45 protein-coding genes and 2 pseudogenes are annotated in these 51,683 nt (G+C 74.1%); 16 read left to right on the forward strand and 31 right to left on the reverse strand.

Annotated features, from left to right (window positions below; all coding sequences use genetic code 11):
* Positions 1 to 92: 92 nt before the first annotated feature.
* Positions 93 to 494, forward strand: a pseudogene (locus ACFVGO_RS17100) (AAA family ATPase); the annotation flags it as partial.
* Between the two features lie 30 nt (positions 495 to 524).
* Here the strand turns inward: ACFVGO_RS17100 and ACFVGO_RS17105 are convergent.
* From ACFVGO_RS17105 to ACFVGO_RS17160, 12 genes are all read right to left on the reverse strand, one after another.
* On the reverse strand, positions 525 to 2,042 hold the full coding sequence (locus ACFVGO_RS17105; protein ID WP_380632483.1) for a S41 family peptidase: 1,518 nt from the start codon (positions 2,040 to 2,042) through the stop codon (positions 525 to 527).
* Positions 2,043 to 2,341: 299 nt separating this feature from the next.
* Positions 2,342 to 2,992 carry a Pr6Pr family membrane protein gene (locus ACFVGO_RS17110; RefSeq protein WP_380349507.1) on the reverse strand — a complete coding sequence of 217 codons (651 nt, stop codon included), beginning with the start codon at positions 2,990 to 2,992 and terminating at the stop codon, positions 2,342 to 2,344.
* Between the two features lie 137 nt (positions 2,993 to 3,129).
* Positions 3,130 to 3,819 (reverse strand): response regulator, encoded by a 690-nt coding sequence (locus tag ACFVGO_RS17115; protein WP_380632567.1) that lies wholly within the window; start codon positions 3,817 to 3,819, stop codon positions 3,130 to 3,132.
* A 74-nt stretch (positions 3,820 to 3,893) separates the two neighbouring features.
* On the reverse strand, positions 3,894 to 5,162 hold the full coding sequence (locus ACFVGO_RS17120; protein ID WP_380632486.1) for a sensor histidine kinase: 1,269 nt from the start codon (positions 5,160 to 5,162) through the stop codon (positions 3,894 to 3,896).
* Complete coding sequence (locus tag ACFVGO_RS17125) at positions 5,159 to 6,136, reverse strand: hypothetical protein (protein ID WP_359900073.1); 978 nt, start codon at positions 6,134 to 6,136, stop codon at positions 5,159 to 5,161. Before ACFVGO_RS17125 ends, ACFVGO_RS17120 begins: the two co-directional genes overlap by 4 nt.
* 81 nt (positions 6,137 to 6,217) lie before the next feature.
* Positions 6,218 to 6,772: a GNAT family N-acetyltransferase gene (locus ACFVGO_RS17130; RefSeq protein WP_359900075.1), complete on the reverse strand. Its 555-nt coding sequence runs from the start codon at positions 6,770 to 6,772 to the stop codon at positions 6,218 to 6,220.
* Between the two features lie 94 nt (positions 6,773 to 6,866).
* Positions 6,867 to 7,820, reverse strand: coding sequence for a hypothetical protein (locus ACFVGO_RS17135; protein ID WP_380632491.1), 954 nt, complete (start codon positions 7,818 to 7,820; stop codon positions 6,867 to 6,869).
* A 221-nt stretch (positions 7,821 to 8,041) separates the two neighbouring features.
* Positions 8,042 to 9,109: a hypothetical protein gene (locus ACFVGO_RS17140; protein ID WP_380632493.1), complete on the reverse strand. Its 1,068-nt coding sequence runs from the start codon at positions 9,107 to 9,109 to the stop codon at positions 8,042 to 8,044.
* 43 nt (positions 9,110 to 9,152) lie between these two features.
* The gene (locus ACFVGO_RS17145; RefSeq protein WP_380632496.1) at positions 9,153 to 10,211 is read right to left on the reverse strand and encodes a hypothetical protein; all 1,059 of its coding nucleotides are present in this window, start codon (positions 10,209 to 10,211) and stop codon (positions 9,153 to 9,155) included.
* 85 nt (positions 10,212 to 10,296) lie between these two features.
* On the reverse strand, positions 10,297 to 11,358 hold the full coding sequence (locus ACFVGO_RS17150) for a hypothetical protein (protein WP_359900081.1): 1,062 nt from the start codon (positions 11,356 to 11,358) through the stop codon (positions 10,297 to 10,299).
* Positions 11,359 to 11,362: 4 nt separating this feature from the next.
* Positions 11,363 to 13,474 carry a hypothetical protein gene (locus tag ACFVGO_RS17155; RefSeq protein WP_380632499.1) on the reverse strand — a complete coding sequence of 704 codons (2,112 nt, stop codon included), beginning with the start codon at positions 13,472 to 13,474 and terminating at the stop codon, positions 11,363 to 11,365.
* A gap of 21 nt (positions 13,475 to 13,495) precedes the next feature.
* Positions 13,496 to 13,972 carry a hypothetical protein gene (locus ACFVGO_RS17160; RefSeq protein ID WP_380632502.1) on the reverse strand — a complete coding sequence of 159 codons (477 nt, stop codon included), beginning with the start codon at positions 13,970 to 13,972 and terminating at the stop codon, positions 13,496 to 13,498.
* 306 nt (positions 13,973 to 14,278) lie between these two features.
* Between ACFVGO_RS17160 and ACFVGO_RS17165 the strand changes: the two genes are divergently transcribed.
* The 4 genes from ACFVGO_RS17165 to ACFVGO_RS17180 all read left to right on the forward strand — a co-directional run bounded on the left by ACFVGO_RS17165 (position 14,279) and on the right by ACFVGO_RS17180 (position 20,194).
* Positions 14,279 to 15,496 (forward strand): CoA transferase, encoded by a 1,218-nt coding sequence (locus ACFVGO_RS17165; protein ID WP_380349554.1) that lies wholly within the window; start codon positions 14,279 to 14,281, stop codon positions 15,494 to 15,496.
* A 2-nt stretch (positions 15,497 to 15,498) separates the two neighbouring features.
* Entirely contained in the window at positions 15,499 to 16,641 is a 1,143-nt protein-coding gene (locus ACFVGO_RS17170) for an acyl-CoA dehydrogenase family protein (protein ID WP_380349489.1), read from the forward strand.
* 71 nt (positions 16,642 to 16,712) lie between these two features.
* Positions 16,713 to 17,927: an acetyl-CoA C-acetyltransferase gene (locus tag ACFVGO_RS17175; RefSeq protein WP_359900090.1), complete on the forward strand. Its 1,215-nt coding sequence runs from the start codon at positions 16,713 to 16,715 to the stop codon at positions 17,925 to 17,927.
* Positions 17,928 to 18,016: 89 nt separating this feature from the next.
* Positions 18,017 to 20,194, forward strand: a complete 2,178-nt coding sequence (locus tag ACFVGO_RS17180; protein ID WP_380632506.1) for a 3-hydroxyacyl-CoA dehydrogenase NAD-binding domain-containing protein — start codon at positions 18,017 to 18,019, stop codon at positions 20,192 to 20,194.
* A gap of 75 nt (positions 20,195 to 20,269) precedes the next feature.
* Here the strand turns inward: ACFVGO_RS17180 and ACFVGO_RS17185 are convergent, their stop codons facing one another.
* The 5 genes from ACFVGO_RS17185 to ACFVGO_RS17205 all read right to left on the reverse strand — a co-directional run bounded on the left by ACFVGO_RS17185 (position 20,270) and on the right by ACFVGO_RS17205 (position 24,907).
* Positions 20,270 to 21,043 (reverse strand): MerR family transcriptional regulator, encoded by a 774-nt coding sequence (locus ACFVGO_RS17185; RefSeq protein WP_359900094.1) that lies wholly within the window; start codon positions 21,041 to 21,043, stop codon positions 20,270 to 20,272.
* Positions 21,044 to 21,146: 103 nt separating this feature from the next.
* Positions 21,147 to 21,275 (reverse strand): hypothetical protein, encoded by a 129-nt coding sequence (locus ACFVGO_RS17190; protein ID WP_380349484.1) that lies wholly within the window; start codon positions 21,273 to 21,275, stop codon positions 21,147 to 21,149.
* Between the two features lie 191 nt (positions 21,276 to 21,466).
* Positions 21,467 to 22,510 carry a 2-oxoglutarate and iron-dependent oxygenase domain-containing protein gene (locus tag ACFVGO_RS17195; RefSeq protein ID WP_359900096.1) on the reverse strand — a complete coding sequence of 348 codons (1,044 nt, stop codon included), beginning with the start codon at positions 22,508 to 22,510 and terminating at the stop codon, positions 21,467 to 21,469.
* A gap of 349 nt (positions 22,511 to 22,859) precedes the next feature.
* Positions 22,860 to 23,507, reverse strand: a complete 648-nt coding sequence (locus ACFVGO_RS17200; RefSeq protein WP_359900097.1) for a response regulator transcription factor — start codon at positions 23,505 to 23,507, stop codon at positions 22,860 to 22,862.
* Positions 23,459 to 24,907, reverse strand: coding sequence for a histidine kinase (locus ACFVGO_RS17205; RefSeq protein ID WP_359900099.1), 1,449 nt, complete (start codon positions 24,905 to 24,907; stop codon positions 23,459 to 23,461). The genes ACFVGO_RS17200 and ACFVGO_RS17205 overlap by 49 nt, the downstream gene beginning before the upstream one ends.
* 303 nt (positions 24,908 to 25,210) lie before the next feature.
* Between ACFVGO_RS17205 and ACFVGO_RS17210 the strand changes: the two genes are divergently transcribed.
* Together ACFVGO_RS17210 and ACFVGO_RS17215 are read left to right on the forward strand one after the other, a co-directional pair.
* Entirely contained in the window at positions 25,211 to 25,924 is a 714-nt protein-coding gene (locus ACFVGO_RS17210) for an ABC transporter ATP-binding protein (protein WP_380349479.1), read from the forward strand.
* On the forward strand, positions 25,921 to 28,314 hold the full coding sequence (locus tag ACFVGO_RS17215) for an FtsX-like permease family protein (RefSeq protein WP_359900102.1): 2,394 nt from the start codon (positions 25,921 to 25,923) through the stop codon (positions 28,312 to 28,314). The genes ACFVGO_RS17210 and ACFVGO_RS17215 overlap by 4 nt, the downstream gene beginning before the upstream one ends.
* A gap of 123 nt (positions 28,315 to 28,437) precedes the next feature.
* Here the strand turns inward: ACFVGO_RS17215 and ACFVGO_RS17220 are convergent, their stop codons facing one another.
* From ACFVGO_RS17220 to ACFVGO_RS17235, 4 genes are all read right to left on the reverse strand, one after another.
* Positions 28,438 to 29,196, reverse strand: a complete 759-nt coding sequence (locus ACFVGO_RS17220) for a MerR family transcriptional regulator (protein WP_380632511.1) — start codon at positions 29,194 to 29,196, stop codon at positions 28,438 to 28,440.
* 97 nt (positions 29,197 to 29,293) lie between these two features.
* Entirely contained in the window at positions 29,294 to 30,451 is a 1,158-nt protein-coding gene (locus tag ACFVGO_RS17225) for a DUF2332 domain-containing protein (protein ID WP_380632514.1), read from the reverse strand.
* Positions 30,452 to 30,652: 201 nt separating this feature from the next.
* Positions 30,653 to 31,804 carry an SUKH-4 family immunity protein gene (locus ACFVGO_RS17230; protein WP_359900108.1) on the reverse strand — a complete coding sequence of 384 codons (1,152 nt, stop codon included), beginning with the start codon at positions 31,802 to 31,804 and terminating at the stop codon, positions 30,653 to 30,655.
* 195 nt (positions 31,805 to 31,999) lie between these two features.
* A complete protein-coding gene (locus ACFVGO_RS17235) occupies positions 32,000 to 32,971 on the reverse strand; it encodes a hypothetical protein (protein ID WP_380632517.1) in 972 nt (323 codons plus the stop codon).
* A gap of 58 nt (positions 32,972 to 33,029) precedes the next feature.
* Here ACFVGO_RS17235 and ACFVGO_RS17240 point away from each other — a divergent pair, with 58 nt between their 5' ends.
* Positions 33,030 to 33,590 carry an AAA family ATPase gene (locus ACFVGO_RS17240; protein WP_380632519.1) on the forward strand — a complete coding sequence of 187 codons (561 nt, stop codon included), beginning with the start codon at positions 33,030 to 33,032 and terminating at the stop codon, positions 33,588 to 33,590.
* 80 nt (positions 33,591 to 33,670) lie between these two features.
* Here ACFVGO_RS17240 and ACFVGO_RS17245 read toward each other — a convergent pair whose 3' ends face one another.
* Entirely contained in the window at positions 33,671 to 34,261 is a 591-nt protein-coding gene (locus ACFVGO_RS17245) for a DinB family protein (RefSeq protein WP_359900114.1), read from the reverse strand.
* Between the two features lie 192 nt (positions 34,262 to 34,453).
* On the opposite strand from ACFVGO_RS17245, the gene ACFVGO_RS17250 reads away from it, so the two are divergent.
* Positions 34,454 to 35,293: a class I SAM-dependent methyltransferase gene (locus ACFVGO_RS17250; protein ID WP_380632522.1), complete on the forward strand. Its 840-nt coding sequence runs from the start codon at positions 34,454 to 34,456 to the stop codon at positions 35,291 to 35,293.
* A gap of 119 nt (positions 35,294 to 35,412) precedes the next feature.
* On the opposite strand, the gene ACFVGO_RS17255 is transcribed toward ACFVGO_RS17250, so the two are convergent.
* The 5 genes from ACFVGO_RS17255 to ACFVGO_RS17275 all read right to left on the reverse strand — a co-directional run bounded on the left by ACFVGO_RS17255 (position 35,413) and on the right by ACFVGO_RS17275 (position 38,653).
* Complete coding sequence (locus tag ACFVGO_RS17255; RefSeq protein WP_359900117.1) at positions 35,413 to 35,985, reverse strand: dihydrofolate reductase family protein; 573 nt, start codon at positions 35,983 to 35,985, stop codon at positions 35,413 to 35,415.
* Positions 35,986 to 36,088: 103 nt separating this feature from the next.
* The gene (locus tag ACFVGO_RS17260; protein WP_380632525.1) at positions 36,089 to 36,826 is read right to left on the reverse strand and encodes an SRPBCC domain-containing protein; all 738 of its coding nucleotides are present in this window, start codon (positions 36,824 to 36,826) and stop codon (positions 36,089 to 36,091) included.
* Positions 36,823 to 37,545 (reverse strand): helix-turn-helix domain-containing protein, encoded by a 723-nt coding sequence (locus ACFVGO_RS17265; RefSeq protein ID WP_359900121.1) that lies wholly within the window; start codon positions 37,543 to 37,545, stop codon positions 36,823 to 36,825. The genes ACFVGO_RS17260 and ACFVGO_RS17265 overlap by 4 nt, the downstream gene beginning before the upstream one ends.
* Positions 37,546 to 37,736: 191 nt before the next feature.
* Positions 37,737 to 38,093: a hypothetical protein gene (locus ACFVGO_RS17270; protein ID WP_380632528.1), complete on the reverse strand. Its 357-nt coding sequence runs from the start codon at positions 38,091 to 38,093 to the stop codon at positions 37,737 to 37,739.
* 20 nt (positions 38,094 to 38,113) lie between these two features.
* On the reverse strand, positions 38,114 to 38,653 hold the full coding sequence (locus tag ACFVGO_RS17275; RefSeq protein ID WP_359900125.1) for a sigma-70 family RNA polymerase sigma factor: 540 nt from the start codon (positions 38,651 to 38,653) through the stop codon (positions 38,114 to 38,116).
* Positions 38,654 to 39,072: 419 nt separating this feature from the next.
* Between ACFVGO_RS17275 and ACFVGO_RS17280 the strand changes: the two are divergent.
* From ACFVGO_RS17280 to ACFVGO_RS17305, 6 genes and pseudogenes are all read left to right on the forward strand, one after another.
* A pseudogene (locus tag ACFVGO_RS17280) lies at positions 39,073 to 39,341 on the forward strand (response regulator transcription factor); the annotation flags it as partial.
* 358 nt (positions 39,342 to 39,699) lie between these two features.
* A complete protein-coding gene (locus tag ACFVGO_RS17285; RefSeq protein ID WP_380632531.1) occupies positions 39,700 to 40,392 on the forward strand; it encodes a DUF1062 domain-containing protein in 693 nt (230 codons plus the stop codon).
* A gap of 150 nt (positions 40,393 to 40,542) precedes the next feature.
* Positions 40,543 to 40,695, forward strand: coding sequence for a hypothetical protein (locus ACFVGO_RS17290; protein WP_380632534.1), 153 nt, complete (start codon positions 40,543 to 40,545; stop codon positions 40,693 to 40,695).
* A gap of 483 nt (positions 40,696 to 41,178) precedes the next feature.
* Positions 41,179 to 41,979 carry a hypothetical protein gene (locus tag ACFVGO_RS17295; protein WP_380632536.1) on the forward strand — a complete coding sequence of 267 codons (801 nt, stop codon included), beginning with the start codon at positions 41,179 to 41,181 and terminating at the stop codon, positions 41,977 to 41,979.
* Between the two features lies 1 nt (position 41,980).
* The gene (locus tag ACFVGO_RS17300; RefSeq protein WP_380632539.1) at positions 41,981 to 43,636 is read left to right on the forward strand and encodes a DNA polymerase Y family protein; all 1,656 of its coding nucleotides are present in this window, start codon (positions 41,981 to 41,983) and stop codon (positions 43,634 to 43,636) included.
* Between the two features lie 64 nt (positions 43,637 to 43,700).
* Positions 43,701 to 46,970: an error-prone DNA polymerase gene (locus ACFVGO_RS17305; protein WP_380632542.1), complete on the forward strand. Its 3,270-nt coding sequence runs from the start codon at positions 43,701 to 43,703 to the stop codon at positions 46,968 to 46,970.
* Positions 46,971 to 46,982: 12 nt separating this feature from the next.
* Here the strand turns inward: ACFVGO_RS17305 and ACFVGO_RS17310 are convergent, their stop codons facing one another.
* Positions 46,983 to 47,807, reverse strand: a complete 825-nt coding sequence (locus tag ACFVGO_RS17310; protein ID WP_380632544.1) for a TIGR03084 family metal-binding protein — start codon at positions 47,805 to 47,807, stop codon at positions 46,983 to 46,985.
* 161 nt (positions 47,808 to 47,968) lie between these two features.
* Here ACFVGO_RS17310 and ACFVGO_RS17315 point away from each other — a divergent pair, with 161 nt between their 5' ends.
* Positions 47,969 to 48,745 (forward strand): LuxR C-terminal-related transcriptional regulator, encoded by a 777-nt coding sequence (locus ACFVGO_RS17315; RefSeq protein ID WP_380632547.1) that lies wholly within the window; start codon positions 47,969 to 47,971, stop codon positions 48,743 to 48,745.
* On the opposite strand, the gene ACFVGO_RS17320 is transcribed toward ACFVGO_RS17315, so the two are convergent.
* The 3 genes from ACFVGO_RS17320 to ACFVGO_RS17330 are packed head-to-tail and all read right to left on the reverse strand — an operon-like array spanning position 48,738 to position 51,526.
* Positions 48,738 to 50,273: an AMP-binding protein gene (locus tag ACFVGO_RS17320; protein WP_359900140.1), complete on the reverse strand. Its 1,536-nt coding sequence runs from the start codon at positions 50,271 to 50,273 to the stop codon at positions 48,738 to 48,740. The two genes, ACFVGO_RS17315 and ACFVGO_RS17320, sit on opposite strands and share 8 nt — an antisense overlap.
* A gap of 51 nt (positions 50,274 to 50,324) precedes the next feature.
* On the reverse strand, positions 50,325 to 50,741 hold the full coding sequence (locus tag ACFVGO_RS17325) for a MerR family transcriptional regulator (RefSeq protein ID WP_380632570.1): 417 nt from the start codon (positions 50,739 to 50,741) through the stop codon (positions 50,325 to 50,327).
* Between the two features lie 20 nt (positions 50,742 to 50,761).
* Positions 50,762 to 51,526 (reverse strand): SDR family oxidoreductase, encoded by a 765-nt coding sequence (locus ACFVGO_RS17330; protein WP_359900142.1) that lies wholly within the window; start codon positions 51,524 to 51,526, stop codon positions 50,762 to 50,764.
* Positions 51,527 to 51,683 lie beyond the last annotated feature (157 nt).

The raw sequence follows: 51,683 nt of genomic DNA on the forward strand, positions 1-51,683 counted from the left end.
GCGACGGCGAAAATTCCCCCTTGCTGAACATCGTTGTGGGGAACCTCCCCCCGTGGGGGGGGGGGTTCGCCACCTTGGTGTCGTGGCGGTCCCTCCCGCAGCGCCTCGACCTGCTGGACGACGAGCGCTCGGTCGTGGAGAACGTCAAGCTGTTCGCCCCCGGCGCCGGGGACAACGCGGTCCGCGCCCGGCTCGCCCGCTTCCTGTTCCGCGGGGCCCGGGCCGACCAGCCCGCCGCCACCCTCTCGGGCGGCGAGCGCTTCCGCGCGACACTGGCCGCCCTGCTGCTGGCCGACCCGCCGCCGCAGCTGCTGCTGCTCGACGAGCCGACCAACAACCTGGACCTCGCCAGCGTCCGCCAGCTCACCCAGGCGCTGGCCGCCTACCGGGGGGCGCTGATCGTGGCCAGCCACGACCTGCCGTTCCTGCGCGGCCTGGGGCTCACCCGGTGGCTGGAGCTGGACGGCGAACTGCGGGCGGTGAAGCCGATGTAGCGCCTGGCGTCGCTGCCGTGCCTGCCGTTGTTACTCCCGGTCGCCCTGGGTGTCCTGGTCGGCCCGGTTGCCCTGGTCGCCCTGGTCGGCCTGGGCGTCCTGCCGGGCCCGGTTGCCCTGGTCGGCCCGGGCGTCCTGCCGGCCCCGGGCGTCCTCGACGAGCATCCGGCGGGCCGTGCTCAGGGCCGAGTCCCTGAGCGCGGCCAGCTCGTCCGGGGTGAACACCGGGGTGCGGACGTTCGGCGGGATGCCCGGTCCGTCGAAGGTGCCGCCGTTCCGGGTGAGGTACTTCTCGTTCGGCAGGCCGACCATCAGGTCCGGCGAGAGCTTCTTGATCATCACGTCGGAGAAGACGCCCTGGGTGTTCTCGCCGACCCGCAGCACCTTGGGGGAGCGGCCCATCATGGCCTGGGTGAAGGTCTCCGCCGCACTGGTGGAGATCGAGGAGGTGAGCACCGCCACCGGGCCGTTGAAGCGCGCGCCCGCCGAGGGGCGCACGGTGACCGGCTCGGGCCGGGTGAACCTCGCCGGGTCGGCCGGGTCGTTGCGCGCCACCTTCCGGTAGGCGACGTAGGGGCGGTCGGTGAGCCGGGCGGCGATGTGCAGCCCGAGCGCGTCCGAGCCGCCGCCGTTCAGCCGCACGTCGACGACCAGTCCGGCCGGGCGGTCCGGGCCGGCCAGCAGGGCGTCCAGCGCACGGTCCAGCTCGTCGAGCTGGCTCTGGTGGCCGCCCGCGGCGTACCTGCCGAAGCTGCTCACCCGGAGGTAGCCGATGCCGTCGGGGAGCCGGCCCACGCCGAGCCGGCCGTTGGCGAAGAGCTGCTCCGGACCGGTGAGCCGGGCGGCCGAGGCCTGCCGGGCGCGGGCGGTCAGCTCCTCGGTCTCCTCGGTCGACCCGGGCCGCTGCCCGCCGAAGACCAACTCGGGGTGCCCGTCGACCGTCCGGGCCAGTGAGGTGTGGGCGTCGCCGAGCGGGCGGAGCATGTCCACGAGGACGGCCTGCAACTGGTCGACGGTCGTCGTCGGAGTGATCGTGCGCCGCTTCTCGTCCCGGACGGCGTGCCAGTCGATTCCCTTGGCGGCGAAGAAGGGGTAGTTCTCCTCGAAGTTCTCCCAGAACCGGTCGAAGACCGCGAGCGGGTCGTTCGCGGCCGGCGTGGCGCACAGCGGCGGCAGGGCGTCCAGACGCCTGAGCGTCTTGCTGCCGACCCCGCCCTCCTCGCGCTCCACCGCCCGGTTCCGGCCCCGGGGGGTGAGCGTCAGGGCGTTGTCGCCCATGCCGTAGCGAGTGGTGCCGTCCGGGCCGGGCGCCGCGGTCCGCGTCCCGGTGATCCACCCCGGCACGCAGCTGTGCGCCGTCACGTCGTAGGTGGTGAGCCGGTCCCCGGAGACCGCGACCAGCAGGCCGTAGCCCTCCGTCCGCCAGACCCCGTCCAGCGGGTTCGCCCGCCCTTCCTGGGCCGCGGCCGCCCCCGGCGCCGCCAACCCCACCGCCGCCGCGAGCGCCACCGCCGCGGCCGTCGCCCTGCCCGTGCTCCAGCGTGTCATCTCCGGCCTCCGCCGAACCCCGGTCTCCCCCGCGGAACCCCTCCGCCACCGCTCCCGGCCGACGCTACGGCGGGCCCCACCGCCCGGGCGTCATCCGGCGAGCCGCAGCCGCTTCCTCCTGCGGGCCCATCCGCTTCCTCCTCAGGGCTCATCCGGGCCCGGGAGGAATGGTCCCCGGTGGTCTCGACAGCGGACCGGTGCGCCGTCGGCAGGAGTTCGCCGCGGCTGAAGGTCTGCGTGGCGGAAGGTCCCCGCGGCCGAAGGTCCGCGTGGCTGAAGGTCTCCGCGGTGGACGGGCGTCAGGCCTGCGGCGCGGGCCGCAGCCGGCCCGCGATCCGGGTCCCGAGCCGGTCCAGTCCGACGACGAGGGCGGCGAGCACCACGAACTCGACGGTCAGCAGGGCGATCTGGCCCCAGACGTAGCCGTAGCCCTTGGTGGTCGGGTCGAAGAAGAAGTAGGGGTAGGGCATCGGGTAGTCGTCGAACAGCGCGTTGCGGGCGAGCACGATCGCCGCGTAGCCGAGCGGGAAGCCCAGCCAGAGCGGTATGTCCTTCCAGGCCGCGGCGTTGCGGGGCTTGAGCACCAGCCAGTCGACGATCACCAGGACCGGCGTCACGTAGTGCAGGAAGAACGACGACCAGTGCGCCAGCCTGTCCGGTCCGCTCACCAGCCCGGGCAGCGGGTTGGCGCCGTGTTCGAGCAGGACGTGCGAGACCAGTCCGGTGATCAGGATGTACAGCGTGGCGGCGCCGCGCAGCCGGGGCGCGGGCGCGTCCACGGTGCCGCGCTTGAGCATCCAGTACACCGCGCCGATGAAGTAGCCGAACACGATCACGTTGCTCTGCACGGTGAAGTAGACCAGCGGCGCGGTTCCGAGGATCAGGCCGAGGCCCGCCGAGAGCACGATGCCCATGCGCCACCACAGCGCGGGCCGGGTCCGGACAGTCATGCGGCCACCAGTTCGTTCCAGGCGATACGGGAGGTATCGGAGGTTTTCGGGGGAAACCCGCACTCTACTCGCTGGTGACGATCGGGTGGAATCCACGTTCGATTCGCGCGGCGCCGAGAAAGCCGTTTGAGCGGATGTCAGCCCGGCAGTACGAAGCCCGACTCGTACGCCGCGATGACCGCCTGGGTGCGGTCCCGGGCGCCCAGCTTGGCCAGCACGCTGCCGACGTGCGTCTTCACCGTCTCCGGGCTCACCACCAGCTGCTGCGCGATCTCGCCGTTGCTGAGCCCGGAGGCCATCAGTCGCAGCACCTGGCCCTCCCGCTCGGTCAGCCGCCGGATCGGCCCCCGGCCCGCCCGGTCCGCCCGCTCGGCCTCCCGGCGCCGGTCCGCACCGTGGCGCAGCGCGAGTTCGCGGACGGCCGCCGGGAACAGCAGTGAGTCGCCGCGCGCGACCAGCCGCACCGCCTGCACCATCTCCTCCGCCCGGGCCCGCTTCAGGAGGAACCCGGTGGCGCCCGCGCGCAGCGCGTCGTACACGTGGTCGTCGTGCTCGAAGGTGGTGACGACCAGGATGCGCGGCGGCGCGGCCATCCCGTTGACGAGCTGTTCGGTGGCCCGGATGCCGTCGATTCCGGGCATCCGGACGTCCATCAGCACCACGTCAGGGCGCAGTTCGCGCACCAGCGGGACGACCTGGGCGCCGTCGGCGGCCTCGCCGACCACGGTGAGGCCCGGTTCGCTGTCGATCACCACCCGCAGGCCCAGGCGGACCAGCCGCTCGTCGTCCGCGATCACCACCCGGATGCTGTCCGCGGCCCGGCCCACGCCTGCGTCCGCGCCTTCGCGCTCGCCCGCGCTTTCGTGCTCGTTCACGCCTTCGTCCGCGCCTTCGTGCTCGTTCACGTCGTCCCTCCCACCGGCAGCCAGACGGCCAGCCGCCACGTCGTTCCGTCCTCGCCGGGCCCCGCCGTGCTGCCGCCGTGCAGGGCCGCCGCCCGTTCCGCGATCCCGCGCAGTCCGCGTCCGCCGCCGGGGCGGCTCGGCCGGGCGGGGCCGAGCGGGTTGGTCAGCTCGATCTCCAGCCGGTCGCCGGCCAGCCCGACCCGGAGCCCGGCCGACGCGGGCCCGGCGTGCCGCAGCACATTGGTCAGGCCCTCCTGCACGATCCGGTACGCCTCGCGGGAGACCGCCCCGGGCAGGCCGCCCAGCCCGGGCGCCAGCTCGGCGTCCACCGCGACCCCGGCCCGGCCGAGCTGGCGCAGCAGGTCGTCGAGCCCGGCGAGGGTGGGCCCGGACGGCTCGGCGGCCTCCGGGTCCTCCTCGCGCAACAGGCCGAGGACGGCGTCGAGTTCGGCGACGGCGCCCCGGGCGGTCTCCTCGATCGCCGCGAGCGCCTCGGCGGCGAAGTCCGGGTTGCTGCGCAGCACCCGGGCCGCGGCCGAGGCCTGGATGCCGACGGCGCTGAGCGCGTGCCCGACCGAGTCGTGCAGCTCGCGGGCCAGCCGGTTGCGCTGGGCGAGCACGGTGGCCCGGCGCTCGGCGGCGGCCACCCGCTCCTCGGGGGTCGGGCCGAGCAGGACGGGCGCCCAACGGGCGAGCAGCGCGCCGCAGACGGCGTTGGTGCCGACGATCAGCAGCAGCACGCCGAGGCCGAGGGCCGGGCCGGTGACCAGCCAGCCGGGGAAGTGCCGCTCCCACATCCGGACGAACTCCTCCGTCCCCGCGAAGCCGAGGACCAGGACCACCGCGAAGGGGGTGCCGGCCAGCGTCATCCCGGCGACCACCCCGCCGAACAGGACGTGCAGCACGTACCAGAGCGCGGTGCGCCGGCGGGCGGTCCAGGAGCGGGCCGGTCCGGTGGCGAGCTCCTCCGGCCGGGCCACCGCGCACAGCGCCCGCGCGGCCGCGCCCTCCAGGCCCCGCACCGTCGGCACCAGCGCGGTGATCGCGGCCATCGGCAGCGAGGTGAGCAACGACAGGACGTACATCAGCAGTTGGCGGGCGGGCGACTGGTCCGGGTCGAGCGCCCCGTACAGCACCACCGACAGCATCCAGTACGGCATCAGCAGCGCGCCGCCCAGCACCAGGTGCACCCAGCGCAGGCGGGCCCGACGCCCCAGCGCGGCCCCCGCCGCACGCCGCAACCGGCGGCCCACCCCCGTGATCACCCGCGCGACTCTACGGCAGCGGCGCGCCGGCGGGCGCCCCATTCGGTCAACGCCGTCGCCCCGACCACCAGGACCAGCACCGAGGCCACCACCTGGGCGCTCTGCACCAGAGGTGTCAGCCCGGGCACGGCCGTCCGCAGCTCGGTCACCCGGGTCGTCGTCACCCCGAAGGCCACCAACTGCCAGCAGCCCCAGCCGAACAGCGAGCCGGCCGCCGTCCACACCACCAGCAGCGGCCCGAGCGCCCGGCGCCCCGGCCGGATCCGGAAGACCAGGACCAGCAGCGCCGCCGCCGCGGCCACCGCCATCACCGCGGCCACCCCGTCCATCACCGCCACGCCCCGGCTCCGGGCCTCGGCCATGTCCCGCGGAAGTCCGGCGGTGCCGCCGAGCGCCCAGTAGGCGCGGACCGCCGCGACGCCCGCGGCGAGCAGCGCGGCGACGCAGGCGAGGACGCGCTGCACCGTCAGGGTGGGGGAGTCGGGCAGGTCGCCGATCCGCTCCCGCAGCAGCCCGGCCCAGCGCCGCCGGGCGTACAGGGCGAAGGCGGTGAGCAGGGCGAGGCCCTGGACGGCGAAGCCGCCGTACACGACGAGGAAGACCCAGTCGCCGATGCCCTTGTCGTCCGGGTCGCCGCGCTCCGGCCCGAGCACCAGGACGCTCAGCAGGTACAGCGGCAGCGCGATCAGGATCGTGCCGAGCAGCCCGGTCGCCACCCACATCGGGAACGCCACCAGTCCGGCCGGCGCCCGCCGCCCCCACGGCCGGGCGAACGCCAGCGCCAGTGCCACGGCGATCGCGTCCATGCCGAAGGTCAGCAGGTTCACCAGCCACAGCCGGTCCATCTCACCGGGGGCGTCCGACCCCACCGGGTGCCCGGTCAGCCAGAGCAGCTTCAGCGTCAGGTACGGCCCGGTCGCCGCCACCGCCGTCCACGCCGCCCCGGTCCGCACCGCGTGCTCGTTGATCCTCATGCCCCCACCGTCCCGCCGGGCCCCGCCCCGGGGCCTCCACCCACGGTCCGATCCCGCTCCCCCCGGCGGGGGATCTCCGGCTCAGGCCGGTGCGACGGCCGTGGCCATCCGGTGGATCACCCGGTCCTCCTCGTCGGTGCGGCCGTCCGGGTCGGCGACCAGCCCGAGCCGCTCGGCGAGCCGGCGCGAGGGCAGGTTGTCCGCGTGGATCAGGGCGATCACCGGGATGCCGGGGTGGCGCGGCAGCCCCTCGGCCATCGCGGCCCGGGCCGCCTCCGCCGCGTACCCCTTGCCCCACGCGGACGGCCGGAACCGGTAGTAGAGGTTGAACACCCGCTCCCCGTCCAGGGTGTGCAGGTAGAGCCCGGCGAACCCGATCACCGCCCCCGGGTCCTCCCGGGTGGCGACGGCGCAGTACCCCACCCCGTCCCGCACCCAGTCGGCGACGAACCCGTCCAGCATCTCCTGCGCCTGGGCGATGTCCCGCTGCGGCCCGTTCGGGTTGTACCGGTTGGTCTCCGGATCCCCGTGGATCGCGAACATCGCCTCCAGGTCCCCCTCTTGGGGCCGCGTCAGCACCAGCCGCTCGGAGACGGCGACGATCGTGCGGGAGGTCGGGTCGGTGGTGGTGGTCATGGCGTTTCCCCATGTCTCGCGTAATAGTTCCATCGCAAGATAGGCCATTACCCGGAGGCTCGTCCGCCCATTTTCCGCCTGCGGGAGGGGGCTGCTACAGGATCGGCTCGCAGCCGATCGCCTTGCCCCCGGCGGTGAGGAACTGCGTCCAGGTTTCGTCGCTGTTGCCGAAGAGCCGACCCGGCTGTCCCAGCGTTTGGATCCGGAAGTAGGTGGGGCGGCCCTGGCAGGTCACCTCGATCTCGTCCCGGGGGATGGGCCCCACCCAGTTGGCGCGGCCGAACGCCGGCGAGGTGCCCTTGTTGCCACCGGGCGCCCGGAGCCGGGGCTCGGTACCGATAACGAGGGCGGAGGTCTTCTCCTGGTCACCCATCGGCGTGATCGTGCAGCTCCACAGAGGGTAGGACCCAGCGGCCACGACCTCCTTGTAGCGCTTGCCGGGAGAGCGGTCGACAGTGAGCCCCGGTAGCCCGCAGACGGCGTCGCCGCCGAGCTCGTGCTCGGTACCGGCCTGGGCCAGCTGGTGCGGCGCGGGCAGCGGGGTCCTGCCGCAGCTGCGCTGGTCCGCGACGCGGTTGGCCGTCGACACGGCGAACCGGGCGAGGTTCAGGGCGTCGGGCTCGGCGGTGCCCTCCGCACGGACCTCGACCCGCAGTCCGTTGGGGCAGTCCGCCGGGAGCAGCGCCCATGCCCACGAGCCGTGGACGGCGCCGATCGCCCCACCGTCCGCCGAGGCGGTGAACGGCTGGGCGCCGGGGTCTGCGGGGAAGTGGAAAAGGTCCTTGCTCTCACCGAGGGCAACCACGACGCGTCGGTCGTCACCGAAGATCCCGTGGCTCACTGTCGCCCTGCACTGCGCCGTGCCGCGACCCACGTCCCCCTTGTACGGGTCCGCGCTGACCTTGCCCGACCCGAGTACGTCGTTCAGCGCGTCCGCACTCACCGCGCCGTCGCACACGCTGTCCGGTCCGAACCTGTTGGTCAGATTGTCCGCCAGCAGCGCCCACCCGCCGATCGCCAGGCCGACCACCAGACCGACCGCTGCCATCGCCACCGCCCCGGCTCTCAGCCGAAGCCCCGGGGTGGTGAACCCGCGTCGGTCGAGCGCCGCGTCGACGCGTCCGGCGAGACCCGTGGCGGAGCCCTCCGGTTTGTCCTCGCGCTTGTCTTCCGCGGTGTGCTGTTCCCCGTTTGCTGATCGGTCCGTTGGATTGTTGCGTGCGGCTGCGGGCGGCCGGTTGGGAACCGGCAGCCCGCAGGAGGGGGCTGCTACAGGATCGGCTCGCAGCCGATCGCCTTGCCCCCGGCGGTGACGAACTGCCGCACCAGGTCCTTCTGGTCGGGGAAGAGGAACGGCTTTTCGAGGCCCGAGGTGATCCCACCGGTGACAGTGAAGAAGACGTCCTTGCCCTGGCACGTGGTGACGAGCGTTCCGTCTGCCACCCACTGGGCCCGCCCCGGATCGGACGTGGTCACGCCGTCCTTCCGGACCAGGGCGGTGGTCCGCGGCTCGGTCGTGATCGCGAATTCCTGCACCCGGCTGTCGTACCGCGGGTCCCCGCCGATCCGGCACGACCAGATCGGGGCGGTGGCGGTGGTGACCTGCTGCGGCATGCGCCACAGGGCCTCGGGGTTCCTGGCGGGTGCGAACCCGGGCAGGCCGCAGAGGTTGGCCCAGTCCGGGTCCGTCTCGGCGCCCTTCTCCGACAGGGTCGTCGGCATCGGGAGTGCCCCGTTGCCGCACCCGCGTGCCTTGGCGAGGCCATTGGCGAAGGCCGCGGCCAGACGGGCCCTGGTCTCGTCGTGGCCCTGCACGTCGGCGCGCACCTCGGCACGCACGCCCTTGTCGCACCCCTCGGGGAGCACCGCCCACGCGTCGTCGGGCGTCACGGAGCCGACCGAGCCGCCGGAGAACAGCCGGGCGTCCGAGGCGGCCAGCGCGCCCGGCCCGTCCTTCGCATTGCGGACGGGGGTGAACCGCACGGTCTTCTCGGAGGTCTCGAACAAGCCGGAACGGACCGTCGCGGTGCAGCTGTTCCCGGTGGATTCCTCCGTGGCCGAGAATCCTCTCCGGCGCTCGCCGATCCGCCCGGAGCCCAGGAGGTCGTGCAGTTGGTCCGCCGTGGCGGCCCCGTCGCACACGCTGTCCGGCCCGCCGACGTTGGTCAGCCGGTACACCGCGAACCCCGCCGCCCCCACCGGGACGAGCGAGAGCGCCACCACCACGGCGGTCACCCGCAACCGCAGGCCCCGCGTGGTGAACCCCCGCCGGTCGAGCGCCGCGTCGACGCGCCCGGCGAGGCCTGCGGAGGCCTTGTCCACGTCTTCGCTCCCCATCGTGTGCTCGCTCCCTCGTCTGCGTGCTTGTCGGTCGGACCGGTCAGACGATCGGCTCGCAGCCGATCGCCTTGCCCCCGGCGGTGAGGAACTGCGTCCAGGTGGTTTTGCTGTCCGGGACGAGGTCCCAGAAGCCGTTGAGGTCCATCCGGAAGTAGGTGGGCCGGCCCTGGCAGGTCGCCACCATCTCGTCGGGCTTGATCCAACGGGCCCGGCCGACGCTCGGCTCGTCCTTCGGGGGAGCCGGGAGCAGCAGCCGGGGCTCGGTGCCGATGGTGAAGGAGATCGAGGACCGCGGGTTCGCGTCGGAGCGGATGAGGCAGGTCCACATCGGGTCGGTCGCGGTGGTCACCGTTTCCCTGAAAACGGGGCCTCCGGGGGTTTCGGGGACGGTGATCCCCGGAAGGCCGCAGACGGCGTTTCGGTCGAGATCGTGGTCCTGGCCGGCCGGGGACAGCTGATGCGGCGCGGGCATCGGTGACGTGCCGCACCCCTGTTGTGCCGCGATGCGGTCGGCCGTCGACACGGCGAGTGCGGCGAGCTTCCCGGCGCCGGGTCGTTCGCCGCGGTCCGCCCTGACGGTGACGCGTTGCCCGCTGTCGCACCCTTGGGGAAGCAGCGCCCAGGCCCGGTGGTCGAATGCCGCGCCGGACGCACCGCCGTTGGCCGAAGCGCCGAACAGTCTGGCCTCCGAGTCCTGCGCGACGACGGAGAGGTCGGGGTTCTTGCGAAGCTCCACGGTGACGGACCGCTCGTCGCCGAAGACCCCCGAACTCACCTTGGCCATGCAGAGGGCGGATCCGTTGCGCAAGTGCCCGTCGCCGAAGGCCTGATCACTGACCTTGCCGGGCCCGAGTGCGTCGTTCAGCAGATCCGCGCTCACGGCGCCCCCGCACACGCTGTCCGGCCCGAACGCATTGGTCAGGTTGTCCACGAGGAACGTCCCCGCCCCTGCCGCGACCACGGTCACCGCCACCACGGCGACCGCCGCCCGCACCCGAAGCCCCCAGGTGGTGTACCCCTTCCGGTCGAGCGCGGCGTCGACGCGTCCGGTGAGGCTTGTGGCGGATTCGTCGGGTTTGACCTCGTGCGTGTCTTCCACGATGCGCTGTTCCCCGTTTGCTGCTCAGTCGGTTGGATTGTTGCGTGCGGCTGGTAGGGAACCGGCCGCCCGCAGGAGGGGGCGGCTACAGGATCGGCTCGCAGCCGATCGCCTTGCCCCCGGCGGTGAGGAACTGCTCCCAGGTCTCGCTGGTGCCGGGGAGCGGCCCCTGGACGGTGATGTCGGAGTCCATCCGGAAGTAGGTCGGCCTGCCCTGGCAGGTCGCCACCACTTCCCTGTTCGTCATGGGGGAGCCGGCCCAACGCGATCGGCCGAATGCGGGGGAGGCGTCCTTCTCGGACAGCGGGCCGCGGACCCGGGGCTCGGTTCCGATGGAGAAGGAGATCGCCGAACGGTCCTGGTCCGTGCCGATCCGGCAGACCCACAGCGGATCGAACGCGGTGTTCACGCTCTCCTTGAACTCCTTGCCCCCGGCAGTACCGGAGGCGGTGAACCCGGGCAGGCCGCAGACCGAGGCGGAGTTCAGCTCGTGTTCCTGTCCGGCCGCCGACAGTTCGTGGGGTGCGGGGAGCGGCGACTTCCCGCACCCCTTGTCCGCTGCCAGGCCGTTCGCCGCAGCCACGGCGAGTCGGGCGAGTTTCCCGGCACCGGGTCGGCCGTTGTCGCCCGACCTGACCTCGACCCGCAACCCGTTGCCGCACCCCTCGGGGAGGAGCGCCCAGGCCCGGTCGTCGCGGGCCGCCCCGGTCGCGCCACCGTTCGCCGAGGCGGCGAACAACCGGTCTCCCGAGTAGGCCAGGTAAGGGCCGAGGTCGTCGGCCTGAAGGACCTGCACGAAGACGGACCGGCTGTCACCGAACACCCCGTGGCTCACTGTTGCCGTGCAGAACGCCCCGCCACTGGGTGATTGCCAGGCGCCGTTCGTCTCGCTGTCGACCGGTCCGGACCCGAGCGCGTCGTTCAGGGCAGCCGCACTCATCGCACCGTCGCACACGCTGTCCGGCCCGAACGCATTGCTCAGGTTGTCCGTGAGGAATGCCCCCACTCCTGCCGCGACCACCGTTACCCCCGCCACGGCGACCGCCGCCCGCACCCGCAGCGGCCACGTGGTGAAGCCCCGTCGGTCGAGTGCGGCATCGACCTTGCCGACCGGCCCGTTGGAGGTCTCGCGCTGTTGTCCCGACACAGGATCACCCCTTTCCGAAGGCCGCAGTGTGGGCCTGGGTGATCGACGTCTGGTAGTGGACGTTGGCCGAGTCGGCCAGTTGGCCGAGGAGGAGGTCGCGGTCCGGTATGCCGAACTGATGAGCCTTGTCGAGGAGCATGGCCTGCACCTGCGACCGGCCCAAGGTGTAGAGCTTGCTCAGGTCGCCCTGTGCCTTGGTGTCGATCTCCGAGCTGACCTTGGCCGCCCACTCGGACGTGGCAACGTCGACGTACCGCTGGGCTATGTCCCCCACCGGCAGCCAGTTGGCGCCCGGCAACATGTTCGCCAACGTGCCGACGTAGTGGTAGTCCATCTTGGCCTTCCAGTTGGCCTTGAACTGCAAGTCGGACTTGTGGTCGGTGATGGTGTCCGCCTGGACGGCGTCGAGCGCGCCGAACGCCTTGCCTGCCTGGTTGACGAAGTCTTCGAATTTCGGATCCGGGCGGCCGTTGACGTCCTTGAAGGCCTCCGGTCCGTATTCGGCCATCCGTCGGGCCACCTCCTGCGTCTCGGCCAGGTGGATCAGGGAGTACGACTCCGGGTCCTCGGCGGTGCCCCGGATCACCCGGAGCAGCTGTTCGCGGGTGGTGTTCAGTCCGCCGGGCTCGGAGGGGCCGGGGAGGTCCTTGCTGAGGATGTCGTGGGTGTCGGTGATGTACTCGCTGATCATGTTGGCCATCGGACGGCGAAGCGCGGAGTACATGGCGTTCTCGTTGCCCGCCTTGTCCCCGCCCAGAGTGGAGAGTGCGGTATCCGTGATCCGCGTCATCGTCGCGTCGTGCGGGCGCACCGGTGGCTGGCCGGGGCCATGGCCGGTCGCGGCGGACTCCAGCATCTCCGCGAACATCCGGTGGGAGGTGTCGCGCAGGACGCTCTGGGGAAGCTTGCTCTCCTGGCCCTCGTCGAGCCAGTTACGCTCTTTGAGCAGGTAGACGAGGTTCTGGTTCTTGCTCGGGTCGAGGAATTCCTGGGTCGTGGCCACGTCGCCCTTCATCATCCTCAACAGTGGGGCCAGCGGGTCGCCCTTCTGGGGGTCGTTGACCCAGTTCGGACCCCACAGCTCCTCGCCCTTGACCTTGCTGGAGGCCTCGAAGTCGAGCAGGTCGGTGCCGACCCGGCGCACGAAGGCCTTGTCGAAGTCCCCCTTCGCCTCCATGAGCGAGGTCAGCGCCGGGTAGTTGTCGTTCCACCCGGCCGCCGAGCCGCCGGGGCGGCGGGCTGCCGCGAAGAGCCCGTCCTGCCACTCCTTGCCCATCCCGCCGTCGCGGGTGGCGCTGGCCAGGGCGACGGACAGGTTCTTGTAGACGTCCTGGTAGCCCGCGGCGTTGTGGTTGCCGTGGGCGAGGCCGTCGTAGACCTTGCTGTACTCCAGCAGGGCCTCGGGGCCGGTCTTGCCGCCGGCGTTGAGGCCGTTGAGCAGGGTGGTGGAGAAGTCCTTGTTCTCCGCGTTGGCGGCCATCAGGGCCTGCAACTGCTTGAGCTGGTCGTCGGAGAGGCTCCCGGCCTTGGACATCAGGTCCGTGGCCCGCTTGGCGTCGGCGACCGGGCCGGCGCCGTACGGGGCGGCGTTGAAGGCGGTGGTGCTGGTGCCGATGTCACCCTGGAGGGCTGCGGTGGCCCGCTGGTCGGCGGCAGAGGCCTTCTCCACGGCCTTGCCGAGCCGGTCGGCGACCGCCTGGGCGTTGGCCCGGATGGTGCGTTCGGCCTCGGGGTCGTTCCTGGACTCCTTCGGCACGGTCCAGTTGACCGCACCGTCCGCGGTGACGCTCAGGGTGGTGTCGGCCTGGGCGTCGTGGAGTGCCGTGTCGAGGTCGCGGCGGGCGGCGGCGAAGTCCTCGGCGGCGGTCTTCATGATCGCGGCGAGGGCGGTGGCGACGGCCGAGGCCTGCTTGAAGTCGCCGTCGATGCCCTGCATCGCCTTGGTCGCCTCGTCGGCGGCGTCGCCCTTCCAGCCGGCCCGCTGGGCGGTGCTGGTGAGGTCCTTGGCGACCCGGCCGTCCATGGAGGTGAGGGCCTTGGCCACGCCGGCCCAGGCCTCGGCGGCCTCGTTCACCCCGGAGAAGTCGGCCTCGTGCAGTTCCTTGAAGGACACCATCTCTTCGTTCCCCCTTGCCTTCTACCGACCCGGGCGGAAGCCGGCGGCGATGGCGGCTTCGTTGGACCGGTAGTACTGCTGCGTCCGGTCGAGGTTGTTGGCGGCGCTGCCGAGCTTGCCGTGCAGGGTCTTGCACTGCTGCAGCCAGCGTTCGGTGCTGCCGGTGAGGGCGCCGCCGAAGGAGAAGCCGCGGATCCTGGTCGACGCGGTGCTCGCGTACTCGGTGAGGCTGTGCGCGCCCGCGCCCGCCTTGCCGTTGGCGTTGTCGAGGTCGGTGGCGATCTGGCGGGCTATCGCGGCGGAGGCGGTGAGCTCGTACGGGGTGTCCAGCCGGGTGGTGGCCTTGCCGGGCGGCATGAGGGGGAGCGGCGGCACGGTGGTGTCGCTCGGCTGTGCCGGATTGGCGTACGGCGATTTCGCGGCGTACGTGGACACCGGGCCCGGCATCGGGTCCTTGGCCGGTGCGACCGGTCCCGTGACGAAGTTCGGGCTACCCATGTGCGGAAATCCTCCCCATTCGGCGATGCGGCCGCTCCCCTGCGGCATGACGACCGTACAGGGGGGCACTGTCAGTGCACTGACCCACCCTCCGTCATTCCGGATGCGCGGGGAGTGGCCGGGCTCAGCGGGGCCCGGCCGAGGGGGAATTGGCGGTTCGGCGCGTGGGCGGAGGTCTTGTTACTGGCGAGTCGCTTGCCTATCATCCCGAGTGTTACAGCTTTACTGTCAAACCCGTCGGGAAGGGTTCAGCTGCCAGTGGGTGACGCGAGCGGTGCGCCGGAGGCCGGGGGGCCGCTGGCGGGTGTGCGGGTGGTGGAGCTCGCCGGGATCGGGCCGGGGCCCTTCGCGGCGATGCTGCTGGGGGACCTCGGGGCGGACGTGGTGCGGGTGGACCGGCCGGAGCCCTCTCCGCTCGGCACCGATCCGGCGTACGACCTCAGCAACCGCAACAAGCGCTCGGTGCTGATCGACCTGAAGTCCCCCGAGGGCCCCGGGCGGGTGCTGGACCTGGTCGAGCGGGCGGACCTGCTGATCGAGGGCTACCGGCCCGGTGTCGCGGAGCGCCTCGGCGTCGGGCCGGAGGCGTGCCTGGCGCGCAACCCGGCGCTGGTGTACGGGCGGATGACCGGCTGGGGGCAGCACGGCCCCCGGGCGGCGACCGCCGGGCACGACCTCGGGTACGCGGCGGTCGCCGGGGTGCTCGGGATGGTGGCCGCGCCGGGCGGGGCCGAGGAGGCCCCCGGCATCCCGGCCAACCTGCTGGGCGACTACGCGGGCGGCTCGCTCTACCTGGTCGTCGGCCTGCTCGCCGGTCTGCACCACGCCCGGGCCACCGGCACCGGCCAGGTGGTGGACGCCGCGATCGTGGACGGCGCGGCGCACCTCGGCAGCATGCTGTGGGGCCTGCTGGCGGCCGGTCACTGGCAGGACCGCCGGGGCGTCAACCTGCTGGACGGCGGCGCGCCGTTCTACGCGCTCTACCGGGCGGCCGACGGCGGGCACCTGGCCGTCGGCGCACTGGAGCCGCGCTTCTACGCCGAGTTCGCCCGGCTGCTGGAGCTGGGCCCGGACGCGCCCGGCCAGTACGACCCGGCCCGCTGGCCCGAGCTGCGGGCCCTGATCGCCGCCCGCTTCGCCACCCGGACCAGGGCCGAGTGGGAGGCCGTCTTCGCGGGCTCGGACGCCTGCGTGGAGCCGGTGCTGACGATGCGTCAGGCCGCCGTGGACGGCCACCTGTCGGCGCGCGGGACGTACGTCGAGGCGGACGGCGTCACCCAGCCCGCCCCGGCCCCGCGCTTCTCCGCGACCCCCGGCGCCCTGCGCCGCCCGCCGGCCCGGCCGGGCGCGGACACCGGCGAGGTGGCCCGCGACTGGGGCGTCCCCTCCCTCGATCCCGACGTCGCCTCCCCGGAACCCGGCGCCCCGCCCCGCGACCCCGGCGCCCCCTCCCCGGAGCCCGGCGCCCCGCCACTCGGCCCCGGCGCCCCGTCCCCCAACCCTTCGGCAGAGCAAGGAGAGTAGCGTTGCAGCGCGAGATCTTCACCGAGCAGCACGACGACTTCCGGGCCACCGTGCGGGCCTTCCTGGCCAAGGAGGTGCTGCCGCACTACGACCGCTGGGAGAAGGCCGGCATCGTCGACCGCTCCGCCTGGCTCGCGGCCGGCCGCCAGGGCCTGCTCGGCCTCGCCGTCCCCGAGGAGTACGGCGGCGGCGGAACCCCGGACTTCCGCTACGCCGCGGTGCTGGCCGAGGAGTTCGCCCGGGCCGGCGCCTCCGGCCTGGCGATCGGCCTGCACAACGACATCATCGGCCCGTACCTCACCTCGCTCGCCACCGAGGAGCAGAAGCGCCGCTGGCTGCCCGGCTTCTGCTCGGGCGAGCTGATCACCGCGATCGCGATGACCGAGCCCGGCACCGGATCCGACCTCCAGGGCATCCGCACCCAGGCGGTCGACGAGGGGGACCACTACCTGCTCAACGGCGCCAAGACCTTCATCTCCAACGGCATCCTCGCCGACCTGGTGATCGTGGTCGCCCGCACCACCCCCGAGGGCGGCGCGCACGGGCTGAGCCTGCTGGCCGTCGAGCGCGGAACGCCCGGCTTCGAGCGCGGCCGCAACCTCGACAAGATCGGCCAGAAGGCCCAGGACACCGCCGAGTTGTTCTTCGAGGACGTCCGGGTGCCGAAGGAGAACCTGATCGGCGAACTCAACGGCGGCTTCGTCCACCTGATGCAGAACCTCGCCCAGGAGCGGCTCACCATCGCCGCCGCGGCGATCGCCGGCGCCGAGTACCTGGTCGAGATCACCACCGACTACGTCAAGCAGCGCGAGGCCTTCGGCCGTCCGCTCGCCAAGCTCCAGCACGTCCGCTTCGAGATCGCCGAACTGGCCACCGAGTGCGCCGTCACCCGGGCCTTCGTGGACCGCTGCATCACCGAGCACAACCGCTGGGCGCTCACCCCGGCGGACGCCTCGATGGCCAAGTGGTGGGCCACCGAGCTGCAGAAGCGCACCGCCGACCGCTGCCTCCAACTGCACGGCGGCTACGGCTACATGAGTGAGTTCCCGGTCGCCCGGGCGTTCACCGACGGCCGCATCCAGACCATCTACGGCGGCACCACCGAGATCATGAAGGAGATCGTCGGCCGTTCCCTCCTCGGCTGACCTTCCACCCCCGAGCTTTCGGGCGACCCCGCCCACCCCCTGCCCCGAAACCCGCTGAAAGGCGTTCCACCGTGACCACCGAAGCGTACGTCTACGACGCGATCCGCACCCCGCGCGGCCGGGGCAAGGCCTCCGGCTCGCTGCACGGCACCAAGCCGATCGACCTGGTCGTCGGACTGATCCACGAGCTGCGCAACCGCTACCCCGGGCTGGACCCGGCCGCGATCGACGACATCGTGCTCGGCGTGGTCAGCCCGGTCGGCGACCAGGGCTCCGACATCGCCCGGATCGCCGCCATCGCGGCCGGCCTGCCCGACACCGTCGCCGGCGTCCAGGAGAACCGCTTCTGCGCCTCCGGTCTGGAAGCCGTCAACCTGGCCGCCGCCAAGGTCCGTTCCGGCTGGGAGGACCTCGTCCTGGCCGGCGGCGTGGAGTCGATGTCCCGGGTGAAGATGGCCTCCGACGGCGGTGCCTGGTTCGCCGACCCGATGACCGCCTACGAGACCAATTTCGCCCCGCAGGGCATCGGCGCCGACCTCATCGCGACCATCGAGGGCCTCTCCCGCACCGACGTGGACGCCTTCGCCGCCGAGTCCCAGGCCCGCGCCGCCAAGGCCCAGGCGGACGGCCTGTTCGACCGCTCGGTCGTCCCGGTGCGCGACCGCAACGGCCTGGTCGTGCTGGAACGCGACGAGTTCATCCGCCCCGGCACCACCGTCGAGACCCTGGCCGGCCTCAAGCCCTCCTTCGCCGCCATCGGCGAGGCCGGCGGCTTCGACGCCGTCGCCCTCCAGAAGTACCACTGGGTCGAGGCCATCGACCACGTCCACCACGCGGGCAACTCCTCCGGCATCGTGGACGGCGCGGCGCTGGTGGCCATCGGCAACCGCGAGGTCGGCGAACGGTACGGGCTGCGCCCGCGCGCCCGGATCGTCTCCGCGGCCGTCTCCGGCTCCGAGCCGACCATCATGCTCACCGGCCCCGCCCCGGCCACCCACAAGGCGCTCGCCAAGGCCGGGCTCACCGCCGCCGACATCGACCTGGTCGAGATCAACGAGGCCTTCGCCGCGGTCGCGCTCCGCTTCATCCGCGAACTCGGCTTCCGCCACGACCAGGTGAACGTCAACGGCGGCGCGATCGCGCTCGGCCACCCGCTCGGCGCCACCGGCGCGATGCTGCTCGGCACCGTGATCGACGAACTGGAGCGGCGCGACCTGCGCTACGGCCTGATCACCCTCTGCGTGGGCGGCGGCATGGGCATCGCCACCATCGTCGAGCGCATCTGAGCCAGCCCGTCGCCCGCCGCCACCCTTCCCGGGACACGCGGGGCGTGGCACCTCCTCCGCAGACCGGTAGACCTGGAGACCGTGAACCCATGAGCGACACCACCACCATCCGCTGGGAGCAGGACCAGGACGGCGTGGTCACCCTCGTCCTCGACGACCCCGCCCAGTCCGTCAACACCATGAACGAGGCCTTCGCCGCCGACTTCGAGACCGTCGTCGCGCGGCTGGCTGCCCTGGCGTCCTCGGACGCGCTGCGCGGCGTGGTGATCACCTCCGGCAAGAAGACCTTCTTCGCCGGGGGAGACCTGCGGATGCTCTCCGCCGCCCGCCCCGAGGACGCCGCGGCCGTCTTCGAGAAGTCGATGCGGATCAAGCGCTCGCTGCGCACGCTGGAGACCCTCGGCAAGCCGGTCGTCGCCGCCCTCAACGGCAGCGCGCTCGGCGGCGGTCTGGAGATCGCCCTCGCCTGCCACCACCGGATCGCGCTGAACACCCCCGCCGGCCGGATCGGCCTGCCCGAGGTGACCCTCGGCCTGCTGCCGGGCGGCGGCGGCGTGGTCCGTACGGTCCGCCTGTTCGGCATCACCGACGCCCTGCTGAAGTTCCTGCTCCAGGGCCGCCAGTACCGTCCGGCGCAGGCGCTGGAGCACGGACTGGTGCACGAACTGGTCGACACCCCCGAGGAGCTGGCCGCCCGGGCGCGCTCCTGGATCGAGGCCAACCCGAGCGCCGTCCAGCCCTGGGACGTCAAGGGCTACCGGATCCCCGGCGGCACCCCGGCCACCCCGGCCTTCGCCGCCAACCTCCCCGCCTTCCCGGCCAACCTGCGCAAGCAGCTGAACGGCGCGCCCTACCCGGCCCCGCGCAACGTCCTGGCCGCCGCCGTGGAGAGCGCCCAGGTGGACGTCGACACCGCGATGGCCGTCGAGGCCCGCTACTTCACCGAGCTGGTCTGCGGACAGACCAGCAAGAACATGATCCAGGCGCTGTTCTTCGACATGCAGGCGGTCAACTCCGGCGCCGGACGCCCGAAGGACGTCGAGAAGCGGCCGGTCCGCAAGGTCGCGGTGCTCGGCGCCGGGATGATGGGCGCGGGCATCGCCTACGCCTGCGCCAAGGCCGGCATCGACGTCGTGCTCAAGGACGTCAGCGTCGAGGCCGCCGAACGCGGAAAGGCCTACTCCGAGGGGCTGCTGAACAAGGCCGTCGCGCGCGGGCGCTCCACCGAGGCCGGGCGCGACGAGCTCCTGGCCCGGATCACCCCCACCGCCGAGGCCGCCGACCTGGCCGGCTGCGACGCGGTGATCGAGGCCGTCTTCGAGAACACCGAGCTCAAGCACAAGGTGTTCCGGGAGATCGAGGGCGTGGTCGACGCCGACGCGCTGCTCTGCTCCAACACCTCCACCCTGCCGATCGGCGTGCTCGCCGAAGGCGTCGAGCGCCAGGGCGACTTCATCGGGCTGCACTTCTTCTCGCCGGTCGACAAGATGCGGCTGGTCGAGATCATCCGCGGCCCGCGGACCGGGGACGAGGCGCTGGCCCGCGCCTTCGACCTGGTCCGGCAGATCGACCGGACCCCGATCGTGGTCAACGACTCGCGCGGCTTCTTCACCTCGCGGGTGATCGGCCAGTTCCTCAACGAGGGCGTCGCCATGGTCGGCGAGGGCGTCCACCCGTCCAGCATCGAGCAGGCCGCCGCCCAGGCCGGCTACCCCGCCAAGGTGCTCTCCCTGATGGACGAGCTCACCCTCACCCTGCCGCGCAAGATCCGGGACGAGTACCGGCGCTCGGTCGAGGCCGTCGGCGGCACCTGGACGCCGCACCCGGCGGACGCGGTGGTCGACCGGATGGTCGACGAGTTCGGCCGCCCCGGACGCAGCGGCGGCGCGGGCTTCTACGAGTACGGCGAGGACGGCAGGCGCGGGCGGCTCTGGCCGGGGCTGCTGGAGCACTTCCCCGCAGGGGCGGCGGACGTCCCCTTCGAGGACCTCAAGGAGCGGATGCTGTTCAGCGAGGCGCTGGACTCGGTGCGCTGCCTGGAGGAGGGCGTGCTGACCTCGGTCGCCGACGCCAACGTCGGCTCGATCCTCGGCATCGGCTTCCCGGCCTGGACGGGCGGCGTGTTCCAGTACATCAACGGCTACGAGGGCGGCCCGGCCGGCTTCGCGGCCCGCGCCCGCGAACTCGCCGCCGCGTACGGCGAGCGGTTCGCGCCCCCGGCGCTGCTGGAGCGGGTGGCGGCCGAGGGACGGACCTTCACGGACTGACCCGACGCCCTGCTCGGATCCCGGTGGGGCCGTGCGCCGCACGGCCCCACCGGGCCTCCGCCCCTACCCGTACCCCTATGCCTGTACCTGCTCCTGGGCCTGTTCCTGTTCCTGGGCCTGCTCCTGCCCTTGCTCCTGGCGCAGTTCCTCGCCCAGTTCCTCCCGCAGGTACCGCTGGAAGGCCGTGACCAGCGCCTGCGCCACCATCGGCTGAATGTGGTCCGTCAGCGCCCGCATCCGGGCCAGCTCCTGGGGCGCGGGCTCGCTCTCCCGGTACGGCTTCCACACCGTCTCGCGGAACAGCCGCTGCAGCTCCCGGGCCGTCGCCCGGCTGTGCTCCACCACCACCGACCGGGCGGCCAGCAGCGTCTCCAACGGGATCGGCACGTCCAGGATCCGCACGCCCAGCGGCAGCAGTCCGGGATCCACCCGGAACACCTCCGGATCCGCCGTCCGCTCCAGCGCCCCCATCGCGGCGAGCCGCCCGACCTGCTCCTCCGTCAGCCCCCGCCCGGCCCGCCGCTCCAGCTGAGCCCTGGTGGCCTCCTCCGGGGCCTCCGGCGTCCAGGACGCCACCAGCGCACGGTGGATCGCCAGGTCCAGCGGTGAGCTGTCCTGCGGCAACCGCGCCAGGTACCGCTCGATCGCCGCCAGCGTCAGCCCCTGCCGCTGCAACTCCTCGATCAGCTCCAGCCGGTCCAGGTGCGCGGCCCCGTACAGCCCCACCCGCCGCGGCCCCAGCTCCGGCGGCGGCAGCAGCCCCTTCGTCCCGTAGAACCGCACCGTCCGCACCGTCACTCCGGCCCGCGCCGCCAGCTCGTCCACCGTCAGCCGCAACCCGACCCCCACTCCGCCGTGCTCCCCCACCCGCCGCCTCCCGCGCTGGCACACTCCTGCTGTGACAGCAGCAGTGTGACAGTGCCCGTCGCCCCGGGTCCATCGGTGCACCGGCTCAGGAGGACGGCCGGCGTCCGGTGGCGAGGCCGCGGGCGCAGCGGCGGAGCAGGTCGTGGGGGTAGGCGCAGCGGCGGGGCGCGGGGGAGACGAGCAGTCCGACGTCCACCAGCGCCTCGGTGAGCACGCTCTCTCCGCCTCGGGGCGCTGCCGGCGATCCGCTACGTGATGTCGGTCGTGTCGACCGTGTCGGTCCTGCCGCCGCTCCGACGGCGCTGGGCCGACGGGTCCCTCCGGCCCGGGCACCCCGCGTGGGGCCCGGGCCGGAGGGCTGCCGGTGGGGAGCATCGGTGCGGTGCGGACTCCGCGCCGCGGGGGTCAGGCGAGGGCGGCGTGGTGGCGGCGGGTGACTTCGGGGTGGGCCCTGGTGTAGCCCTTCCACTCGTTGAGGCCGAAGTCGGCGAAGAGCGGGTTGGCCGGGTCCTCGGTGGCGCCGGGGGCGTGGTGGGCGAGCGGGAAGTCGAGCGGCTCGATGTGGGCGTCGAGGCGGGGGTTGTAGAAGAACGGCACCGAGAAGCGCTCGCGGGCGCCGGGCGGGCTGACCACGCGGTGGCTGGTGGCCTTGAGGTAGCCGTCCGTGGCCACCTCCAGCAGCTCGCCGAGGTTGACGACGAAGGCGCCGTCGAGCGGCGGGACGTCCAGGAAGGTGCCGTCCGCGCGCTCGACCTGGAGGCCGCCGACGGTGTCCTGCAGCAGCAGGGTGATGAAGCCGTAGTCCTTGTGGGTGCCGACGCCCTGACCGGTGCCGTCCGGGGCGCTGCCGGGGTAGCGGACCAGCTTGAGGCGCAGGTGGGGGTGGCCCGCGAAGGCCTCGTCGTAGAAGTCGGGGCGGGCGCCGATCGCGGTGAGCAGCTCGTGCAGCAGGCGGCGGGCGACCCCGCCGAGGTGGTCGATCCAGCCGAGCGCGGCGGTGCGCAGCTCGGGGAGCGCCTCGGGCCACTGGTTGGGCCCCTCCAGCCACCAGTACGGGGGCTCGCCGGTGCCGGGGACGTGCGGGGGCAGCTCGGCGCCGATGTCCAGCTGGTCGCGCCAGTCCTGGCTGCCGCCGGTGCGCTCGTCGCCGGTGCGGGTGTAGCCCCGGTAGTGGGGGGAGTTGAGGTTGCTCACGGCGAGCCGGTCGGCCTCGGGGAGTGCGAAGAAGGCGCGCATGGCCCGGGCGAGTGCGGTGGTCTCGTCCGGGGTGACACCGTGGCCGACGAGCTGGAAGAAGCCGACGCCGGTGGCCGCGTCGCGGAGCTCGTCGTGCAGGCGGCGACGGTCCTCCGGGCTGCCGTCGGCGAGCGACAGGTCGATCACCGGGAGGGCGTCCGCCGGGGCGGAGTCGGTGCCGGTCTCGGATATGGGCGTGTACTGCTGCGTCATGTGTGACATCCGCTGGGTCTCGTCCCGGCTGGTCCCGGTGGTCGACCGGGGACGGCGGGAGCAGCGCCTGGTGCGGCGGGTGCTCGGGGAGCCGGGAGGTGGTGGCGGCCGGGCAGGGGCCGCCGGTGAGGGTGGGTGGCGCGAGGTTCAGCCGGAGCGTCGACAGGACATGGTCGTCACGCGGAGCAGGTCCACGTGGCGGCGGCGAACAAGGATGAGCACCTCACCAGCCTAATTGACCCGTTCTGCAGCAGGCGAGCCCCGTGCGGCGGAGGGCCACTCACCACTTGTCGGTGATCTATCAAGTTGTGCGGGGTCGATGCCGGAGCGCGGGCGATGGCGGCTCCTTTCAGGAGTTGTTGAGGTAGGCCAGGACGGCCAGGACCCGACGGTTGTCGTCATCGGAGGGCTGGAGGTCGAGCCGGACGAAGATCGACGCGGTGTGCTTGGCGACCGCCCGCTCGGTGATCACCAGCTGCTGGGCGATCGCCGCGTTGGACCGGCCCTCCGCCATCAGCGCCAGCACCTGCCGCTCGCGCGGCGAGAGGGTGGAGACCGGGCCGGCCGAGGAGTTGTGGGTGAGCAGTCGGGTGATCACCTCCGGATCCATGACGGTGCCGCCCTGGGCGACCCGCCGGACGGCGTCGATGAACTGGGTGCCGTCCATCACCCGGTCCTTGAGCAGGTAGCCGATCCCGCCGGTGCTGCCGGCGAGCAGCTCGCGCGCGTAGAGCTGCTCCACGAACTGCGACAGCACCAGGACGGGCAGGCCCGGGTGGGCCCGGCGGGCCGCGAGCGCGGCCCGCAGGCCCTCGTCCGTGAAGCCCGGCGGCAAGCGGACGTCGACCACGGCGATGTCGGGGCGGTCCGCGGCCACCGCGGAGAGCAGCTGCTCTCCGTCCTCCACCGCCGCGGTGACCTTCATGCCGTTGGCCTCCAGCAGCCGGGTCAGGCCGTCCCGGAGGAGGAAGAGGTCTTCGGCGATGACAACGCGCACGGGATCTCCAGGTTCACAATGGTCGGCCCGCCGGACGGGCTGCTGATCGCGAGCACCCCGTCGAAGGCGGCCAGTCGGCGTTCGGTTCCGCTGAGGCCGGTTCCCCGGGACGGGTCGGCGCCGCCGCGCCCGTCGTCGGTGACCGATATCCGCAACAGTCCGTCACTGTGCCCTATCTCGATCCACACCTGCGAGGCCCCGGCATGCTTGACCACGTTGGCCAGCAGCTCCGTCACCGCGAAGTAGGCCGCCGACTCCACCGGGGCGGATGCCCGGCCGGGCAGGTCGCCGCTGAAGCCGACCGGCAGCGGCATGTCCAGCGCCGTCGCCCGAACCGCGTCGGCCAGGCCGCGGTCGGCGAGCACCGGGGGGTGGATGCCGCGGACCAGGTCCCGCAGTTCGCCCAGCGCCTTCACCGAGGACAGCCGGGCCTCGGCCAGCAGCGGCCCGAGGGCGTCCGGATCGTCCTTCAGCTGCTCGGCCACGGTCAGCAGCATGCCCAGGGCCACCAGCCGGGCCTGCGCCCCGTCGTGCAGGTCCCGTTCGATCCGGCGCAGCTCGGCCGCGCCGGCGTCGATGGTGTCCGCCCTGGTCCGCGCGAGGTGGCTGACCCGGCGGGCGAGCTCGGCCCGCCGGGAGGGCCCGAGCAGGGCCCGGGCGGCCTTCTCGTGGAAGCGCAGGACCGGTGGGGCGGCCCACAGCACGGCCAACGGGGCGACGGTCAGACCCATCCCGTAGACGACGCCCAGGGCGAAGAACCGGCCGTTCCGGCCGAAGACCTCCAGGGCGACCGGGGTCAGCAGGACGATCGCGGCGGTGAGCAGCACGGCGGCGCCGGTGAGCAGGGTCCAGGCGATGTCCCGCCAGGTCGCCGGGTCGGTGAGCCAGCCGCCGGTGCGCAGCCGTCGCCAGGGCCCGGCCCCGACCGGCCGACGGTACGGCACCGGGATCGGCCGCCCGCTCCACTTCCCGACCGTCCGCCTGCTCTCGGTCGCGACCCAGCGGGCCCCGAACAGCCCGAGCACCAGCAGCGAGGGCGCCAGCCAGAGCGAGCCGGACCGGCCGCCGGGCGCGGCACCCCCGTAGAGGTGCGTCGCCATCAGCGCTATCGTCCCCGGGGCGAACAGCGCGGCGCCGACCGCCCGGCCGCCGCCCCCGGTGGCCCAGCAGAGCGCCCAGAGGGCGACCGGCCCCATCGGCACCAGCAGGATCAGCGGTCCGCCCGGGTGGAGGTCCAGGGGATCGTCCGGTCCGAACAGCGCGGAGGCCAGCAGGACCGGCCCCGCCAGCAGCGCGAGGAAGCCCGTCACGGCCAGCGTCGCCGCGTACCAGGCCCGCACTCCGTCCGCGCACGCCCGGCCGACCCTCAGGGCCAGTTCTTCCAGCACTCCCGCGTTCATGACGCGCCCCCTCTCCCTTCCGCGGCCCCCGTCCGGGGACCTCGGAGCCGCGGGCCCGGAGCGGCGGACCCGAAGCCGTCGCCCCGAAGCCCCGCGGACCCCGGTTCCGATCTTTCGACGGGTCAGTCTGCCCGTCCGGGTCGCCCGGCGCTCTAGGCCTGAACACCCAGTTCGGGGTGTATCTGGATACACCCCGCAGAGGCCGTCCAGACGGCTGTCGGCACCCCGCCGCGGATTCGTAGCGTCATGTCCCGTCAGCCGGCCCGGGGTTCCCGGGGCCGGACCCCGAACCGTGGAGGGCCCGTGAACGCGCCGATCATCCGGATCCGCGGCGTCAGCAAGACGTACGAGCGATCCGACGCCGCCCGTCCCGCCCTGGCCGGGCTCGACCTGGAGGTCCGGGCCGGCGAGGCGCTGGCCGTGCTCGGCCGCTCGGGCAGCGGCAAGTCCACCCTGCTGAACCTGGTCGCCGGCCTCGACCGCCCGAGCGAGGGCGAGGTGGAGGTGGACGGCGTCGCCGTGCACCGGCTCGGCGAGGCCGCGCTGGCCGAGTACCGGCGGGCGCGGATCGGCATGGTGTTCCAGTTCTTCAACCTGCTGGACGACCTGACCGCGGAGGACAACGTGCTGCTCCCGGCCCAGCTCGCGGGGATGCGGCGGGAGCCGGCCCGGGCCCGGGCCGGGGAACTGCTGGAGCGGCTGGGAGTGGCCCGGCACGCCAAGGCCTTCCCCGGCCGGCTCTCCGGCGGCGAGCGCCAGCGGGTCGCGGTGGCCCGGGCGCTGATGAACCGTCCGCCGCTGCTGCTGGCCGACGAGCCCACCGGAGCGCTGGACACCGCCTCGGCCGCCGACGTCCGCGACCTGCTGCGCGGGCTCAACGCGGAGGGCCAGACGATCCTGCTGGTCACGCACGACACCGCGCTCGCCGACGCCTGTGCCGACCGGACGATCGAACTGCTCGACGGCCGGCTGGTCCGGGACACGGCGGCCGCGCCGGCGCCGGGCGGTGGCCGATGAGCGCGCTCGGCAAGGTGGTGCGCGCCGGGGTCGGCCGCCGGCGGGTGCAGACACTGGTGATGGTGCTCACCACGATGGTGTCCGTGACGGCGTGCATCCTCGCGCTCGGGCTGCTGGTCGCCGCCCAGGGCCCCTACCAGCGCTCCTTCGCGGACCAGCGCGGCGCCCACCTCGGCGTGCTGTACGACGGGGAGAGAGCGAGCCCCGCCCAGCTCGCCGCGACGGCCCACGCGCCCGGCGTGACGGCCACGGCCGGCCCCTACCAGGCGGTGACCGTCCAGCCGCGCTCCGGCCCCGACACCCGGATCCCGCCGGCCGGGAGCCCGCTGCCGCCGATGACGCTGGTCGGCCGTGCCCAGGACGGCCCACTGGACGGCCTGCGGATCACCAAAGGCCGCTGGATCGCGGGCCCCGGTGAGGTGGTGTTCCTGGACGGGCGCTCCCCGCTGGCGGTCGGCGACAGCATGGAGTTCCCGGACCGGCCGGGGCACCCGACGCTCAAGGTCGTCGGCCTGGCGGCCTCGGTCTCCTGGAGCGCGGACGGCTGGGTCGCCCCGGAGCAGGTGGCCGGGCTGGCGGCGCCCGGCACGGCGCCCGCGGTCCAGTACCTCTACCGCTTCGCCCACGCCGACGACGACGCCGAGGTGGCCGCGGACCGCGCCGCGCTGGCCGCCACCGTCCCCGGTGACGCGCTCGCCGCGGTCACCTCCTACCGGCCCGCCCGGGAGGAGGCGAACCGGACGGCCTCGACCTTCGTCCCGTTCGTCACGGCCTTCGGGGTGCTCGGGCTGGCCATGTCGGTGCTGATCATCGGTGTCGTGGTCAGCGGGGCCGTCAGTGCCGCCACCCGGCGGATCGGCATCCTCAAGTCCCTGGGCTTCACGCCCGCCCAGGTGGCACGCGCCTACGTCGGCCAGGCGCTGATCCCCGCCGGGCTCGGCACGGCGCTCGGCGTGCTCCTCGGAAACCTGCTCTCCGTACCGGTCCTCGGGCTGGCCCACAAGGCCCTGCGCGGCGGGCTGCTCGGCATCCCGGTCTGGGTGGACGCCGTGGTCGCGGCGGCGGCGCTTGCGGCCGTGGCGGGCACCGCGGTGGTACCGGCCCTGCGGGCCGGGCGGTTGCGGACGGTGGAGGCACTCGCGGTCGGCCGGACGGCTCCCGGCGCCAAGCGGGCGGCCGCCCGCCGCACGGCCGGCGGGGCGGGGGCGGCGGGTCCGCTGTCCCGGGCGCAGGACCTGATCGGCCGGCTGCCGGTACCACGTGCGTTCAGCCTCGGGCTGGCCTCCCCGCTCAACCGGCCGGGCCGCTCGGCGACCACCGGTGCCGCCGTGGTGCTCGGCACGGTCGGGGTCACCCTCTGCGTCGGTCTGACGCTCTCGCTGAGCTCCATCCAGGAGGGCCTGGCGGCCGACCGCGCGGGCAAGGTGGTGGTCCAGGTCCCGATCGAGGGCGCCGCGCAGCCCGTCGACCACGTGGACGAGGCGGCCGTGGCCGAGGCCGTCGAGTCCCGGCCGGGCACCCGCGCCTGGTACAGCACCGCCCCGGCCCCGGTCGCCCTGGCCGGGAACACCGGGCGCTCCGAGGTGGTCGCGTTCAGCGGCGACGCCTCCTGGAGCGGCTTCCAACTGGTCTCCGGCCGCTGGTTCCACGGCCCCGGCGAGGTGGTGGTGGCCGCCGCCTACCTGCGGGCCAACGAGGCGAAGGTCGGTGACACCGTCACACTCACCGACCACGGCCGCAGCACCCCGGCGAAGATCACCGGCGAGGTCATGACCACCCACGACGTGGTGTTCACGGACCGGGCCACGCTGGCGCCGCTCGGTGGCGCGATCCACGCCGAGGCGCTCGCCTTCCACGTCGACCTCACCCCGGGCACCGACGCGCAGTCCTACGCCGACGGGCTGGACCAGGCCGTGAAGCCGATGGGCCTGGGCGCCGAACCCGGCGGGGAGGACCTCAACATCGTGGTGCTGGCGATGAACACCCTGGCGGGCGTGCTCACACTGCTGCTCTCCGTGGTGGCGGGGCTCGGGGTGCTCAACACCGTGCTGCTGGACACCAGGGAACGGGTGCACGACCTCGGGGTGCTCAAGGCGCTCGGGATGGCGCCCCGGCAGACGGTCGGCATGGTGCTCACCTCGGTCTGCGGCAGCGGGCTGGCGGCCGGATTGATCGGAGTCCCGATCGGTGTCCTGGTGCACCACCAGGTGATGCCCGCGATGGCCAGGGCCGCCGGAATCGGGGTGCCGGACGCCGACCTCGCCGTGTTCGCCCCGCCGGTGGCGGGGCCGCTGATACTCGGCGGCCTGGTGCTGGCCCTGCTCGGCGCCGCCCTCCCGGCCACCTGGGCGGCCCGCACCCGGACGGTCACGGCGCTGCGCACGGAGTGACAAGGAGAAAGGACCAGGAGCGGAGCCACCCGGCGTCCGGCCCGGTCCGGGAGCCCCCCGTAAGGCTCCCGGACCGGACCGGACCGGGTTGGGCCAGGCCGGGTCGGTCCGGCCCGACCCGGCTCAGGACAGCCGCGCCGCCGCGTACGCCTCCATGGCGGCACGCTGGTACGCGGCCAGGCCCGGGGCGATGGCCTCGTACGCGGCGCTCCACTGCTCGTTCTCGGTGCAGGAACGGGCGATCGCCAGGTACTCCTCGGTCGGAACCGAACGGATGGTGCGGAGCTGCTGGTACTCCTCGTCGATCGTGCTCTGCACGGGCTCGGCGTCGGCCGGGTGGCCGGCCGCCAGCAGCTCCGCCAGGTGGATCATGCGGGCGGTCCGCTCGCGCTGTCCGGCCTCGATCTCGGCCGGAGACATCGCGGCGGTCGCGCGCCGAGCCGCCTCGGCGTGCTCGGGGAAGTCGCGCAGGCTCGCGTCGACGTCGTCGGGCTGGATGCCCTCGAACAGGTTCTCGGGGCGGTTGATGGTCATGGGCGTGCCGTCCTTCCGGGAGCGTTCCAGGTCGGCGATCGTGCGGGAAACAGTGGTGGCCAGGGCGTCGAGCCGGTCGCGCTCGGCGACCAGCCGGCGGCGGTGGCCCCGCAGGGCCTCCAGCTCGTCCACCTGATCGCCCAGGATCCGGGCGATCTCGGTCAGCCCCACGCCCAGTGCCCGCAGTACCAGGATCTGTTGCAGCTGGAGCAACTGCCGTTCCTCGTAGTAGCGGTGGCCGTTGGAGCCGATCCAGGCCGGGGGCAGCAGTCCGATCTCGTCGTAGTGCCGCAGCGTCCTGGCGGTCACGCCGGACATCCGGGCCACATCGGCGATGGGCCAGGCCATGGCCGCCTCCCTCGTTCTCCACGTCCCCACGTTCGCGTGGACCGGGGCCGGTTCTCCGGCCCTGGTCACGACGGTAGAAGCTGCCGCTGCGGCAGCTTCAAGCCCGAGACTCCCGCCGGTTTGCCCGCTGCCGCACACCGCCGCACACCGCCGTGCGCCGCCTGTGCCTCTCTGCCTCGCCGGGCCACGCCTCGCCGAACCAGTCCAGGGACTGCCCGTGCGGCCCGGTGAAGGCCACCGGCCGCTCGTCCAGCGCGAGCGCGAACAGTCCGGAGGCGGCCGGGGCCGGGCGGGGGAGGCGTCGGGCGACGGTCGGCAGCACGGAAACCGCCTCGTTGGAGATCCAGTGCCCGGGCAGCTCGCGCATCGTCGCCGCGAACTCCTCCCGCTCCTCCGGCGACAGGTACGCGAGCACCGCGCTGTGGAACACCACCGGCGTCGACCCCGCCGGGGCCCGAGCCACCAACTCACCCACCGTCGCGTTGAGATCGCCGCGCACCAGCAGCGGCGGTTCGGCCCGGGCGACCTGGACGGCGCCGCGCAGCCGGTCCAGCCGGTGGGCCTGCTCGGGCCAGACCAGCGACTCCAGCCAGCGCACGTCCTCCTCGGCCCGCACATCCAGCGGATTGAGGTCGATCCCGGCCCGCCACACCACCTCGGGCGGCCGCTCCCGCAGGGATCCGGGGAGCGGTACCGGACCGCTCACCGCGCAGTCCAGCGTCACCGGGCTCGCCTCGGCGCCGAACTCGGCGACCGGGGTACCGGCCCGGCTGCCCCTGCCCCTGCCGCTGCCGCTCCCGCTCCGGTTCCCGCTCCCGCCCCCACTCCTGCGCCCGTCTCCGGCCACGTACCGGTACCGATACCGGTCCGGGTACAGGCAGAGTCCGGCCGAGGCGCCGACCTCGATCAGGGCGAGCGGCTGCGGCAGCGCGGCCAGCAGCGGCAGCAGGGTGGCGCAGCGGCCCGCCTCGTTGGTCTGCGTCCGCCGCTCCAGCATCGTCGCCGAGACCCCGGCCCAGTGCTCCGCCACCCAGCCGTGGAAGGCCGGCCAGCCCTCCGTCACCGGCCCGCCCAGGTGCCGGACCGCGCCGAACAACAGGTTCGGCTGCCGCTTCGCGATGGGCAGCCCGTCCAGCAGCGCACACAACTGCCGGTCCTCGGCGACGCGTTCGGCCAGCTCCTGGTAGATCGGCGAGTTGCCGTGCGCCTCCCTCTCCGCGAACGCGCGGTAGAGCTCCCCCGTATCGCTGCGCATCCCTCGCAGCTCCCTTCGACGCCTTCTCAAGTGATCGAATCGGCTCAGCCTACGCCCGGCCGGTCACCCCTCCCGCAGCGCGTCGACCGGGCCGCCACCCCTCCCGCCGCCCGCAGCGCGTCGACCGGCGGGCCAGTGCGCCAGCGCGTCGCCGGGCGCCCCGGCCACCGCCCGTCACCGGAGCCCGTCCGGGCGAAGCGCTCAGCCGAGCAGGCCGCCCATGTGCCCGTCCTCGGCGAGCAGTCGCCAGGAGCAGCCGGGCGAGGCGAACGCCTCCGGGTCGACGGTCTCCACCAGTCGGTCCACCACCGCGCTCAGCAGCGCCTGCGGATCGAACACCGCCCAGGTGTCCCGGGCCCGGCCGTAGTCCCAGCGGTCCCACTCGGCGCGCAGCCGCTCGTAGGTCCAGAGGGCGTAGAGCAGGGCGGACAGGTCGCGGTTCAGGTAGGCCTCGGGGTGGCCGTCGTCGTACCAGTCCGGCAGCTCCAGCCGGCCGGTGGCGCCGTCCAGGGCGATCGTGAGGTCGGTGGGCCAGTCCCCGAGGGCGAGGAAGTCCCGCTGGTACGGCCGTTCCTCCTCGCCGTCGAAGTACTCCGGGTACGCCTCGCCCATGGTGACCAGCGGTTCCTCGCACACCCCGAACATCGCCCCGCCCAGCGGCAGGCCGACCTCGGTCAGCAGCCGCCGGGTCGGCTCGTGCACGAGAGCTGCGGGCAGTTCCTCGGGCCGGAACCGGTGCACCCGGCCGGGGCCGCCGTCCTGGTCCGTCAGCGCCGCCAGCTCCGCCACCAGCTCCGGGGCCGTCTCGTACGCGGGCCCGCCCGGCCCGCCCGGCAGCGCGCCCCAGCCCAACGCCCCCACCAGCAGCGCGGTGCCCCAGTGCGGGGGCGGCGCGGACCCGTCGTCGAACAGCCCGGGATCGATCTCCCGCATCCGCCGCTCGGCCCCCGCCAGCACCTCGGCCACCACGGTGGGCCCGCGCCGCCCGTCCAGCGCCTCCGGCCGCCGGGCCCCCTCGGCCACCGCGTCCACCTCGCGCACCAGGCCCGCCAGCGCGGCCACGCCGGAGGCCAGCAGGTCGCGCCGCGGGCCACCGTTGTCCAGGAACACCTCGCCGGTCACCCCGTCCAGCAGCACCAGGCTCCCGCCGGCGGCGAACGGCGTGCAGTACTCCGTCTCCCCGAGGACGAACAGCCGCTCGGCCTCCGCCGGGAACGCCGTCAGCTCCCCGTCCCCGAGCGCCTCGAAGTCCAGGAAAGCCCCGGTCGCCGGAAGCCCCTCCCGCACCAGGAACTCCCGACTCCCCTCGTGCACCACCTCACCCGGCAGCTCCGCCGCCCGCACAAATCCCACGTGCCCCAACCCTTTCCCTGCCTGCCCCGTGACCCACAGACCCTAGCGGCCCGGCCCGACAACACCGAGGACTCCCGAGCGGGGGAGGGGTGCGGCGGCGGGTCGGTGTGAGCGGCCGGCCGGGGGCGGGGTGGTTCGGGTTGGTCGCCCGGGGCGCTCGCCGTGCGGGGGCGGAGGGGAGCGCGCCCGGGCGGCTCACGGCAGCGCGGCCCGGTCGACGTTCCAGTGCTCGGGCAGGTCCGCGTCGCAGAAGACGCAGGCGTAGTGCTCCTCGCGGACGAGGTTGCAACGGGCGCACCGGGGGCAGCGGCGGAAGACCACCGCGTGGGTGAAGGCGTCGGGGTGCGGCAGTCGGAGGCGGGCGAGGGCGGCGGCGACGGCGGGCCAGGACGTGGTGTCGGGGCAGTAGCCGGTGGAGTGGTTGCTGACCGTCTCGACCTCCCATCCGTCCGGTGACCGCCGGAACCCGATCTCCCCGGCGCTCAGCACCAACTTCCCGCCCGCACAGTCCACATGCTTGCTGCGGCGCGGAGTGAGCCGCAGCGCGCCGCCGAGGTCGACCACGAAGGTGAACGGTTCCGCGAGCTCCTCCGCCGACCGCCCCTCCACCCAGGCGGCGAACTCGCCTTCCGTCCGCACCAGTTGACCGCCACCGCCACCGCCACCGCCGGTGCCGTCACCCGCCGCCCACAACTCCGGCGGCCCCACGTACCGGTACGCCCTCCCGAAGCCGTCCGCCACCTCCGCCTCGATTCCGCGCCCGGCCAGCCGGGCCCGCCAGTACGCCATTTCGACGGCTGTCCCGTTGAGGCCGAAGTCCCGCAGCTCGTCGAGGAGTTCCCGCGCCTGCCGGAGTGTGATGTCCGCTCCTTCGCGGAGCGTCCGCAGTGCGGCCACCGGGTCGGTGAGCGGCCCGGTGAGCCGGAGCCGGGCCGGTCCGTGGGTGGTCAGCAGCGTCTCGCGGACGTCCTGGGGTGCGGCCTCCGGGCCCGCGTCCTCGCAGCAGGCGGCGCCGCACTGCGGGCAGAAACGCTCGGCGTCCCACCACAACTCCCGTCCGTGCAGGAGGAACTGTCCGAAGCTCCGGACCGCTTCGCCGCCGCAGTCCGCGCACCGGACGGTCACCCTCGCGCCCTGCTCCGTACCCGTCACGCCGGAGGTCCCCATGCCCGACACCCTAGGGAGCCGCGTCGCTGCCGCTCCACCCGGCCCGTAGAGTGCGGGGATGAAGCGCTACCTGCTGACCGGCACCCCGGGGGCCGGGAAGACGGCGATCCTGCGGTGGCTGGAGTGGGCGGGCCATCCGGTGGTCGAGGAGGCCGCGACGGACGTCATCGCGCTGCGGCAGGCCCAGGGCGAGCCGGAGCCGTGGACGGACCCGTCGTTCGTGGACGCGGTGGTCGACCTGCAGCGGCGGCGGCAGGAGGAGGCCGTCGGCCGGCCGGGGGAGGTGCGGTTCTTCGACCGCTCGCCGGTGTGCACGTACGCCCTGGCGGTGTACCTCGGCCATCCGGTGACCCGGGCCCTCACCCGGGAGCTCGACCGCATCCGGGAGGCGGGGGTGTACGAGCGGCGGGTGTTCTTCGTGGAGAGCCCGGGCTTCGTCACCCCGTCCGAGGCCCGGCGCATCTCGTACGAGGAGTCGCTGCGGTTCGAGCGGATCCACCGGGAGGCCTATGCCGGGTTCGGGTACGTGTGCGTCCCGATCGCCCCGGGGCCCCTCGCCGACCGGGCGGCGGCCGTGGTGCGGCACGTCGGCGCGGACGCGGCCCCGCACGAGAGCTGACGGCCCCGGCCCCCTCCGGCCCTCCGGCCCCCTCGGTCCCTCCGACTTTCCGTCCCCTCCGGCTCTCCAACCCCTCCGGCTCAGGCCAGGCCGCCGGCCTGCCGGGCCGCCTGCTCCACGCGGTCGTGGTGGGCCCGCCACCAGTCGGCGTCGCCGGGGGCGGTGTTGGCGCCGTCGGAGCGCTGGCCGGTGGCGCCGTCCACGAGTTCGCGGACCAGGTCGGCGTGTCCGACGTGGCGGTGGGTCTCGGCGATCATGTGGACGAGTACCCGGTGCAGGGTCTGTTCGTGTCCGGCGCCGAACGGGACCTTGCCGACGGCGTCCAGCGGCAGGGCCTCGATGGTGGCGTCGGAGTGTGCCCAGACCCGCCGGTAGCGCCCGGTGATCTCCTCGGTGCTCTCGTCCGCCCGCGCCCACAGGTCGCCGTTCGGCTCGGTCCCGCCGGTGATCCACACGGGGGCCGGTTCGGGGAAGGGGCGGCCGAAGGTGTCGCCGAAGTACAGGGCCTCGGCGCCGGTGACGTGCTTGACCAGGCCCAGCAGGTTGGTTCCGGTGGGGGTGAGCGGGCGGCGCAGGTCGTACTCGGAGAGGCCTTCGAGCTTCCAGAGCAGGGCGTCGCGGGCGTCCTGGATGTAGATCCGAAGGTCGGTCTTGTCATCTGTCACGGTCATGGGATCAGTCTGCTGATCACGGAATGCCTGTCCATCGATTTCCCGCCCCGCGAACTTCTGGCCAGGAGTCAACTCGTGTCAGGATCAACTCCGTTCGCCCGAGGCCGGATCCCTGGTCGAACCCCCGGCTACCCCCGGCCGCCCCGGCCGGATTTCCCGGCCGCCCCCGGCCGGACCCCTGGAGGAGCAGCCATGACGGACGACCCCTGGTCCTGGGACGAGACGCTGTTCGCCGGAACGGCCGCCCACTACACCCGCGGCAGGCTCCCGTACGCCCCCGGACTGGCGGAGGCGCTGGCCGAGGCGCTGGGGCTCGACGGGCGGGGGCGGCTGCTCGACGTGGGGTGTGGGCCGGGCACGCTGGCGCTGGGCCTGGCGCACCTGTTCGGCGAGGTCGTCGGAGTGGACCCGGACGCCGGGATGATCGCCGAGGCGCGCCGGGCCGGCGCCGCGGAGCCCAAGGCCACCTGGGTGCGGGCCCGGGCCGAGGAACTGCCGTCGGACCTCGGCACCTTCACACTGGCGACCTTCGGCCAGTCCTTCCACTGGATGGACCGCGACCTGGTGGCGGCGACCGTACGGCGCGTGCTGCGGCCCGGCGGCGCCCTGGCGCACGTCTCGGACCTGAAGGGCGAACCGCGGCCCACCGAGGGGCTGCCGCACCCGCCGGTCCCGTACGCCGCGATCGGCGAGCTGGTCCGGCACTACCTCGGCCCGGTCCGCCGCGCCGGGCAGGGACTGCTGCCGCACGGCACGCCGGGCGACGAGGCCGCCGTCCTCGCCCGGGCGGGCTTCACCGGCCCGCAGCGGATCGTCGTCCCGGGCGGGCGACCGCTGGAGCGCACGGCCGACGAGGCGGTCGCGGGCGTCTTCGCGCTCTCCTCCTCGGCCCCGCACCTCTTCGCGGAGCGCCGCCCGGCCTTCGAGTCGGACCTCCGCGGCCTCCTCGCCCGGACCTCGCCGCCGGGGCTCTTCTCGGAGCGGCAGCCGAGCAGCGAGGTGTTCATCTGGCGCACCGCAGAGGAGCGTTGACGGTCCGGGACGGGACACAGGACACAGGACACGGGACACCGGACAGGAGGGCCGCCCCCGCCCCGACCCCGTCGACGCTCTCGCCGCCGACGCAGGGGAGCGGAGCAGCCGGGGAGCGGTCAGCGGACGACGTCGAAGACCTGCTTCTGCAGGCCGTTCCCGTACACCTCGTGCTCGACCAGCTTCAGCTTCTGGGTGTCCTTGTCCGTCGTGCTGAACAGGCGCTTGCCGGCGCCGAGCAGCAGCGGGAAGACGAGCAGGTGGTAGCGGTCGATCAGACCGGCGTCCGAGAGGGCGCGGTTCAGGGCGGCGCTGCCGTGGACGATGATCGGGCCGCCCTCGGTCTCCTTCAGCGCGGCGACCTCGTCGAGCGAGCGCAGGATGGTGGTCCCGCCCCAGTTCGGCACCAGGTCGTCCTCGGTGAGGGTGGTGGAGACGACGTACTTCGGCAGCGTCTTGTAGCGGGCGAACTCCGGCATGTCCGGCCACACCGGGCTGAACGCCTGGTAGCTGACCCGGCCGAGCAGCATCGCGGTGGCCTCCTCCTGCTCCCGCCCCTTGATCTCGAACGCCTCGGGGAGGAACTCGATGTCCTTGAAGGTCCAGCCGGAGTTGCGGTAGCCGGGCTCGCCGCCGGGGCCCTCGACGACGCCGTCGAGCGAGATGAAAGCGGTGCTGATCAGGGTGCGCATGGGTGGTTCCTCGGTTCTCGTGCGGATCTGGAGCGGTCAGGCCGGTCGGGGCTGTCGGCTCGACGGGCCGGTCGGGGAGGTCCGAACGGCAGGAAGGAGCAGGTCAGCCGAGGACCCCGGACAGCCACTGCTGCCAGGCGGCCTCGGACCCGTCCGGAGCCGGGCCGAAGAGGTGGTGGAACATCAGCACCAGGCCGGAGCCGTGGTGGAAGGTGTAGAGCCCGTCGGCGGTGCGGACCTCGAAGCGTTCGTCGTCCGCCCAGGCCACCTCGCCGTCCAGCGGGGGCAGGCCCGCCGGTTCGCCGTGGACCCGCGTGCCCGCGGTGACCGGGAGCGGAAGCGACAGGGCGTGGGCGAGGAGGGCCCGGACCTCCGGTTCCGGCCGGCCGGCCGACGGCGCGGCGGCGAAGATGGGGACGGCGGTGCGCCCGGGGAAGTGGGTGAGGTACTCGCGCAGCGTGTGGAGGTGGAAGGGCCAGCCGCGGCGCAGCGCGTCGTACTCGTCCTGCCAGTCGTCGCCGAGCAGGCCGCTGTGGACGACGCGGAGCACGGTGGCACCGCCGTCCCGGCCCTCGATCAGGTACTCGAAGGCCATGAACCGGCCGTCCTCGCCGGCGGCCGTACGGGTGGCCAGGCGCTTGCCGGGCTCGTAGGCGGTGACGACCGCCTCCGCGCGGTGGCCCCCGGTCTCCATGACGGCGGTGCCGCCCTCGCGCGGGTCCAGTTCGTTGCGGCCCATGAACCAGGAGTCGAGTCCCGGTCCGGTGGCGATCGCCTCCCAGACCTGTTCCGGGCTCGCCGGGAGGGAGGTCTCCAGCTCGATCTCGAACGGGTGGGTCATCGTGGGTTCTCCTGGTTCGGTGCGGTGCCGGCGCCTTCTGCCGCGCTGCCGGCGGCGTCGGTCTCCGGCCCGGTCCCGGCCGGTCCGGTCCCGGCCGGTTCGGCCCCGGCTCCGGTCGCCCCCGCCTCCGCCCCGGGCTGTGCGGAGGGGATCTGGTGGAGTCCGACCACCACCCGGTGGCTGCGGCCCCCGGGGGCGGACTCGTCGTGGTAGCGGCTGACGAGGGCGGCCACGGACTGGGCCAACTCCTCGGCGAAGGCGGCCCGGTCGGCCGCGGAGGCGAACCGCACCTGCGCGTCGATGCCGAAGGTGGCGACCCGCCGCCGGGCCCGGGAGGCGCCGGTCAGCAGGGACCCGACCTCCTGCACCAGCCGGGAGCCGAGCGCCAGCAGCCAGCGGGCGGAGAGCTGGTCGGGGGAGCGGGCGGGGTCCGGGCTCACGGCGGCCAGGACGTTGGGGGAGATCACGTAGGAGGCCGCGGTGGCGCGGTACACCCGTTCGGTGACGTTGCCCTTGCGACGCTCCTCGGCGAGTTCGACGAGGCCGTGCCGCTCCAGTTCCTTCAGGTGGTAGTTGACCTTCTGCCGGGGCAGCCCCAGCCGGGCGGCCAGCATGGCGGCCGAGCCGGGCTCGGTCAGGGCGGCGAGGAGGCGTGACCGCATGGGGTCCAGCGAGGCCTCGGCCGCGGCGGGTTCTTCGATCACGGCGACTTCCAGCACCGTTCCAGCATCCAGCCGACAAAAAAATTTGTCAAGGAAAAAACGCTTGTCGGTAATCCGGTCGGGCGAGTGCCGCCGCCCGACCGGCGGAACACGGGGCCGCGGGGCGGAGGCCCGGACTTCGACGGGACGAGCCCTCCCGCCGCCCCTCGGCCCCCGCCTTCCCGCTGCCGCCCTCCGGTGGGAGCCGCTCAGACGGTGGAGCCCGTGAACGCCGACCGCACCTCCTCCCCGTGCTCGTCGTGGCGGTCGGCGACGGCCAGCTTGCACCGGCCGTCCTCGCAGGAGCGCTGGAGGCGGCCCCGCGAGACGGTCTGCGCCAAGCCGATCGCCCAGCACGTCGGGCAGCCGCGCAGGGCGAGCAGGCCGACCGGCAGGAGGGCCAGGCCGACCGGCCCGACCGCCGGGACGAGGGCGACCGAGCCGATCAGCGAGCCGATGCCCACCACGCCGCGCACGACGTGTTCGGTCAGGGACTTGCTCGCGAAGTCGGGGCCCCCGGGTCCGGCGGCGGTTCCGGTCCTCGTTCCGGGCTTCGTTCCGGTCATTGTTCCCTCCACGGGCGGATTCAGATGGTGGGCCGCAGCGTCCGGTGGACCGCCGAACGGGCCCGGTGCAGACGGGACTTCATCGCCGCCGTGCTGAGGCCCAGCGCGTCGGCGACCATCCGGCCGCTGTGGCCCTGGACGTCCCGCATGATCAGCACTCGGCGCTGGTCGGGGGGCAGGGCGGCGACCGCGGCCGCCACCGTGCCGGCTTCCAGGCGGCGCAGGGCGGCCTCCTCGGCGGAGTCCACGCAGACGTCCTGTCGCAGCGGTGCGCCGTGGTCCCGCAACCGGGTCCGTGCGCGCCGGAGGCACTCGTTGCGGACGATGCGGAACATCCAGGACGCCAGGGCGCCGGAGGCCCGCAGCATCCCGATCTTGCGGTACAGGATGATCAGGGCCTCCTGCGCCGCGTCCTCCGCGTCCTCCGGGGTGGCGCAGAGGGAACGGGCGAACCGCTGCACATTGGGGTGCGATCCCGACACCAGCGCGGCGATCGAGTCGACGTCGCCGGCCTGCGCGGCGGCGATCAACTGCTCGCCGGGCCAGGTCGATTCAGCCACGCCCGGCTCGCTTGCGCTTCACGGCCAGCATGCAGGTGCAGAGCAGCACCAGGGCGACGGCGATGCCGATTCCGATGATCATCACTACCTCCGGATCCCGTACCCGACGTTTGTCGGAACGTTTATAAGAGGCGCGGGTCGCTCCAAAGGATTCGGCCCGCGCCGCAGAAAGTCGTCCGGGTTCCCGGCGGGGCGCCGGCGGCCGTGCCACGGCCCGTACGGGCTGCGCGAGCGGCCGGGTGCACGGAGAGTTGTGACCGGTCGAGGTGGTTGTCACCAAGTGGTCGAGATCGTTGTCACCTGCCTCGCCCGGTCACGGCGGTTGTCACCGTCCGGGGCGGCGAACCGGCTGGTCAAGGTCGGTGCTCCAACCTGGCGGGTGACGACCGCCGTGCGCACCACCGGAGCACTGCGCCGGCCTGACGCCTCAGGGGACGCAGATCGTCCGCCTCGCCGCCCGGGGATGTCCAACCGGGACATCGCCGCCCGGCTCTTCCTGAGTTCGCGAACGGTCGGCCACCACCTCTGGAAGGCCTGTCCGAAGCTCGGCGTCGGCTCGCGCGGGGAGCCGGCGGCGCTGGTCCGACGGTGGTGGTCCGACGGTGGTGGTCCGAAAAAACCGGTTGCGGGGGAGCGCGGCCCGGATCACGATGTGCGGCATGTACCTGTGCTGACGACTGCCACGTAGCAACTCACCCCTGCGCGATCGACCTCTGCGCCGAGCCACCGGCCGCGCGCTGAGTCGATGACACGCGCGCTCACGCGATCGACCGCCCTCGGCGCTCGGCCATGCCACATGCCGTCATGCCGTCATGCCGCCATGTGGCCATGTGGCCATGTCCCGAGGCGATGAGACGCGCCGTCGCGAGTTGCCACGGAGAGATACGACCTGTCGCGCGATCGACCTCGGGACGCCCCGCCATGCGGCCACCCGCCCCGAGGCGATGACACGCGCCCTCGTGAGCACTCGTCAGATCCCAGGAACCCCGGCCGATCCAGTCGATCCGGCCTGCGCGCGTTCCTGCTGAACCAGGAAACAGACCACCATGCATACCGAACGCAAGGCCCGCTGGGCCGTGCGCCAGTCCGCGCTGCCCACCGCCGTCCGCAGCTGCCCGGACTGCTCCAGCATGCGGCACCGGCCCTCGGGCAAGATCCGTGTCAACGCCAACGGCAAGCTCCTCGACGTCTGGCTGCTGCTCAGCTGCGCGGGCTGCGACCGGACCTCGAAGGTGCCCGTCCACGAGCGCGTCCACACGTCGTCGCTGGAACCCGCCCGCAGGGAGGCGTACGAGAACAACGACCTCGCCGTGGTGCGGGAACTGACGATGAGTTCGTCGCTCGCCGCCAAGAACGGCTACAGCCTGGACTGGAGCGGCACCTGGGAGCTGGAGGTACGCACGCCGCTCCACGCGATCGACGATCCGACCCCGCTGACGGTGCTGGTGAGCTTCGAGCTGCCGGTCCCGGTCCGGGTCGAACGCCTGCTCATGTCCGGCCTCGGTCTCAGCCGCAGCCGGGTCCGCCGGATGGTCGCGGACGGCCGCATCCGTCTGCCGCTCGCCCCGGACGCCAAGGCGCGCCGCGACTTCGAGCTGACGGTCCACGCTCCGGCGGCGACCCTGGCTCGGCTCGCGGCTCCGGTCGCGGCGACGCGGCGGGAGGCGGTGCGCGAACTCGGCGCCGCCGACGCCGTCGAGGCGCCGCTGCGTCTGTCGCGCGCGGTGTCCGGGGCGTAGGCCGACGGCTCGGTGCGGGGCGGTACCCGCGCGCGGCTCACGGACTCGCCGTTCGTGAGCCGCGCGGCGGGCTCCCGCGTGGTGGGTCCAGCCTCCTCCGACGACGCAGTCCGGGGCGCCGCAACGGTGGCGGCAGGCGATGGTCGGAGCGTGGCCGGAACCCCGAACGTCCCCAGGACCGACGGCAGGATCGGCGCCATCGACGCAGGTCACCAGGCTGTGTGCTTCTACCGTCACTACCCGCAGCCGGTGGCCGCGGTGGTGCTGCGCTGCCGGCCACCGATCCCGACGGCCGTACCGTGATCGCCTCCGGCGCCCTCCTCGGGGAGCGGTCCGGGAAGGGGGTGGTGGCGGACATCGCGACCGGGTGACAGCTCGCCGAGACCCGCCACCGGCAACGCACCAACCGGCTCGGCGAGCTCCGACCGATCGCTGCCGCCCTCGACGCCTGCGCACGCGACCTCGCTGCCGAATCGACCAGCCGGGCAAACCCCGAAACCCCTGACCGAGACCCCGACCGCGAAGGTCCGCCGGACCCTGGAGCCGTCCCCGGGTGAAGCGGTACCCGGGCCACCGGACGCGGTCACCGGCCCGATCACCCCGGGGGCGACCGCCGCTGAGGCGGCACCCCGGGGGCCGGGGTGTTCGGCGCGTCGCGCCCGTGGCGGGTTGACCAGGTCGGACTTGAATCTTTGCGAACGAATGTTCGATCCTGGGGGTGTGCCCGTTTTCGAATATGTTTTCGAATCTACCGCCGAGCAGCCCGCACGCCCCGTGCTCCGCCCGGTGGCGTCCCCGGCTGCCGCGCCGGGGGAGCGGGGTGAGCCGGGGGAACGGGAGGAGCGAGAGGGGCGGGCGACACCGGCCACCGGGCGGACGGCGGAGCCCCGGGGGCTGCTGCCGGTGCCGTCCGCGCTGCGGGAGGTGCTGCCCGACGCCGGGCTGCGCCGGGGGACGGCGGTGTCGGTGGCGGGCGGGGACACCGGGCTGCTGCTGGCGCTCGCCGCCGGGGTGAAGGAGACCGAGGGCGGCTGGGCCGCGGCGGTCGGACTGCCGGACCTGGGGCTGGCCGCCGCCGAGGGGTACGGACTGGACCTGCGGCGGCTGCTGGTCGCGGACGATCCGGGGCCGCACTGGGCCGAAGTGGTCTCGGTGCTGGCCGGCGCGGTCGAGCTGATCATGCTGCGCCCGGACGGGCCGGTGCCGCCGAAGCTGGCCGCCCGGCTGGCGGCGGTGCTGCGGCGCAGCGGCTGCGTGCTGCTGGTCGCCGGGCCGTGGCCGGGCGCGGTGCTGCGGCTGGGGGTGCGTTCCGGGCGCTGGTTCGGGCTGGGCGACGGCCACGGGCAGCTCGTCGGCCGGCAGGTGGAGGTGGTGGCCGAGGGCCGCGGCTCGGCGGTGCGCGGCCGGACGGCCCGGCTCTGGCTGCCCGACGAGCACGGCGCGGTGCGCCCGCTCCAGGAGCAGCCGCGACAGGGACGGCCGCAGCCGGTGGCGGAACCGGCGATGCCGGCACTACCAGCGCTACCGGCACTACCGGCGATACCGGCGGCGGAGCCGATGGCACCCCGCGTGGCGGCGGTGGTCTGAGATGGCGGACGACGGAACCCCCCGGGTGCTGGTGATCTGGTGCCCGGACTGGCCGGTGGTGGCCGTCACCGGCGACGACCCGGTCGCGGTGACCGAGGGCGGGCGGATCCTCGCCTGCTCGGCGGGCGCCCGGGCGGCCGGGGTGCGGCAGGGGCAGCGGCTCAAGCTGGCCCAGCGGCTCTGCCCGGAGCTGGAGCTGCGCGACCGCGACCCGGAGGCGGAGACCCGCCGCTTCGAGCCGGTGGTCGCGGCGGTGGAGGCGTTCACGCCCCGGGTGGAGGTGATCCGTCCGGGACTGTGCGCGATCCCGGTGAAGGGCCCGGGCCGCTACTTCGGCGGCGAGGAGGCGCTGGCCGGCAAGGTCGGCAGAGCGGTGGCGGACGCCCTCGGACGGCCCCTCGTCCCGGACGCCGTCCCGGGCGCGATGGCCGTCGAGGCCCGCCCCGAAGCCGCCTCCCGCCCCGAAGCCGCCTCCCGACCGGCAGCCGCCTCCCTACCCGAAGCCGCCCCGCAGGCCCGGGTCGGTGTCGCCGACGGCCTGTTCGCCGCCGTGCTCGCCGCCCGGGCCGGGGTGCTGGTCCCGGCCGGCCGGACGGCGGAGTTCCTCGCCCCGTACCCGGTGAGCGCGCTGGGCGACGAGACGCTGGCCGAACTGCTGGGGCGGCTCGGCCTGCCCACCGTCGGGGCCTTCGCCGCCCTGCCGGCCGAGTCGGTCGCGGACCGCTTCGGCCCGTCCGGGACGGTCGCGCACCGGCTGGCCCGCGGTTTGCAGCCGCGCCCGCTGGTGCCGCGCGACGAGGAGCCGGACCTCGCCGTCGAGCAGCGCTTCGACCCGCCGGAGCCGCTGGCCGAGCCGCTGGTGTTCGTCGCCCGCACGCTGGCCGAGCAGTTGCACCGGCGGCTGGCCGGGGCCGGGCTGACCTGCCGCCGGGTGGCCGTCGAGGTGGCCTGCGCGGACGGTCGGACGGCCTCCCGGCTGTGGCGGCACGAGGGCCGGTTGTCCGCGACGGCGCTGGCCGAGCGGGTCCGTTGGCAGCTGCAGGCCTGGCAGGGCGCGGGCACCTTCGCCGGCAACGGGGAAGGCGGGGAGGACACGGGTTTCACCCTGCTCCGGCTGGCCCCCGACGGCCTCTCCCCGGACCAGGGCCGCCAGCTCGCGCTGTGGGGCCAGGCCGTCGCGGACGACCGGGTGGAGCGCGCGGTCGCCCGGGTGCAGGCGGTGCTCGGCCACGCGGGGTTGCGCCGGATCGAACCGGCGGGTGGGCGCGGCCCGGGCGAGCAGGCGGTCAAGGTGCCGTGGGGCGAGCCGTACGAGGCGGCGGTGGCGGCCGACGCGCCCTGGCCGGGTCGGCTGCCGGAGGTGTGGCCCGCCGTGGTGCTGCGGGAGCCCGCGCCGGTGCGGGTGCTGGACGGGGCCGGGCAGCCGGTCACGGTGGACGGCCGGGCGGGGGTGTCGGCCCGGCCGGCCCTGGTCGTGGTCCGGGGCCGGGAGGAGCGGGTGGACGGCTGGACCGGTCCCTGGCCGGCGGTCGAGTACTGGTGGGACCAGTCGCTGGCCCGGCGCCGGGCGCGGTTCCAGGTCGTGGTGGGCGGTGGCCGGGCGCTGCTGCTCACCGTGGAGGGGGGTGCCTGGTACCTGGAGGCCGGCTACGACTAGCGGTCCGGTCGGTCCGGACCCCGGGGGGAGTGGAACGAGCACGAGAACGACGAAGGCAACCCCGATGGGCTTCACCAGCCACCCCACCCTCCCCTGGAGCGAGCTGCACCGCCGGCTGACCGGCACGGCGCCGGACCGCACGGTCGTCCCGCTGCGCCGCCCCGCTCCCGAGCCTGCCCCCGCTCCCGAATCCCCTCCCGCTCCGGCGGAGCCCGAGTCCGGTCCCGGCCCCGGCCCCGGCCCCGGGAGGGCCGCCGAGCCCTGGGCCGAGCTGCACGTCCACTCCGCCTTCAGCTTCCTGGACGGCGCCAGCGACCCGGAGGACCTGGTCGCCGAGGCGGTCCGGCTGGGCGTGGAGAGCCTCGCGATCACCGATCACGACGGCCTGTACGGGGCCGTCCGGCTCGCCGAGGCGGCCCGGGGCACGGGCCTGGCCACCGTGTTCGGTGCCGAGCTGACCGTCCGCGGCGGCGGGGCGGAGGAGCACCTGCTGGTCCTCGCCCGCGACCCGGCCGGCTACCGCCGCCTCTCCGCCGCGATCGCCGCCGCCCAGCTGGCCGGCGGCGCCAAGGGCAGCCCGGTGTACGACCTCGCGGCGCTCGCCGGGGCGCACGACGGCCACTGGGCGGTGCTCACCGGCTGCCGGCTCGGCCGGGTCCCCGCCGCGCTGCCCGACCGGGGCGAGGCCGAGCGCCGGCTCCGTACCCTCACCGAGGCGTTCGGCCGGGAGAACGTCCACGTCGAGCTGATCGACCAGTGGCTGCCCGGCGACGACCGGCGCAACGACGCCCTCGCCGCCCTCGCGGCGACGGCGCGGCTCCCCGTCGTCGCCTCCACCAACGCCCACCACGCCGGCCCCGCCCAGGGCCGCCTCGCGCAGAGCCTCGCCGCGCTGCACGACCGCCGCACCCTCCAGGACGCGGTCGGCTGGACCAGGGCGGCCGGCACCGCGCACCTGCGCTCGGGCCGCGAGATGGCCGGCCGGCTGGCCCGCTTCCCCGGGGTGCAGCGGGCCACCGCCGAACTCGGCCGGGCCTGCGCCTTCGACTTCGCCCGGCTGGATCCGGAGCTGCCCGGCTTCCCCGTGCCCGAGGGCGAGAGCGAGATCAGCCACCTGCGCGCCCTGGTCGCGGCCGGCGGCCCGGGCCGCTTCGGCCCCGGCAACGCCGCCGCCCGCCGCCAGCTCGGCAGGGAGCTGGACGTGATCGAGGACCTCGACCTGGCCGGCTACTTCCTGATCGTGCACGACATCGTGGACTTCTGCCGGAGCCGGGACATCTGGTGCCAGGGCCGCGGCTCGGCCGCCAACTCGGCGGTCTGCTACGCCCTCGGGATCACCGCCGTCGACCCGATCCACTACAAGCTGCTGTTCGAGCGCTTCCTCTCCACGGCCCGGGACGGGCCGCCCGACATCGACCTGGACATCGAGAACCGCCGCCGCGAGGAGGTCATCCAGTACGTCTACGGCCGCTACGGGCGCGAGCACGCCGCCCAGGTCGCCAATGTGATCACCTACCGGCCCCGGCTGGCGATCCGCGACGCCGCCCGGGTGCTCGGCTACCCGCAGGGGCAGGTGGACGCGTTCAGCCGGCAGACCGACTTCCGCTCCGCCCCCGGCGCGGACGCCGTCATCCCCGCCGACGTGCTCCAGCTCGCCACCCAGCTGCACGGCCTGCCCCGGCACCTGGGCATCCACTCGGGCGGCATGGTGCTCACCCGGGAGCCGATCGGCGAGATCTGCCCCACCGAGTGGGCCCGGATGCCCGGGCGCTCCGTGCTCCAGTGGGACAAGGAGTCCACCGCCGGCGCCGGACTGGTGAAGATCGACCTGCTCGGCCTCGGCATGCTGGCCGCCCTGCACGACGCCTGCGACCTGGTCGCGGAGCACCACGGTCTGCGCTACGACCTGGCCACCATTCCGGACGACGACGAGGGCGTGTACGCGATGCTGCGCCGGGCCGACACCGTCGGCGTGTTCCAGGTCGAGTCCCGGGCGCAGATGGCGACCCTGCCCCGGCTCAAGCCGGACCACTTCTACGACCTGGTGGTCGAGGTCGCGCTGATCCGCCCCGGACCGATCCAGGGCGGCTCCGTCCACCCGTACCTGCGCCGCCGCGCCGGGGCGGAGCCGGCCGGCTGCCCGCACCCGCTGATGGAGAACGCGCTCGGCAAGACCCTGGGGGTGCCGCTGTTCCAGGAGCAGATGATGCAACTCGCCATCGACTGCGCCGGGTTCACCCCGGCCGAGGCCGACCGGCTGCGGCAGGCGATGGGCGCCAAGCGCTCGCACGAGCGGGTCGCCCGGCTGCGCGACCGGCTGCTGGGCGGGATGGCCGAGCGCGGCATCCCGCCCGAGGTGGCGGAGGACGTCTACGGCAAGATCGAGGCCTTCTCCAACTACGGCTTCCCGGAGAGCCACGCGATCAGCTTCGCCTACCTGGTGTACGCCAGCGCCTGGCTGAAGCACCACTTCCCGGCGGCCTTCACCTGTGCCCTGCTGGCCAACCAGCCGATGGGCTTCTACTCGCCGCTCAGCCTGGTCGCGGACGTCCGCCGGCACGGCGTGCGGGTGCGCGGGGTGGACGTCAACGCCAGCGGGGCGCGGCCCACCCTGGAACCGTACCGGGGGCCGACCCCCGGGCCGCCGCTGACGGCAGGGCGCCCGCAGCCGGCGATCCGGCTCGGCCTGGAGACGGTGCGCGGCATCGGCACCCCGCAGGCCGAGGTGGTCGTGGCCGGGCAGCCGTACGCCGACCTGGAGGACTTCGCCCGCCGCACCGGCCTGCCCGGGCCCGCCCTGGAGGCGCTGGCGACGGCCGGGGCCTTCGACTGCTTCGGGTTGACGAGGCGTCAGGCACTGTGGGTGGCAGGGGCGTTCGCCGGGATCTCGGCCGATCTGATCCCCGGCACCACGCCCGGCACCGAGGCGCCGGAGCTGCCCGGGATGAGCCCGGTCGAGGAGACCATCGCCGACCTGTGGGCCACCGGCACCTCCGCCACCAGCCACCCGCTCCAGCACCTGCGCGCCCGGCTGGAGCGCGGCGGCGCCCTCTGCGCCGACCGGCTCCCGGACGTACCGCCGGGAACGGCGGTGGTGGTCGGCGGCCTGGTCACCCACCGGCAGCGGCCGCCGACGGCCGGCGGGGTGCTCTTCCTCAGCCTGGAGGACGAGACCGGGCTGATCAACGTGATCTGCAACCGCCCGGTCTGGGAGTCCCAGCGCCGCACCGCCCTGGACCGGGCCGGGTTGCTGGTGCACGGGCACATCGAGCGCGACCGGGGCGCCACCAACCTGATCGCCACCCGGCTCGCCCCGCTCCGGATCGGCCTCTGAGCGGGGCGGTCCCTACGCCCGCGCCTCCGGCTGCCGCCCCTTGCCCGGTGCCCCGGCGAAGGCCTGGGCGATCGGGAGCCAGGCGGTGGCGACCGGCCCGGTGGCGGTGAGGGCGAGGTCGTCCCGGTGGCGGCGCTGGGTCACCAGCAGGCAGAAGTCCAGGGCGGGGCCGGACACCACGTCCTCGGCCCCGGCCGGGCCGATGGACCAGGTCCCGCCGTCCGGCGCGGTCAGGTCGAGCCGGACCGGCCGCTCGGGCGCGGGCAGTCCGTGCAGGGCGAAGGCGAAGCCCAGGGTGCGCAGCCCCAGGTGGGCGATGTGCCGCAGCCGGTCGGTGGGCTCACGGGTGGCGCCGAGTGCGTCCGCGACGTCCTGGCCGTGCGCCCAGGTCTCCATCAGCCGGGCGGTGGCCATCGAGGCGGGCTTCATCGGCGGGCCGAACCAGGGCAGCCGGACGTCGGCCGGGGCGGCGGCGAGTGCGGCCAGCACCTGCGCCCGACCGGCCCGCCAGCGGGCGAGCAGTGCCGCGGGCTCGGCGGCCGCACCCGTGCGGGCGCCCTTCTCGACCGGGTCGGCGCCGGCCGCCACCAGCTCGGTGAAGCGCCCGCCGAGCGAGGCGCCGAAGCCCTCCGGGTCGCGCGCGGCCAGGGCCGTCCAGTCGTCGGTCCAGGCCAGGTGGGCGATCTGGTGCGCCACCGTCCAGCCCTCGGCGGGCGTCGGGCGGGCCCAGCCCCCGGCGGGCAGTCCGGCGACCAGGTCGTCCAGTACCGCGCTCTCGTCCCGCAGGTCCGCCAGCAGTCCGCCCAGGACGTCGCCCGGGGTGTTCGGGTCGGTCATCGGTTTCCCTCCGGTCGAAGGCGGTTGCCGTCCGGCAGTTGCTACCCGCCGGTAGCGTACGGGCGCACCCTATGCCCGCCCGGCCGCCGGTGTCCGCGACTCCACGAAACACGCATGTCAGGACTCTCGCCACCGGCCCCACCGCGTGTGACAATTCCGCGATGACCAGGGCTGCGGACCCCCACCTTGCGCAACCCGTCGCCGACGCTGCGCGACCCGACGACCCCGAACTGGCCGCGCGCGCCGCCGAGCTGGTGCGGGACGCCGTGCTCGGTGACCTCGCCCGCCGGGTGGTGGCCGAGTGCGGTGTCGACGTCGGCCTGGTCGGCGTGCCCGAGCCGCTGCCCGGCAGCCGCCCCGACAGCGAGGGCATGGTGCTGCGGCACTGGGCCGGAACCCGGGCCGACCTGCTGCACGACGTCCCCGTCCCGGCCGGACTCGGCCTCGGCGGCCGGGCGCTCGCCGAACGCGCGCCGACCTGGGTGCCCGACTACCGTGCGGCGACGACGATTTCGCACCACTACGACGCGGCCGTGGCCGCCGAGGACCTGTACGCGATGCTCACCGTCCCGCTGATGGACGGCGGCACCGTGCACGGCGTGGTGTACGCCTCGCTGCGCACCGTCGTCCCGTTCGGGGACGTGCGGATCTCCGCGGTCGGCACGCTGGCGAGGGCGGCGGCCCGGGCGCTCGCCGGGGCCGCCGCCTGGAGTCGCGAGCGGCCCCGGAAGGCCGCCCCCGTACCGCCGTTGACCCCGCGCGAGCACGAGGTGCTGCGCTGGGCGGCGACCGGCCGGACCAACCCGGAGATCGCCGCCCGGCTGGGCCTGACCTGCAACACGGTGACGGGCTACCTCAAGTCCGCGATGCACAAGCTCGGCGTCCGCAACCGGACCGAACTCGCCCTCGCGGCGCGGGAGTCGGGGCTCGTCAGTTGACCTGGCGCTCCCGCCCGGTCCAGTACGGCTCGCGCAGCCGGAACTTCTGCAGTTTCCCGGTGGCGGTGCGCGGCAGGGCGTCCCGGAACTCCACCGTGGTGGGCGACTTGTAGCCGGCCAGCCGCTGCTTGCAGTGTGCGATCAACTCGGCCTCGGTGACCGCCTCGTGGCCCTCCCTGAGCACCACCAGCGCCTTCACCGTCTCGCCCCACTTCTCGTGCGGCACGCCGATCACCGCCGTCTCGGCGACCGCCGGGTGGTCGTACAGGCAGTCCTCCACCTCGATCGAGGAGACGTTCTCCCCGCCGCTGATGATGACGTCCTTCTTGCGGTCGGAGATGGTCAGCTGCCCGTCCGTGAGGGTGCCGCCGTCGCCGGTGTGGAACCAGCCGTCCCGCAGTGCCTCGGCCGAGGCCTCCGGCTGCTGCCAGTAGCCGTCCAGGACGGTGTTGGAGCGCACCAGCACCTCCCCGGAGGGATCCACCCGCAGCTGGGTGCCGAGCGCCGGGGCGCCCGCCTGCACCAGCTTCTCGGCCCGCTCGGCGGCCGGCAGCGCGTCCCACTCGGCCCGGGTGCGGTTGACCGTGACCGCGGGAGAGGTCTCGGTCAGGCCGTACAGCTGCATGAACTCCCAGCCCAGCTGCTCCTCGACCTGCTGCACCACCGAGGTCGGCGGCGGGGCGCCGGCCACGATCATCCGCACCCGGTCCCGGCCGGGCACCGGGCCGTCCAGGTCGGCGGCCGCGTCCAGCACCATCTGGACCACGGCCGGCGCGCCGGACAGGAAGGTCACCCCGTGCCGCTCGACCCGGCGCAGGATCTCCGCGCCGTCCACCTTGCGCAGCACGATGTGCCGGGCGCCCAGGCCGGTGAGCGAGAACGGCAGGCCCCAGCCGTTGGCGTGGAACATCGGCAGGGTGTGCAGGTAGACGTCCCGGTCGTTCGCGCCGTAGTGCAGGCCCATCAGCGTCGCGTTCAGCCAGATGTTGCGGTGGGTGAGCTGAACGCCCTTGGGGCGGGCGGTGGTTCCGCTGGTGTAGTTGATGGTGGCGGTGTCGTTCTCGTCGACCGCGTACCGCCGCGGGGTGCCGTCGAAGTCGTACAGCACGGCGTCGCTGTCCGCGCCCAGCACGAACTTGTGCTTGGCCACCACCCCGTGCAGGGAGTCGGCGACCTCGGGGTCGACCAGCAGCACCGAGGCGCCGCTCTGCTCGACGATGTACGACACCTCCTCGGCCTTCAGCCGGAAGTTCACCGGCACCAGCACCCGGCCGTGCCCGCTCACCCCGAAGAAGGAGGTCAGCAGCCGGGCCGAGTTGTGCGAGACGACCGCGACCCGCTCGCCCGGCCCGACGCCGAGCCGGTCCAGCCCGGCGGCCTGGGCCCGGGCCAGCTCGGCGACCCTGCGGTAGCTCAGCTCGCCCCAGGATTCGGCCGGCTGCACCGGCTCGTCGACGATGCCGACCCGGTCGCCGTAGACCAGCTCGGCCCGGTCGAGGAAGTCCATCACGGAGAGTGGAATCTGCATGCGCCCACTGTCCTCCCCCGTCCGCGCCCTGCACACCCCCGAACGGGGGTGTCACCCGCCGGTGGGCGCCGGGCCGGTGTCAGCGGGCGCCGGGTCGGTGCCCGCGGGCACCGGATCCGCCTCCCCGGCCGCCGTCAGCGCCGCCACCAGCCGGTCGCGGGCCTCCGTCTGGGCGGCGATCCGGCGCTCCAGCACCGCCAGCCGTTCCCGGGCGATCCCCAGCACCCGCGCGGACGGCCGGCCCGCCAGCACGTCCCCGTCCAGGCACCCCAGCAGCGGCCGGAGGTCCTCCAGGGTGAGCCCGGCGGCGACCAGCGCGCGGATGTTGCGCACCCGGACGACCGCCGACCCGCCGTACTCGCGGTAGCCGTTCGGCGCCCGCCCGGACTCGATCAGCCCGGCCTGCTCGTAGTGCCGCAGAGCGCGCGCGGTACTGCCCGTCCGGGCCGCCAGCTCGCCGATCCGCACCGCCACCCGTCCCCTCCCGGTCAGCCCACCAGCGCGCCGCCGTCCACCGAGAACACTACGCCGGTCACGAACGAGGCCTGCGGCGAGGCCAGTTGGGTGATCGCCCAGGCCACCTCCGCCGGGCGGCCGATCCGGCCCAGCGGGGTGTGCTCGATCTGCCACCGCCGGATCGCCGCCCGCTGCTCGGGGCCGTACCCGGAGTGCTCGCCGATCGGTGTGTCGATCGCCCCGGGCGCCACCGCCACCACCCGGACCCCGCGCGGCGCCAGCTCCACCGCCCAGCTGCGGGTGACCGTCTCCAGCGCCGCCTTGCTCGCCGCGTACACTGAGTTGCCCGGCCAGCCCCGCTGCCCGACGGCCGTGCTGACGTTGACCACCACGCCCCGGCTCCGCTCCAGCTCGGGCAGCGCGGCCTGCCCGAGCAGCACCGGGGCGACCAGGTTGGTGGCCAGCAGCGCCTCGACGCCCGCCCGGTCGAAACCGCCGAGGCCCTGCCGGCTCTGCACGATCGCGGCATTGTTGACCAGCACGTCCAGCCGCCCGAACCGCTCCACGGCCACCCGGACGATCTCCTCCGGCGCGTCCGGCCCGGTCACGTCCGCGGTCAGCGGCTCGATCAGCGCCGGGTGCGCGGCCGCCGTCCCGGCCAGCGGTTCGAGCCGCCGTCCCACCGCCAGCACCCGTGCCCCCTCGGCCGCGAAGGCCCGCGCCGTCTCCCGCCCGATCCCCGTCCCGGCCCCGGTGACCACCACGACCCTGCCCCGCGTCCCGCTCTCGTCGTCCATGGCCCCACCCTGCGACCCTGCCGCCAACGTCAGGGTCAAGCGGGAGCCCCGCCCGCCGCTCGCCGTACCCGCCGCTCGCCGAACCCGGCGCTCGCCGAACCCGGCGCGAACAGCGGGCCCCGGCCAACTGTTCGCGCCCCCGCCTGCTAGGAAGGTC

The sequence above is a fragment of the Kitasatospora sp. NPDC057738 genome, from assembly GCF_042798815.1.
Classification (GTDB): Bacteria; Actinomycetota; Actinomycetes; order Streptomycetales; family Streptomycetaceae; genus Kitasatospora; species Kitasatospora lactacystinica.

What these genes read in the sequence shown, in the direction of transcription:
- ACFVGO_RS17105 (WP_380632483.1), bottom strand. Translation starts at nt 2,042, where the DNA reads ATGACACGCTGGAGCACGGGCAGGGCGACGGCCGCGGCGGTGGCGCTC.
- ACFVGO_RS17310 (WP_380632544.1), bottom strand. Translation starts at nt 47,807, where the DNA reads ATGACCGACCCGAACACCCCGGGCGACGTCCTGGGCGGACTGCTGGCG.
- ACFVGO_RS17160 (WP_380632502.1), bottom strand. Translation starts at nt 13,972, where the DNA reads ATGGGTAGCCCGAACTTCGTCACGGGACCGGTCGCACCGGCCAAGGAC.
- ACFVGO_RS17270 (WP_380632528.1), bottom strand. Translation starts at nt 38,093, where the DNA reads ATGACCGGAACGAAGCCCGGAACGAGGACCGGAACCGCCGCCGGACCC.
- ACFVGO_RS17305 (WP_380632542.1), top strand. Translation starts at nt 43,701, where the DNA reads ATGGGCTTCACCAGCCACCCCACCCTCCCCTGGAGCGAGCTGCACCGC.
- ACFVGO_RS17245 (WP_359900114.1), bottom strand. Translation starts at nt 34,261, where the DNA reads ATGACCGTGACAGATGACAAGACCGACCTTCGGATCTACATCCAGGAC.
- ACFVGO_RS17235 (WP_380632517.1), bottom strand. Translation starts at nt 32,971, where the DNA reads ATGGGGACCTCCGGCGTGACGGGTACGGAGCAGGGCGCGAGGGTGACC.
- ACFVGO_RS17130 (WP_359900075.1), bottom strand. Translation starts at nt 6,772, where the DNA reads ATGACCACCACCACCGACCCGACCTCCCGCACGATCGTCGCCGTCTCC.
- ACFVGO_RS17125 (WP_359900073.1), bottom strand. Translation starts at nt 6,136, where the DNA reads ATGAGGATCAACGAGCACGCGGTGCGGACCGGGGCGGCGTGGACGGCG.
- ACFVGO_RS17285 (WP_380632531.1), top strand. Translation starts at nt 39,700, where the DNA reads ATGCATACCGAACGCAAGGCCCGCTGGGCCGTGCGCCAGTCCGCGCTG.
- ACFVGO_RS17315 (WP_380632547.1), top strand. Translation starts at nt 47,969, where the DNA reads ATGACCAGGGCTGCGGACCCCCACCTTGCGCAACCCGTCGCCGACGCT.
- ACFVGO_RS17205 (WP_359900099.1), bottom strand. Translation starts at nt 24,907, where the DNA reads ATGAACGCGGGAGTGCTGGAAGAACTGGCCCTGAGGGTCGGCCGGGCG.
- ACFVGO_RS17250 (WP_380632522.1), top strand. Translation starts at nt 34,454, where the DNA reads ATGACGGACGACCCCTGGTCCTGGGACGAGACGCTGTTCGCCGGAACG.
- ACFVGO_RS17300 (WP_380632539.1), top strand. Translation starts at nt 41,981, where the DNA reads ATGGCGGACGACGGAACCCCCCGGGTGCTGGTGATCTGGTGCCCGGAC.
- ACFVGO_RS17220 (WP_380632511.1), bottom strand. Translation starts at nt 29,196, where the DNA reads ATGGCCTGGCCCATCGCCGATGTGGCCCGGATGTCCGGCGTGACCGCC.
- ACFVGO_RS17260 (WP_380632525.1), bottom strand. Translation starts at nt 36,826, where the DNA reads ATGACCCACCCGTTCGAGATCGAGCTGGAGACCTCCCTCCCGGCGAGC.
- ACFVGO_RS17180 (WP_380632506.1), top strand. Translation starts at nt 18,017, where the DNA reads ATGAGCGACACCACCACCATCCGCTGGGAGCAGGACCAGGACGGCGTG.
- ACFVGO_RS17240 (WP_380632519.1), top strand. Translation starts at nt 33,030, where the DNA reads ATGAAGCGCTACCTGCTGACCGGCACCCCGGGGGCCGGGAAGACGGCG.
- ACFVGO_RS17155 (WP_380632499.1), bottom strand. Translation starts at nt 13,474, where the DNA reads ATGGTGTCCTTCAAGGAACTGCACGAGGCCGACTTCTCCGGGGTGAAC.
- ACFVGO_RS17225 (WP_380632514.1), bottom strand. Translation starts at nt 30,451, where the DNA reads ATGCGCAGCGATACGGGGGAGCTCTACCGCGCGTTCGCGGAGAGGGAG.
- ACFVGO_RS17140 (WP_380632493.1), bottom strand. Translation starts at nt 9,109, where the DNA reads ATGGGGAGCGAAGACGTGGACAAGGCCTCCGCAGGCCTCGCCGGGCGC.
- ACFVGO_RS17215 (WP_359900102.1), top strand. Translation starts at nt 25,921, where the DNA reads ATGAGCGCGCTCGGCAAGGTGGTGCGCGCCGGGGTCGGCCGCCGGCGG.
- ACFVGO_RS17330 (WP_359900142.1), bottom strand. Translation starts at nt 51,526, where the DNA reads ATGGACGACGAGAGCGGGACGCGGGGCAGGGTCGTGGTGGTCACCGGG.
- ACFVGO_RS17255 (WP_359900117.1), bottom strand. Translation starts at nt 35,985, where the DNA reads ATGCGCACCCTGATCAGCACCGCTTTCATCTCGCTCGACGGCGTCGTC.
- ACFVGO_RS17135 (WP_380632491.1), bottom strand. Translation starts at nt 7,820, where the DNA reads ATGGCAGCGGTCGGTCTGGTGGTCGGCCTGGCGATCGGCGGGTGGGCG.
- ACFVGO_RS17110 (WP_380349507.1), bottom strand. Translation starts at nt 2,992, where the DNA reads ATGACTGTCCGGACCCGGCCCGCGCTGTGGTGGCGCATGGGCATCGTG.
- ACFVGO_RS17320 (WP_359900140.1), bottom strand. Translation starts at nt 50,273, where the DNA reads ATGCAGATTCCACTCTCCGTGATGGACTTCCTCGACCGGGCCGAGCTG.
- ACFVGO_RS17195 (WP_359900096.1), bottom strand. Translation starts at nt 22,510, where the DNA reads ATGACGCAGCAGTACACGCCCATATCCGAGACCGGCACCGACTCCGCC.